The 55,454-nt window shown below is 72.8% G+C and carries 52 protein-coding genes and 1 riboswitch (1 of these 53 running past the window's edge); of the genes, 29 read left to right on the forward strand and 23 right to left on the reverse strand.

Annotated features, from left to right (window positions below; genetic code table 11):
• Window positions 1-14: 14 nt before the first annotated feature.
• On the reverse strand, window positions 15-200 hold the full coding sequence (locus tag ACWEJ6_RS41580; protein ID WP_352350903.1) for a hypothetical protein: 186 nt from the start codon (window positions 198-200) through the stop codon (window positions 15-17).
• Between the two features lie 341 nt (window positions 201-541).
• Between ACWEJ6_RS41580 and ACWEJ6_RS41585 the strand changes: the two genes are divergently transcribed.
• Window positions 542-886 carry a DUF6285 domain-containing protein gene (locus ACWEJ6_RS41585; RefSeq protein ID WP_452431103.1) on the forward strand — a complete coding sequence of 115 codons (345 nt, stop codon included), beginning with the start codon at window positions 542-544 and terminating at the stop codon, window positions 884-886.
• A 3-nt stretch (window positions 887-889) separates the two neighbouring features.
• Here ACWEJ6_RS41585 and mctP read toward each other — a convergent pair whose 3' ends face one another.
• The 4 genes from mctP to ACWEJ6_RS41605 all read right to left on the reverse strand — a co-directional run bounded on the left by mctP (window position 890) and on the right by ACWEJ6_RS41605 (window position 4,101).
• Window positions 890-2,485: a monocarboxylate uptake permease MctP gene (gene mctP / locus ACWEJ6_RS41590; protein ID WP_452431104.1), complete on the reverse strand. Its 1,596-nt coding sequence runs from the start codon at window positions 2,483-2,485 to the stop codon at window positions 890-892.
• Complete coding sequence (locus ACWEJ6_RS41595; protein WP_352329975.1) at window positions 2,482-2,694, reverse strand: DUF3311 domain-containing protein; 213 nt, start codon at window positions 2,692-2,694, stop codon at window positions 2,482-2,484. The genes mctP and ACWEJ6_RS41595 overlap by 4 nt, the downstream gene beginning before the upstream one ends.
• 229 nt (window positions 2,695-2,923) lie before the next feature.
• Window positions 2,924-3,553 carry a carboxymuconolactone decarboxylase family protein gene (locus tag ACWEJ6_RS41600; protein WP_387675525.1) on the reverse strand — a complete coding sequence of 210 codons (630 nt, stop codon included), beginning with the start codon at window positions 3,551-3,553 and terminating at the stop codon, window positions 2,924-2,926.
• Window positions 3,553-4,101, reverse strand: a complete 549-nt coding sequence (locus ACWEJ6_RS41605) for a VOC family protein (protein WP_452431105.1) — start codon at window positions 4,099-4,101, stop codon at window positions 3,553-3,555. Before ACWEJ6_RS41605 ends, ACWEJ6_RS41600 begins: the two co-directional genes overlap by 1 nt.
• Before the next feature lie 78 nt (window positions 4,102-4,179).
• Here ACWEJ6_RS41605 and ACWEJ6_RS41610 point away from each other — a divergent pair, with 78 nt between their 5' ends.
• Window positions 4,180-5,070 carry an SDR family oxidoreductase gene (locus tag ACWEJ6_RS41610; protein ID WP_387675519.1) on the forward strand — a complete coding sequence of 297 codons (891 nt, stop codon included), beginning with the start codon at window positions 4,180-4,182 and terminating at the stop codon, window positions 5,068-5,070.
• Between the two features lie 34 nt (window positions 5,071-5,104).
• Here ACWEJ6_RS41610 and ACWEJ6_RS41615 read toward each other — a convergent pair whose 3' ends face one another.
• Window positions 5,105-6,049: a helix-turn-helix transcriptional regulator gene (locus tag ACWEJ6_RS41615; RefSeq protein ID WP_452431106.1), complete on the reverse strand. Its 945-nt coding sequence runs from the start codon at window positions 6,047-6,049 to the stop codon at window positions 5,105-5,107.
• Window positions 6,031-7,656: a CocE/NonD family hydrolase gene (locus ACWEJ6_RS41620; protein WP_452431107.1), complete on the reverse strand. Its 1,626-nt coding sequence runs from the start codon at window positions 7,654-7,656 to the stop codon at window positions 6,031-6,033. The genes ACWEJ6_RS41615 and ACWEJ6_RS41620 overlap by 19 nt, the downstream gene beginning before the upstream one ends.
• A gap of 89 nt (window positions 7,657-7,745) precedes the next feature.
• Between ACWEJ6_RS41620 and ACWEJ6_RS41625 the strand changes: the two genes are divergently transcribed.
• A complete protein-coding gene (locus ACWEJ6_RS41625; RefSeq protein ID WP_452431108.1) occupies window positions 7,746-8,531 on the forward strand; it encodes an SGNH/GDSL hydrolase family protein in 786 nt (261 codons plus the stop codon).
• Window positions 8,532-8,620: 89 nt separating this feature from the next.
• On the opposite strand, the gene ACWEJ6_RS41630 is transcribed toward ACWEJ6_RS41625, so the two are convergent.
• On the reverse strand, window positions 8,621-12,127 hold the full coding sequence (locus tag ACWEJ6_RS41630) for a S8 family serine peptidase (RefSeq protein WP_452431109.1): 3,507 nt from the start codon (window positions 12,125-12,127) through the stop codon (window positions 8,621-8,623).
• Between the two features lie 138 nt (window positions 12,128-12,265).
• Entirely contained in the window at window positions 12,266-13,705 is a 1,440-nt protein-coding gene (locus ACWEJ6_RS41635; RefSeq protein ID WP_452431110.1) for a glycosyltransferase family 39 protein, read from the reverse strand.
• Window positions 13,706-13,944: 239 nt separating this feature from the next.
• Here ACWEJ6_RS41635 and ACWEJ6_RS41640 point away from each other — a divergent pair, with 239 nt between their 5' ends.
• From ACWEJ6_RS41640 to thyX, 4 genes are all read left to right on the forward strand, one after another.
• Window positions 13,945-16,071, forward strand: coding sequence for an anthranilate synthase component I (locus ACWEJ6_RS41640; RefSeq protein WP_358286490.1), 2,127 nt, complete (start codon window positions 13,945-13,947; stop codon window positions 16,069-16,071).
• A 92-nt stretch (window positions 16,072-16,163) separates the two neighbouring features.
• Entirely contained in the window at window positions 16,164-17,309 is a 1,146-nt protein-coding gene (locus tag ACWEJ6_RS41645; protein WP_387675505.1) for an amidohydrolase family protein, read from the forward strand.
• Between the two features lie 332 nt (window positions 17,310-17,641).
• Entirely contained in the window at window positions 17,642-20,281 is a 2,640-nt protein-coding gene (locus ACWEJ6_RS41650) for a M4 family metallopeptidase (RefSeq protein ID WP_452431111.1), read from the forward strand.
• Between the two features lie 132 nt (window positions 20,282-20,413).
• The gene (thyX, locus tag ACWEJ6_RS41655; RefSeq protein WP_352330108.1) at window positions 20,414-21,196 is read left to right on the forward strand and encodes an FAD-dependent thymidylate synthase; all 783 of its coding nucleotides are present in this window, start codon (window positions 20,414-20,416) and stop codon (window positions 21,194-21,196) included.
• A 4-nt stretch (window positions 21,197-21,200) separates the two neighbouring features.
• Here thyX and ACWEJ6_RS41660 read toward each other — a convergent pair whose 3' ends face one another.
• Together ACWEJ6_RS41660 and ACWEJ6_RS41665 are read right to left on the reverse strand one after the other, a co-directional pair.
• Window positions 21,201-21,521, reverse strand: coding sequence for a ubiquitin family protein (locus ACWEJ6_RS41660; RefSeq protein ID WP_352330107.1), 321 nt, complete (start codon window positions 21,519-21,521; stop codon window positions 21,201-21,203).
• Between the two features lie 3 nt (window positions 21,522-21,524).
• Window positions 21,525-22,604 carry a WD40/YVTN/BNR-like repeat-containing protein gene (locus tag ACWEJ6_RS41665; protein WP_452431112.1) on the reverse strand — a complete coding sequence of 360 codons (1,080 nt, stop codon included), beginning with the start codon at window positions 22,602-22,604 and terminating at the stop codon, window positions 21,525-21,527.
• Window positions 22,605-22,778: 174 nt separating this feature from the next.
• Between ACWEJ6_RS41665 and ACWEJ6_RS41670 the strand changes: the two genes are divergently transcribed.
• Window positions 22,779-23,588: a helix-turn-helix domain-containing protein gene (locus ACWEJ6_RS41670; RefSeq protein WP_452431113.1), complete on the forward strand. Its 810-nt coding sequence runs from the start codon at window positions 22,779-22,781 to the stop codon at window positions 23,586-23,588.
• Window positions 23,589-23,610: 22 nt separating this feature from the next.
• Here ACWEJ6_RS41670 and ACWEJ6_RS41675 read toward each other — a convergent pair whose 3' ends face one another.
• Window positions 23,611-24,729 carry a globin domain-containing protein gene (locus tag ACWEJ6_RS41675; protein WP_452431114.1) on the reverse strand — a complete coding sequence of 373 codons (1,119 nt, stop codon included), beginning with the start codon at window positions 24,727-24,729 and terminating at the stop codon, window positions 23,611-23,613.
• Between the two features lie 349 nt (window positions 24,730-25,078).
• On the opposite strand from ACWEJ6_RS41675, the gene ACWEJ6_RS41680 reads away from it, so the two are divergent.
• Genes ACWEJ6_RS41680 through ACWEJ6_RS41695 form a run of 4 tightly spaced genes read left to right on the forward strand, consistent with a single transcriptional unit; the run spans window position 25,079 to window position 28,074 of the window.
• Window positions 25,079-25,765, forward strand: coding sequence for a gamma-glutamyl-gamma-aminobutyrate hydrolase family protein (locus tag ACWEJ6_RS41680; protein WP_452431115.1), 687 nt, complete (start codon window positions 25,079-25,081; stop codon window positions 25,763-25,765).
• Window positions 25,766-25,774: 9 nt separating this feature from the next.
• Window positions 25,775-26,689, forward strand: coding sequence for an alpha/beta hydrolase (locus ACWEJ6_RS41685; protein WP_364337353.1), 915 nt, complete (start codon window positions 25,775-25,777; stop codon window positions 26,687-26,689).
• Window positions 26,686-27,465: an enoyl-CoA hydratase/isomerase family protein gene (locus ACWEJ6_RS41690; protein ID WP_352350863.1), complete on the forward strand. Its 780-nt coding sequence runs from the start codon at window positions 26,686-26,688 to the stop codon at window positions 27,463-27,465. The genes ACWEJ6_RS41685 and ACWEJ6_RS41690 overlap by 4 nt, the downstream gene beginning before the upstream one ends.
• Window positions 27,466-27,522: 57 nt before the next feature.
• Window positions 27,523-28,074, forward strand: a complete 552-nt coding sequence (locus tag ACWEJ6_RS41695) for a hemerythrin domain-containing protein (protein WP_452431116.1) — start codon at window positions 27,523-27,525, stop codon at window positions 28,072-28,074.
• Window positions 28,075-28,080: 6 nt separating this feature from the next.
• On the opposite strand, the gene ACWEJ6_RS41700 is transcribed toward ACWEJ6_RS41695, so the two are convergent.
• Window positions 28,081-29,262: an acyl-CoA dehydrogenase family protein gene (locus ACWEJ6_RS41700; RefSeq protein ID WP_358286510.1), complete on the reverse strand. Its 1,182-nt coding sequence runs from the start codon at window positions 29,260-29,262 to the stop codon at window positions 28,081-28,083.
• A gap of 26 nt (window positions 29,263-29,288) precedes the next feature.
• A complete protein-coding gene (locus tag ACWEJ6_RS41705; RefSeq protein WP_358286512.1) occupies window positions 29,289-29,879 on the reverse strand; it encodes a class I SAM-dependent methyltransferase in 591 nt (196 codons plus the stop codon).
• Between the two features lie 128 nt (window positions 29,880-30,007).
• Between ACWEJ6_RS41705 and ACWEJ6_RS41710 the strand changes: the two genes are divergently transcribed.
• The 5 genes from ACWEJ6_RS41710 (at window position 30,008) to ACWEJ6_RS41730 (ending at window position 34,123) form a co-directional block, all read left to right on the forward strand.
• Window positions 30,008-31,600 (forward strand): sensor histidine kinase, encoded by a 1,593-nt coding sequence (locus ACWEJ6_RS41710; protein WP_358286514.1) that lies wholly within the window; start codon window positions 30,008-30,010, stop codon window positions 31,598-31,600.
• Entirely contained in the window at window positions 31,597-32,295 is a 699-nt protein-coding gene (locus ACWEJ6_RS41715; RefSeq protein ID WP_387675482.1) for a response regulator, read from the forward strand. The genes ACWEJ6_RS41710 and ACWEJ6_RS41715 overlap by 4 nt, the downstream gene beginning before the upstream one ends.
• Window positions 32,296-32,357: 62 nt before the next feature.
• Entirely contained in the window at window positions 32,358-32,777 is a 420-nt protein-coding gene (locus tag ACWEJ6_RS41720; protein ID WP_452431117.1) for a hypothetical protein, read from the forward strand.
• A 10-nt stretch (window positions 32,778-32,787) separates the two neighbouring features.
• Window positions 32,788-33,378, forward strand: a complete 591-nt coding sequence (locus tag ACWEJ6_RS41725) for a phosphoribosylanthranilate isomerase (RefSeq protein ID WP_452431118.1) — start codon at window positions 32,788-32,790, stop codon at window positions 33,376-33,378.
• On the forward strand, window positions 33,371-34,123 hold the full coding sequence (locus tag ACWEJ6_RS41730; RefSeq protein WP_452431119.1) for a GNAT family N-acetyltransferase: 753 nt from the start codon (window positions 33,371-33,373) through the stop codon (window positions 34,121-34,123). The genes ACWEJ6_RS41725 and ACWEJ6_RS41730 overlap by 8 nt, the downstream gene beginning before the upstream one ends.
• A gap of 90 nt (window positions 34,124-34,213) precedes the next feature.
• Here the strand turns inward: ACWEJ6_RS41730 and ACWEJ6_RS41735 are convergent, their stop codons facing one another.
• Window positions 34,214-35,848 (reverse strand): aspartate-alanine antiporter-like transporter, encoded by a 1,635-nt coding sequence (locus tag ACWEJ6_RS41735; RefSeq protein WP_452431120.1) that lies wholly within the window; start codon window positions 35,846-35,848, stop codon window positions 34,214-34,216.
• A 180-nt stretch (window positions 35,849-36,028) separates the two neighbouring features.
• Here ACWEJ6_RS41735 and ACWEJ6_RS41740 point away from each other — a divergent pair, with 180 nt between their 5' ends.
• The 8 genes from ACWEJ6_RS41740 to ACWEJ6_RS41775 all read left to right on the forward strand — a co-directional run bounded on the left by ACWEJ6_RS41740 (window position 36,029) and on the right by ACWEJ6_RS41775 (window position 45,979).
• Window positions 36,029-36,610, forward strand: a complete 582-nt coding sequence (locus ACWEJ6_RS41740; RefSeq protein ID WP_352350843.1) for a CDP-alcohol phosphatidyltransferase family protein — start codon at window positions 36,029-36,031, stop codon at window positions 36,608-36,610.
• Between the two features lie 4 nt (window positions 36,611-36,614).
• Entirely contained in the window at window positions 36,615-39,119 is a 2,505-nt protein-coding gene (locus tag ACWEJ6_RS41745; RefSeq protein ID WP_452431121.1) for a sugar phosphate nucleotidyltransferase, read from the forward strand.
• Window positions 39,120-39,380: 261 nt separating this feature from the next.
• On the forward strand, window positions 39,381-39,893 hold the full coding sequence (locus ACWEJ6_RS41750; RefSeq protein WP_352325615.1) for an FHA domain-containing protein: 513 nt from the start codon (window positions 39,381-39,383) through the stop codon (window positions 39,891-39,893).
• Between the two features lie 23 nt (window positions 39,894-39,916).
• Entirely contained in the window at window positions 39,917-40,543 is a 627-nt protein-coding gene (gene ftsR / locus ACWEJ6_RS41755; RefSeq protein ID WP_358286528.1) for a transcriptional regulator FtsR, read from the forward strand.
• Window positions 40,544-40,675: 132 nt separating this feature from the next.
• Entirely contained in the window at window positions 40,676-41,146 is a 471-nt protein-coding gene (locus ACWEJ6_RS41760) for a bifunctional nuclease family protein (protein WP_090771501.1), read from the forward strand.
• A 147-nt stretch (window positions 41,147-41,293) separates the two neighbouring features.
• Window positions 41,294-41,914 carry a MerR family transcriptional regulator gene (locus ACWEJ6_RS41765; protein WP_352325612.1) on the forward strand — a complete coding sequence of 207 codons (621 nt, stop codon included), beginning with the start codon at window positions 41,294-41,296 and terminating at the stop codon, window positions 41,912-41,914.
• Between the two features lie 48 nt (window positions 41,915-41,962).
• A riboswitch (glycine riboswitch) is annotated at window positions 41,963-42,059 on the forward strand.
• Between the two features lie 166 nt (window positions 42,060-42,225).
• Entirely contained in the window at window positions 42,226-45,051 is a 2,826-nt protein-coding gene (gene gcvP, locus ACWEJ6_RS41770) for an aminomethyl-transferring glycine dehydrogenase (protein ID WP_452431122.1), read from the forward strand.
• A gap of 127 nt (window positions 45,052-45,178) precedes the next feature.
• On the forward strand, window positions 45,179-45,979 hold the full coding sequence (locus ACWEJ6_RS41775) for a hypothetical protein (RefSeq protein WP_452431123.1): 801 nt from the start codon (window positions 45,179-45,181) through the stop codon (window positions 45,977-45,979).
• Window positions 45,980-45,994: 15 nt separating this feature from the next.
• On the opposite strand, the gene ACWEJ6_RS41780 is transcribed toward ACWEJ6_RS41775, so the two are convergent.
• The gene (locus ACWEJ6_RS41780; RefSeq protein WP_387675459.1) at window positions 45,995-46,351 is read right to left on the reverse strand and encodes a hypothetical protein; all 357 of its coding nucleotides are present in this window, start codon (window positions 46,349-46,351) and stop codon (window positions 45,995-45,997) included.
• An 82-nt stretch (window positions 46,352-46,433) separates the two neighbouring features.
• Here ACWEJ6_RS41780 and ACWEJ6_RS41785 point away from each other — a divergent pair, with 82 nt between their 5' ends.
• Window positions 46,434-47,069 carry an alpha/beta hydrolase family protein gene (locus ACWEJ6_RS41785; protein WP_387675456.1) on the forward strand — a complete coding sequence of 212 codons (636 nt, stop codon included), beginning with the start codon at window positions 46,434-46,436 and terminating at the stop codon, window positions 47,067-47,069.
• On the opposite strand, the gene ACWEJ6_RS41790 is transcribed toward ACWEJ6_RS41785, so the two are convergent.
• Entirely contained in the window at window positions 47,026-47,223 is a 198-nt protein-coding gene (locus ACWEJ6_RS41790; RefSeq protein WP_125637444.1) for a DUF5999 family protein, read from the reverse strand. The two genes, ACWEJ6_RS41785 and ACWEJ6_RS41790, sit on opposite strands and share 44 nt — an antisense overlap.
• Before the next feature lie 198 nt (window positions 47,224-47,421).
• Window positions 47,422-47,982, reverse strand: coding sequence for a TetR/AcrR family transcriptional regulator C-terminal domain-containing protein (locus ACWEJ6_RS41795; RefSeq protein ID WP_358286538.1), 561 nt, complete (start codon window positions 47,980-47,982; stop codon window positions 47,422-47,424).
• A 109-nt stretch (window positions 47,983-48,091) separates the two neighbouring features.
• On the opposite strand from ACWEJ6_RS41795, the gene ACWEJ6_RS41800 reads away from it, so the two are divergent.
• Window positions 48,092-48,490, forward strand: coding sequence for a hypothetical protein (locus tag ACWEJ6_RS41800; protein ID WP_364337329.1), 399 nt, complete (start codon window positions 48,092-48,094; stop codon window positions 48,488-48,490).
• A gap of 144 nt (window positions 48,491-48,634) precedes the next feature.
• On the opposite strand, the gene ACWEJ6_RS41805 is transcribed toward ACWEJ6_RS41800, so the two are convergent.
• The 3 genes from ACWEJ6_RS41805 to ACWEJ6_RS41815 form a co-directional block, all read right to left on the reverse strand.
• Window positions 48,635-49,972, reverse strand: coding sequence for an RNA polymerase sigma factor (locus ACWEJ6_RS41805; RefSeq protein ID WP_358286542.1), 1,338 nt, complete (start codon window positions 49,970-49,972; stop codon window positions 48,635-48,637).
• Window positions 49,973-50,142: 170 nt separating this feature from the next.
• The gene (locus ACWEJ6_RS41810) at window positions 50,143-50,493 is read right to left on the reverse strand and encodes a hypothetical protein (protein ID WP_452431124.1); all 351 of its coding nucleotides are present in this window, start codon (window positions 50,491-50,493) and stop codon (window positions 50,143-50,145) included.
• A gap of 46 nt (window positions 50,494-50,539) precedes the next feature.
• Window positions 50,540-51,685, reverse strand: a complete 1,146-nt coding sequence (locus ACWEJ6_RS41815) for an AMP-binding protein (RefSeq protein WP_452431125.1) — start codon at window positions 51,683-51,685, stop codon at window positions 50,540-50,542.
• Window positions 51,686-51,767: 82 nt separating this feature from the next.
• On the opposite strand from ACWEJ6_RS41815, the gene ACWEJ6_RS41820 reads away from it, so the two are divergent.
• Both ACWEJ6_RS41820 and menD read left to right on the forward strand, forming a co-directional pair.
• Complete coding sequence (locus tag ACWEJ6_RS41820; protein WP_387675592.1) at window positions 51,768-52,661, forward strand: o-succinylbenzoate synthase; 894 nt, start codon at window positions 51,768-51,770, stop codon at window positions 52,659-52,661.
• Window positions 52,658-54,319: a 2-succinyl-5-enolpyruvyl-6-hydroxy-3-cyclohexene-1-carboxylic-acid synthase gene (menD, locus tag ACWEJ6_RS41825; protein ID WP_452431126.1), complete on the forward strand. Its 1,662-nt coding sequence runs from the start codon at window positions 52,658-52,660 to the stop codon at window positions 54,317-54,319. The genes ACWEJ6_RS41820 and menD overlap by 4 nt, the downstream gene beginning before the upstream one ends.
• On the opposite strand, the gene ACWEJ6_RS41830 is transcribed toward menD, so the two are convergent.
• Window positions 54,309-55,202, reverse strand: a complete 894-nt coding sequence (locus ACWEJ6_RS41830; RefSeq protein ID WP_387675590.1) for a 5'-3' exonuclease — start codon at window positions 55,200-55,202, stop codon at window positions 54,309-54,311. The genes menD and ACWEJ6_RS41830 overlap by 11 nt on opposite strands.
• Window positions 55,203-55,212: 10 nt before the next feature.
• On the reverse strand, window positions 55,213-55,454 hold the final stretch of the coding sequence (locus ACWEJ6_RS41835) for a PP2C family protein-serine/threonine phosphatase (protein WP_387675442.1). Its footprint extends 1,003 nt past the window's final position; only the last 242 of its 1,245 coding nucleotides appear in the window; the start codon falls outside the window, past its right edge; it ends in the stop codon at window positions 55,213-55,215.

A 55,454-nucleotide genomic window follows, 5' to 3' on the forward strand; every position in this document is an offset into this window, starting at 1 on the left:
CGGAGGGGACGGGGTCAGGCCGCGTTCTCCTCGGCCTTGCGGGGCAGGACCTCCAGCTCGAACGCGCCCGACCTGACCGCCTCCAGGAAGTGCTGCCAGTCGCGGCGCGGGATCTCCAGGACGACGTCCGGGGAGGAGTCGTGGATGAGCTCCACGTGGTCGTTGATGCGGCAGGCCTTGACGCGTACGTCGTCGTTCATGCTGCGCTCCCTCGGGTTGACTGCGGCTGAGCGGCCCGGGAAGCCGGGGGCCGGGAGCTGCGCCGGGCGACTTTCCCAGCCGTCCGGGCCGTCCGCGTGACCCCGGAGGGCCGGGCCGCTCGGGAAGCGTGTCATCGTCGCGCGGGGGGCCGCCACCGCCGGTACGGGCGGCTCGGTAGAGACACGCCGATCGTGGGCGGAGGTCTGTCGTCCCGGGGGTGGAGAAAGGTCATCCGTGGGCGGGGGCCTTGACAGGCAGGGCGATGATCCTTATGCCTGGGCTCACGACTGGCCGTGCGCGGGCGTACGGCTCCGGAGCCGAGGTGACGGGAGTGCCGCCGATGGCGCAGCCCCATGACGTGCCCACCGCCGCGCAGCTCGTCGCGGCCGTCCGCGGGTTCCTGCGGGACGACGTGCTGCCCGCGGTCGAGGGGCGGGTGCGCTTCCACACGCGGGTGGCGATCAACGTGCTCGCCATGGTCGAGCGGGAGATCGAGCTGGGCCGGGACCAGGCCGCCGAGCACGCCGCGCGGCTGGCGGCGCTGGGCGTGGCCGACGACGCCGAGCTGGCCGCCGCCGTCCGCGCGGGCCGCTTCGACGGCGACGACGCGCTCACCGCCGCTCTGGTCCAGGCCGTCCGGGCCAAGCTGGAGGTGGCCGATCCCGGCTACCTCCAGCGGCCGTGAGCGTCAGTGGGACCCGGCCAGGTCCAGGTCCTTGACGTCCGGGTCGCCCTCGTCGGCGAAGTAGTCGCCGCGCCGGGTGGCGTCCGCGCCGTCGGCCACCTTGGCCGCCCGGAAGATCAGCGTGGCGACCGCGGCCACGACCAGGTTGACGATCAGCGCGAGGAAGCCCGCGTAGATGGTCATCTTGGTGTCCAGGCCCAGGTTCGACAGGCTGAAGGCCGACCCGCCGAAGTGCTCCTTGCCCTTGGCCGGGTTGGGGATGAGATAGAGCATCCACATGCCCGCCGCCAGGCCCGCGGCCCAGCCGGCCATCAGGCCGCCCTTGTGGAACCAGCGGGTGTACAGGCCGAGCGCCACCGCCGGCAGCGTCTGCAGGATGATCACGCCGCCGATGAGCTGCAGGTCGATCGAGAACTGCGGGTCGAGCAGCAGGATGCACAGCACCGCGCCCACCTTGACCACCAGCGAGACGACCTTGGAGACGTTGGCCTCCTGGGCGTCGGTGGCCTGCTTGTTGATGTACTCGCGGTAGATGTTGCGGGTGAACAGGTTCGCCGCCGCGATCGACATGATCGCCGCCGGCACCAGCGCGCCGATGCCGATGGCCGCGAACGCCACGCCGGCGAACCAGTCGGGGAAGAGCTGGTCGAACAGGTTCGGCACGATCGTGTTGGGGTCGCCGCCGACCGGCTTGGTGCCGGCCGCGATGGCCATGAAGCCCAGCAGCGCGATCAGGCCGAGCACGAAGCTGTAGGCGGGCAGCGCCGACATGTTGCGCTTGATGACGTTGCGGTTCTTGGAGGCCAGCACGCCGGTGAGGCTGTGCGGGTAGAGGAACAGCGCCAGGGCCGAGCCGAAGGCCAGCGTGACGTACTGGAGCTGGTTGGCGCCGTTGAGCAGGATGCCGTCGCCCGGCGCGGGGGTCTTGTCGAACTTGGCCTGCGCCATGTCGAAGATGTTGCCCCAGCCGCCCAGCTTGGCCGGGATGTAGATGACCGCGGCCAGGATCACGATGTAGATCAGCGCGTCCTTGACGAAGGCGATCAGCGCGGGCGCGCGCAGGCCGGACTGGTAGGTGTAGGCCGCCAGGATGGCGAAGGCGATGATGATCGGCAGGTGCCCGGTGATGCCCATCGACTTCAGCACCGCCTCGATGCCGACGAGCTGCAGCGCGATGTACGGCATCGTGGCCACCAGCCCGGTGATGGCGATCAGCAGCGCCAGCGTCGGCGACCCGAACCGGGCCCGGACGAAGTCGGCGGGCGTGACGAACCCGTGCACGTGCGAGACCGACCACATCCGCGCCAGCACCAGGAACACCAGCGGGTAGACCACCACGGTGTAGGGCAGCGCGTAGAAGCCGAGCGCGCCGGAGCTGAACACCAGCGCGGGCACGGCCACGAACGTGTAGGCGGTGTAGAGGTCGCCGCCGACCAGGAACCAGGTGACCCAGGAGCCGAAGCTGCGGCCGCCGAGGCCCCACTCGTTGAGGCTGGCCAGGTCGGTGGGCCGCCGCCAGCGGGCCGCCACGAAGCCCATGCCGCTGACCAGGATGAACAGCAGCCCGAAGACGACCAGTTCGGTCACGTGCCCGCTCATTTGGTCATCCTGTAGACGATCGTGGTGCAGCCGACGCCGACCACGATGAAGGCGAGCTGCAGCCAGTAGAACAGCGGGAAGCCGAGCAGGCGCGGCTCGTCGGAGTTGAACAGGAACGTCAGCAGCGGCAGCACGATCGGCACGACCAGCAGCCAGTTCCACGGGCTGCGGTCGGTACGCGGCGGCTGCCCGGATTCCCCGGTAGTCATCGGCCCTCCGAATGGGGGATCAGGAGCGGCGTGTTGACCGGCTCCTGACAATGTCGTCAATGGAGGGAGATTAGCTTTCCGGTGGTATTAAACCCAATGTCCGGAACATTACGGTTTGGCCTAAATGTCGAGATGAAATCTCAATATGTGAGACCAAAGCCACCCCTCGCCAACGGCACGTTAAGTCGCTCCCGCGCCGCGCGGAACCGGGCGATCGGCGAATGGTCGGCTACTCGCGACGAACGGTCACTTCGTCGGCGATGTCGCGCGTCCCGTAGCCCTCGGGGGCGGGCACCTCGGTGATCGGGTCGGGGCGGTCGTCGAACTCCAGCCGCAGCGCCCGCGCCATGGTGGCGTGCATCTCGTACAGGCAGACGATGTAGGTCAGCTCCAGGATCTGCTCGTCGGGCAGGTGGGCGCGCAGCACGGCGAACACCTCGTCGTGCACCCGGCCGCCGTCGAGCACCAGGCCGTCGGTGTAGGCCAGCACCGCCCGTTCCAGCTCGCCGAACCGGTCGCTGACCTGCCAGGAGGCCACCGCCCGCACCTTCTCCTCGGGCACGCCGAGCGCCCTGAGCTGCTTGCAGTGCTGGGAGTAGACGAACTGGCTCTGCCGCGCCCAGCCCGCCCTGGTCTGCCCCAGCTCGCGCAGCACCGGGTCCAGCCGTGACTCCCGGTAGATCTGGAAGCCCTTGACGCAGTGGCGGAAGATCTTGGGGTCGAGGGCGAAGACCGTCCACCAGTCGCCCGGCGAGCCGGTCGCGGTCCCCGTGCCGTCGGGGGACAGCAGCCGGTCGTGGAAGAACCGGACGACGGGGTCGGTCACCTCCTCGGGCGGCACCCGCCGCAGGCGCGGCATCAGACGGTCCGGTCGGCGGCCGTCTTGGGCTCGTGCCGGACGTCGCCCGGCTGCCCGACCGGCCGCGTCCAGGCGGCGAACTCCACCAGGATCCCGTCGGGGTCCTTGAAGTAGATGGACCGGACGAAGACGCCCTCGTGCATCGCGGGCGCCACGCCGAACTCGCTGTCGTCGTGGTTGAGCAGCACGCCCACGTCGATGCCCTTGGCCACCAGCCGGTCGCGGTACTCCTCGATGCGCTCGGGCGGCACGTCGAAGGCGATGTGGTTCATCGAGCCGACCGCCGACAGCAGCTCGCCCCGGTCCGGCAGGTTCTTCGGCGCCGAGACCCCCGGCACGCCCTCGGGCGCGTCGGGGAACCAGAAGAAGGCCAGCGCGTTGCCGCCGCCGCAGTCGAAGAAGAAGTGCTGGCCCCAGCCCAGGGGCAGCTCGATCGTCTTGATCAGCGGCATGCCCAGCACGCCGGAGTAGAAGTCGACGGTCTGCTTCATGTCCGAGCAGACCAGCGCGACGTGGTTGACCCCGCGGAGCTCGAATTCGCTGTTCATGGTAATCAACTACTTATCACAGCGTTCCTGCGGAAAACATGACAGGAGGTGGCGGGTATTCGGGCCACGATCGTGCCCGTGATTGTTGTGGTGGCGGGCGCGACCCGCGGAACGGGACGAGGAATGGCGGTCGCCCTGGGGGCGGCCGGAGCGACGGTCTACTGCGCCGGACGGAGCACGCGCGAGCGCCGTTCGGAGATGAACCGTCCGGAGACGATCGAGGAGACCGCCGAGCTGGTGAGCGCGGCCGGCGGGACGGGCATCGCGGTCCCCGTCGACTTCCTGGACCCGGCGGCGGTGGCCGGGCTGGCCGCCCGCGTCGAACGGGAACAGGGCCGCCTGGACGTGCTGGTCAACGACGTGTGGGGCGGCGACCACCTGTGGAAGTGGGAGACCCCCGTCTGGGAGCAGGACCTGGACGACGGGCTGCGCCTGCTCAGGCTGGCCGTCGACACCCACCTCATCAGCGCCCGCCACCTGCTGCCGCTGCTGATCCGGCACGAGGGCGGCCTGGTCGTGGAGGTCACCGACGGCACCTGGGAGTTCCACCGGACCCGCTACCGCGAGAACGTCTACTTCGACCTGGCCAAGCTGTCGGTCAACCGGCTGGCCTTCGCCTGGTCCCACGAGCTGCGCCCGTACGGCGGGACGGCGGTGGCCGTCACGCCCGGGTTCCTGCGCTCGGAGGCGATGCTGGACGGCTTCGGCGTCACCGAGGAGAACTGGCGCGAGGCGAAGGCGGACAGCGCGTGGATGGTCTCCGAGACCCCCGCCTACGCCGGTCGCGGCGTGGCCGCCCTCGCCCAGGACCCCGACCGGCGCCGCTGGTCGGGGTCCTCGGTGACCAGCGGCGAGCTGGCCGAGGCGTACGGCGTCACCGACGTGGACGGCAGCCGGCCGCAGGTGTGGCGCTACATCGCCGAGGTCATGGAGAAGGGCGGCGAGGGCGGCTGGGAGGACTACCGCTGACACCCGTGGTGGAGCCGGGCCACGCGGGCGTCCCTCAGCGCCGGTAGAGCTCGGCCATGCGGGCGGCGGCGTCGGCGACCTGGGCGCGCAGCTCCTCCGGCGCCAGCACCTCGGCCTCCGGGCCGAACCGCAGCACCTGGGTGAAGGCCACCCGCGTCGACTCCACGGCCAGCCGGACGGTCCCGTCCGGCTGGAGCGAGGCCAGCGCGTCGTCCAGGGCGGCCGGGTCGGCGACGTACCGCAGCATGCGCCGGCCGGCCGGGGTCAGCCGCAACGTGATCACGTCCCTGAGCAGGGAGCGGCTGAACTCGGCCGCCTGCCCGGCCCAGAACGCGGCCAGGTCGAAGTCCGCGTCCCGCTCGAAACGCGGCTCGCGCGCGCGGACGTCCCCCACGCGGTCCACCCGGAAGATCAGGAACCGCTCGCGCAGGCGGGCCACGAGGTACCAGGCGCCCGCCTTCAGCACCAGCCCGTACGGCTCCAGCTCCCGCGTGCGCTCCTTGTAGACCACCGTGACCGGCAGGTCGTTCCAGACGGCCCTGGCCAGCGGGGCCAGCGCCGGGGGCGGCGGCGTGTCGGCGGCGTACCAGCCGGGCGCGTCCAGGTGGAAACGCTGCGCGGCCGTGGCGGGCGCGTCGCGCAGCGAGGGCGACAGCGCCGCGGCGGCCTTGAGCCGGGCCGTCGCGGCGACCTCCTGCAACCCCATCTCGCGCAGCGCCGCGGGCACCCCCGACAGGAACAGCGCCTCGGCCTCGGCCCGGTCCAAGCCGGTCAGCCGGGTGCGGTAGCCGTCCAGCAGCCGGTAGCCGCCGCCGCGCCCGCGGTCGGCGTAGACCGGCACGCCCGCCTCCGACAGCGCCAGCACGTCGCGGTGCACCGTGCGCTCGGAGACCTCCAGCTCCCTGGCCAGCTCGGCCGCCGTCATCCCGCCCCTGGCCTGCAACAGCAGGACCAGCGACATCAGCCGCGCGGCGCGCACAGCGGCAGCACCACGGCCGAGGGGCGGGCGGGGGAGTGGAACACCTCGACGTCGGCCGGCACCATCGGGCCGCCGGGCGCGCCCACCGGCTCGCCGGTGCCCGGGTTGCGGGCGATCGTCGGGTACGCGCCGGCCGCCACGTGCACCCGGATCCGGTGGTCGCGGCGGAACCGGTGGCCGATCGGCCACAACTCCACCCGGACCCGGCGCACACCGTCGCCGTTCCCTTCGCCGTTCCCGTCATCGTTCCCGTCATCGGCGGTGTGCGGGCCCAGCCGGCGCACCCCCTCGCACAGGTTGAGCGAGCGCCCGTCGGGATGCACGTCGCAGACCCGGACCACGACGTCCACGTGCGGCGTGCTGGACCGGACGTAGACGTCGGCGTGCACCGGGCCGATCATCTCCACGTCGGCCTCCAGCGCCGCGGAGCTGTAGACCAGCACGTCGCGCCGGGCCTCCAGGCGCCGCTGGTCACGCGGCCTGGAGTCGGCCAGCAGCACCGGGCCGCCGATCGCCGGCGTCGGATGGGCGGGGTGGTAGCGGAACCGGTCGGACCCGGCCTCCCCGGGCTCGCGCGGGTCCAGCCCGCCGCCCGGCCGCAGGTGCCAGCGCTGCTCCCGCACGCCCGGCACCGGCCAGTCGGGGTAGTCGCGCCACTCGCCGGCCCCGGTGACGTACAGCCGCACCGGGTCCGTCCGCAGGCCGGACGGATCGTCCATGAGGTGGGCGCGGAACCAGGCCAGCGCCTCGGCCTTCGAGGGCCGCCCGTGCCGGGAGTCGACGTGGTACCAGGGCCCGATCGTCAGGTACGGCCGCCGCCCGGCCGCCCGCATCGCCGCGTAGTCCTTGAGCTGCCAGGGCAGGAAGACGTCGTACCAGCCGCCGAGCATGGTGACCGCCGCCTCCACCTCGCCGACCTTGAGCGAGAAGTCGCGCTTGTGCCAGTACGGCACGGCCGGGTCGGCGTGGTGGGCCAGCAGGTCGCGGAAGAACCGCAGCGGCCGGCCCGCCGAGGCCACGTCCAGCTCGGCCACCGGCCGCCCCGACAACACGGCCCGGCGGGTCACCCTGGGGGCGGTCAGCATCGCGGCCCCGCCGACGAAGCGGCGCGTCATGGTGTCGGTGAGCGTGGTCCAGCTCAGCGTCGACTCCAGCGCGAACGCGCCGCCCACGTAGGCGGCGTCCCTGAACTGGGAGGCGGTGATCTGCGTGGCCATGGCCTTGAGCTCGGGCCCGGCCTCGGCGGCGACGGCCCACTGGGCGTAGCCGAGGTAGGAGGGGCCGAACATGGCGAACGAGCCGCCGTACCAGGGCTGTTCGCGCAGCCAGGCGATGGTGGCCAGGCCGTCGTCGTGCTCGTCGCCGAGCGGGTCGAGGCTGCCGCCGGAGCCGAAGCCGCCCCGGCAGCTCTGGATCAGCACGTGGAAGCCGTTCCTGGCGAAGCCGCGGCCGTACATCCAGCCGAACAGGCCGCGCCGGCCGTACGGCGAACGGATCAGCACCGCCGGACCCGGCCGCCCATGAGCCGGGGCGTAGTGGTCGGCCAGCAGCGTCACACCGTCGGGCATCGGGACGGGGATGTCCCGCCGCAGCCGCACGCGTCTCATGTCCTAACCAGTAACAGATCGGGCGGGACGGGTGGTAGCCGGGGGTTACGGTCGCGTAGGGAGAAAGGTCCTTGGCAAACTATCCGGTCATGGGACGAATCACCTCGTATGTCGCCCTAGGGGACAGCTTCACCGAAGGACTTGAGGACCCGGCCGACCACGGGTTCCGCGGCTGGGCCGACCGGCTGGCCGAGCACATCGACGCCGACCGCCGCCAGGCCGGGGAGCCCGCACTGCGGTACGCCAACCTCGCCGTCCGCGGCCGGCTGATCGACCGGATCGTGTCGGAGCAGGTGCCGAAGGCGGTCGAGCTCGGCGCCGACCTGGTCTCGCTGTGCGCCGGGGGCAACGACATCCTGCGGCCGGGCAGCGGACCGGCGTCCGTGGCCAGGCGGCTGGAGGAGGGCGTCAGGACGCTCACCGAGGCGGGCAGCCGGGTGCTCATGTTCACCGGCTTCGACCTGCGGCACGTGCCGGTGATGCGGCTGGCCCACTCCAAGATCGAGGTCTACAACCTGCACATCCACGACATCGCCCGCCGCTACGACGCGCTGCTGGTGGACCTGTGGCCGATGCCGGTCCTGCGCGACCCGCGCGCCTGGAACGCCGACCGCCTGCACCTCAGCCCCGACGGCCACCGCCGGGTGGCGCTGCGGGCCGCCGAGGTGCTCGGCGTGCCGGTGGCGGAGGACTGGCGCGAGGCGTACCCGGCCAGACGGCCGCCGGTCTGGACGGCCGCCCGCCGCGAGGACCTGCGCTGGGCCAGGACCTACCTCGGCCCGTGGATCGGCAGGCGCATCAACCGGCGCTCCTCGGGCGACGGCGTCGCGCCCAAGCGCCCCGACCTCGCCCCGCTGCCGACCGCCGGCCGCTGACCCCGGCCCCGATCCGATGCCAGGCTCGCCACCGATCCCGGCCCCGGCCCGGGGTCCCGCCGCACCAGGAACGGCGGGACCCCGGACGGTCAGGGCAGCGCCTTGTCCGGGCGCTCGGAGACGCGCACGCCGTTGACCAGCGTGGCCCCCTGCCGGGCGGCGAAGCGCACGTTGAGCTGACCGTCGGTCACCTTCACCGTGTACTGCCTGGCCACCGCCGTGTACGTGCCCGCCTCCAGCGCCAGGTCCAGCGCCGGGATCGCGAGCTGGCCCTCGACGAGCACGTCGAAGACCCGTTTGCCCATCTGCGTGCTCTTCACCTCGGCGAAGTCCAGCTCCACCGTGTACGTCCCGGCGGGCACGCCGTCGAACCGGTACTCCAGCATGCCCTCCCTGGCCGTCCGGAACAGCGCCTGGTCAGCGGTGCCCGCGATGGTCCTGGACGTGCTCGCCGTCTTGGTCGAGGTCGCCACGTAGCCGTACCCGCCCTGGGTCCAGCGGCGGTCGGGCGCCCAGGCGTCGCCGTCGGCGTCGGTCAGCGCCTTCGACCCGCCGGCGTCGACGGCCACCTGGAACTTGGGCACCACCACGGTCACCTCGATCTCGATGGCCGGCTGCCGCCCGCTGGCCGACTTGACGACCAGCTTGCCGGTGCGCATCCCGCCGGGCGTCACCCCGGCGGCGGAGAGCGTCACCCGCAACGTCGCCTTCTGGCCCTTGGCCAGCTCGCCCGCCTGCGGCGTGACCGACGCCCAGTCGGCGTCGCTCGTCACCGTGTAGGCGGTGGGGGAGCCCAGGTTCGTCAGCTCCAGCGTGCGCGTCCTCGTCGCCCCGGCGGGCATGACCGCGGTCAGCTCGGCGGCCGAGGCGCTCACCCGGCCGGTGACCAGGGCGGTGTCGATCCTGGTCAGCGTGCCGGGCGTGACCGTGACCGGCTTGGTGAAGGTGCCGTAGTTCTCCTTGGCCACCACCACGTCGTGGTCGCCCGCCGGGACCTGCCCGAAGAACGACCCGTCCGCGCCGGTCGTGAACGAGGCCACGTCGCCCAGCTTCACCGACGCCCCGGCCAGCGGCTCGCCGTCGTTGGCGTCGGTGACCACACCGGTCACCAGGCCGTGCCGGCTCGCGGTGAACGTCACGCCGCGGCCGGTGGCCAGCGCGGCCTCCTCGTAGGAGTAGAGCAGCGCGTCCGTGCCGGCCGCGTTCTCGATGCCGACCGTGGCGCTGGCGCCCTGTTCGCGCTCGCTCTCGACGTCCTTGTACCGGAAGGAGACCGAGCCGTCCTCGCCCAGCAGCGCCGCGAACGACACCCGCTCGCCGGTCCCGCTGTAGAAGGTGACGTTGCGCCACTCCACGACGTACTGGCGGTGCGGGGCCGTGCCTGCCACGCCGGTGTAGACGCCCGCCTCGGCGTCCACCTTCAGGTCGTCCCAGTACGGGTAGACCGCGTTGTTCGGCGTGCCCGTGCCCGGCAGGCGGGTGTTGCTGCCCGTGGTGACCCGGTCGGCGGCGAAGGTGACGAGCCCGTTCGTGCTGATCCACGCCCTGGACTGCCCCGTGCCGTAGAACGGGACCGCGAACGGCAGCGTCACCTGCACGGCCTCGTCGTCGCCGGTGAGCGCGAGCTTCTCGGTCCCGGCGACGTACGGCTGCGCCGCCGCCCGGCAGGTGTAGCCGAAGCCGTCGCCGCGCAGCGGCAGCTCCACGTCCCTCACCGTGCTCCCGTCGTCCCCGTCCACGGTGACCTGCGCGCTCGCGCCGCTGGAGCAGCGCGAGACCGGGGTGACCGTCAGCGTGTACGTCCCGCGCGGCAGCGTCATCGTGTACCGGCCGGAGGCGTCGGTGACCGCGCTCACCGGCGTGCCGCCGGCGGCCACGGTCGCGCCCGGCTCGGGCACGCCGGCCGTGCTGACCGTGCCCGACAGCGTGCCGGACGGCTGCCGGAGGAGCGTCACGTCGCCGGTCGTGACCTGCTCGGCGGTCACCGTGGCCGTGGCGCTGCCGCGGTCGTAGCCGAACTTCTCCGCCGTCAGCGCGTACTCGCCGGGCAGCAGGCGCGGGATCGTGTACGTGCCGTCCTGCCCGGTGACGACCGCGCGCGCCAGCGGACCGGTCACCTTGACCGTCACGCCCGGCACCGGCTCGCCGGCCGCCGTGACCGTGCCGCGCAGCTCGCCCAGCCCCTCGTCCGGCGCGGCCTGGACGGCGGCGTAGGCGTCCAGCCGGCCCTCGCCCCAGACGTTGTTGTCGGCCGCGGTGCCGCCGCAGCTCGTGTCGGCCACGTCGATCGCCGTGCCGTCCAGCAGCGGCCGGGTCGCGGCCACGTCGCCCTGGAGCCGGGGCGCGGCCGACCAGATCAGCGCCACCGTGGCGGCCACGTGCGGCGAGGCCATCGAGGTGCCGGTGTAGGAGTCGTAGTCGTCGTCCGGGACCGAGGAGCGCACGTTCACCGCGGGGGCCGCGATGTTCGGCTTGATCTCGCCGTCCTGGCCCTCGCCCTTGCTCGACCTGCTGTACAGCACGTTGTTGACGTCGAAGCCGCCCGCGCTGTAGCTGATCGCGTACTGGCCGGGCGAGCCGCTGGTGCGGCAGGCCGGGCCCTCGTTGCCGTTGGCGAAGGCGGGGAAGATGCCCGCCGCCACCCACGCCTGGACGGTCTCGACGTACCAGGGGTCGAACCCGTTGCCGCCCCAGGAGTTGTTGACGATGTCCGGCGCGAGGTCGGGACGCGGGTTGGCGCCGTTCAGGTCGGTCGGGGCCAGCACCCACTGGCCGGCGGCCAGCAGCGAGGCGTCCGTGCAGGTGTTGACCTCGCAGCCCTTGGCGGCGATCCAGCGCACGCCGGGCGCCACGCCGATGCCGTTCGCGCCCGCCATCGTGCCCATGACGTGCGTGCCGTGGCCGTTGTTGTCGCACGGCGCCGCCGACGGGCAGACGCGCGCCGGGTCGAACCAGCTGTAGTCGTGGGTGTAGGAGCCGTCGGGGTTCCTGCCCCGGTAGCTCGCGGCCAGGTCGGGGTGGTCGTACTGGACGCCGGAGTCGATCGAGGCGACCACGATGCCCTCGCCCCGGTCGCCCAGCTCGCTCCACACCCGCGGGGCGCCGATCCGGTCGACGTTCCACTCGACCGCGCCGGCCCTGGGCTCGGCCCGGCCGGTCACGGGCTCGGGCAGCGCCACGACGGTGACCGGGTCGATCCGGTCCACCTCCGGCAGCTCGCTGATCGCCGACGCCAGCTTGGCGTCCGCGGTCACCCGTACGGCGTCGACGATCCAGTACGAGGTGTAGTCGGCCTTCTGGGCGTCCAGCAGCTTGACCAGCCCGGCCTGCGAGGTCTTGGCCCGCTCGGTCTTGGCCTGGTAGACCAGCTGCGTCCTGGCCCGTTTGGTGGCGGCCCGGCGGGCGGCGCCGAGGTCGGCGGTGCCCTTCATCCGGACCCAGAAGGTGGCCTTGCCGTCCTTGTCCAGCTCGGCCTGGACGGTCTGGGAGATCTTGCCGGGATCGGGCGCCGCGTGCGCCGGGGCCTGGGGGACGGCCAGGGCGGCGGCGGTGACGATCCCGGTCAGGATCGCACGCCAGGTGAGGGTGTTGCGCACGTGCTCTCCTTCACGACGTTCACGACGGTGAGGAAGAGGTGATCTTTCCGCCTCTGTCGAGAAGGGTGAAGAGATCCTGTCGGGAAAGCAAGGGCGCTGATCCTAACAAGCTCGGATAAGTCCCGAAATGTAATGTGGTCAGCTGAAATGTCGCCACATCGGCCAGGTGGCGGACCACGGCCGGAGGGGATCCCGGCAGAGCCACACCGGCATGCCCTGCTCCTCGTTGTCGACGTCCACGCCGTTGTCCACGCGGGCCTTCTGCTCGCAGGAGCCGAACAGCGCGCGGGCCCGGCCGCCCGCGTTCACCAGGATCGCCACGGTCGCGTCGTCCGGCGGCGGGCCGTACGCCCAGAGCTGGTTGTGGCCGGAGTACACCCGGGTCAGGCCCGCCCGGCCGAGGGCGCCGTACTCGCCGTAGTTGCCCGTCACGACCACCGCGCGGGCCTGCTCGTCCGGCGGCAGCGCCCGCAGCACGCCGCCGACGGCGGCGGCGAAGCGCGGCCAGCCGACCGACTCGCGGGCCACCTCGTTGATCGCCGGCACCGGCGTGGCGGCCAGCGCGCCGACCGGCACGAGCGGCAGCGCGAGCACCGCGCAGGCCGCCGCGTTGACCGCGAGGAACGCCCACGCCGCGCGCACCCGCCCGGCCCGCGCCCGCGACACGCTCACGCACCCGGCCGCGAACAGCGCCACGATCAGTCCCGCGGTGTAGTCGAAACGCCCGCCGCTGACCAGCGTCAGCACCGCCGTCACCGGATAGGCCACCGCCACCGCCCGCACCCGCCGGTCGCGCCACAGCCGGACGAACCCCAGCGCCGCGATCACCGACACCACCGGCCCGAACAGCGTGAGCTGCATCGGCACGAACATCACCCGCATCTCGGCGCCCTTGTCAGCGCTGAGCGCGGCGGCCATCGACAGCTGCGGCCAGCCGTGCGTGGCCTGGTAGACCAGGTTCGGCGCGGCCAGCACGGCGGCCAGCAGCGCGCCGCCCCACAACCACGGGCTGCCCAGCGCCCGCCGCGGCCCGGCGATCAGCAGGCCCGCCGCCAGGCCCAGCACCAGCAGCGCGATGAGGTGCTTGTTGTAGGTGGCCAGCCCGATCACCGCGCCCGCCGCGAGCCACCAGCGCGGCTGCTCGCGCAGCAGCGCCCGGAGCGCGAACAGGATCGCCGCCGTCCACAGCGGCAGGTCGAAGCTGACCGTCAGCAGCGTGTGCGCCGCGATCAGCGTGTACGCCCCGGTGGCCGCGCCCACGGCGGCCATCGTCTGGGCGAGCCGGTCGCCGCCCAGCTCCCGCGCCACCAGCGCCACCAGCACGACCACGACCGCCGCGGCCAGCGCGGGGAACACCCGCAGCGCCGTCACCGTGTCGCCGAACAGCCCGAGCGCCGCCTTGCCCAGCATGGGCGTCAGCGGGGGCTGGTCCACGTACCCCCAGGCCGGGTGGCCGGCCAGGACACGGAAGTACAGCTCGTCGCGGTGGTAGCCGTACCAGGGGCTCAGTGCGAGGGCCACGCCGGCGGTCAGGACCGCGGTCACCGTCACCGGACGCCACGCCCAGGGCCGTTCCATGGACGTCGAGGCTAGATCCATTGCCCGCCTTTTGTCACTGCCTGAACGGGTGTCGCGTTGCGCGATCTTGGTCCGGCGGTTAACCTGGGGGGCATGCGAAATCGCCCTCAGATCCAGTGGTGGCGCCGCTCCTAGGCGGCGCGTTTTCGCATTCCTCTCAAAGGACGGCCGCCCCGGATGGCGGCCTTTCTCGTGTCCGCCCCCGGGGCCTCATGATGTGACGTGGTAAGGGGCAGCAAGTGGAGACCAGCGGATATACCACCGCCGGGGGCGTCGGCGTCGAGCGCGAGGCACGCGACGTGTCGGAAGAGGCGCTCGAAGAGATCGTGACCGCGCTCGGCGAGCGGCGCGGCGGCGCCTTCTCGTCGGGCATGGACTACCCGGGCCGCTACAGCCGATGGGCCTTCGGCTACGTCGACCCCTGCCTGGAGCTGGTCGCCAAGGGGCGGGTCATCTCGGCGACCGCGCTCAACGAGCGCGGCAGGGTCGTGCTGCCCGCCGTGGCCTCCTGCCTGCTCGCCGCGGGCAAGCCGGTCAGCGAGCCGACGCCCGACCGCGTCGAGGTGCACGTCCCGGAGTCCGAAGACCTGCTGCCGGAGGAGATGCGCAGCCGCCGGCCCACCGTGTTCACCGCGATCCGCGAGGTCATCGCCGCCTTCGCGGGCGACGACCCCCACCTCGGCCTCTACGGCTCCTTCGGCTACGACCTGGCCTTCCAGTTCGAGCCCATCCGGCAGGAGCTGGCCCGTCCCGACGACCAGCGCGACCTGGTGCTCCACCTGCCCGACCGGATCGTCGTCATCGACCGCCAGCGCGAGACCAGCGTCGAGTACCGCTACGAGTTCACCGTCGACGGCGCCACCACCCGCGGCCTGGAGCGCACCGGCAGCTCCGTCCCGCAGGTCGTGCCCGGCGAGCTGCCGAAGGACCCGGTGCGCGGCGAGTACGCCAAGGTCGTGGCCGCCGCCAAGGAGCGGTTCAAGCGCGGCGACCTGTTCGAGGTCGTGCCCGGCCAGGTCTTCCACGCCGTCTGCACCGACCCGTCGGCCTTCTACCGCGGCCTGCGCCACAGCAACCCGGCGCCGTACGAGTTCATCATCAGCCTCGGCGACGGCGAGCACCTCGTGGGCGCCTCGCCCGAGATGTACGTCCGGGTCAACGGCGACCGCGTCGAGACCTGCCCCATCTCCGGCACCATCGCCCGCGGCAGCAACCCGGTCGAGGACGCCGAGGCCATCCGCACCCTCCTGAGCAGCGTCAAGGAGGAGTCGGAGCTGACCATGTGCACCGACGTCGACCGCAACGACAAGTCGCGCATCTGCGTCCCCGGCACGGTCAAGGTCATCGGCCGCCGCCAGATCGAGCTCTACTCGCGCCTGATCCACACCGTCGACCACATCGAGGGCCGCCTGCGTCCCGAGTTCGACGCCCTCGACGCCTTCCTCACCCACATGTGGGCCGTCACCGTCACCGGCGCCCCCAAGACGTGGGCCATGCAGTTCATCGAGGACCACGAGGCCACCACCCGCCGCTGGTACGGCGGCGCCATCGGCTTCATCGGCTTCGACGGCTCCATGAACACCGGCCTGACCCTGCGCACCGCCCAGATCAAGAACGGCGTGGCCACCGTCCGGGCCGGGGCGACCCTGCTGTTCGACTCCGACCCCGAGGCCGAGGAGCGCGAGACCGAGCTCAAGGCCAGCGCCCTGCTCGGCGCCCTGGCCTCGGTCAACCAGCCCGACGCCGTCCCGCCCGCCGTGGTCAGGGAGCAGCCGGGGGCCGGCATGAAGGTGCTGCTCGTCGACCACGAGGACTCCTTCGTCAACACGCTGGCCGACTACTTCCGCCAGGAGGGGGCCGACGTGGTGACGCTGCGCCACGGCTTCCCGGCCCACACCATCGACGACGTCGCGCCCGACCTGGTCGTGCTCTCGCCCGGCCCCGGCTGGCCGTCCGACTTCGGCATGGCCGCGCTCATCGACGAGATCTACGCCCGCGACCTGCCCGTCTTCGGCGTGTGCCTGGGCCTGCAGGCCATGGTCGAGCACGCCGGCGGCTCGCTGGAGCTGCTCGACTACCCCGAGCACGGCAAGCGCGGCCAGGTCAGCCGCCTGGGCGACAGCGCGCTGCTGGAGGGGCTGCCCGAGGAGTTCACCGCGGCCCGCTACCACTCGCTGCACGCCAAGCGGCCCGGCGTGGTCGGCTTCACCCCGACCGCGCTCACGCCCGACGGCAACGTCATGGCCATCGAGGACGTCGAGCGGCGGCGCTTCGCCGTGCAGTTCCACCCCGAGTCGATCCTCACCCAGGAGGGCGGCGCGGGCGCGAAGATCATCGCGAACGTGCTGCGCCTCACCCGGCGCTGACCCGGGCCGGTTTCGTCTGGGAAGGGGCAGGGTGTTCCTGTCGTAGGGCAAAACGTCCGCGGGGGCGTGCGGGGCTCCCCTAGAGTCTCCGCATGCTCCCCGTAGCCCTGCCCGACACGGTGCGTGACGCGCTGCTCGCCCCGCTCGTCGACCACCACTGTCACGGGGTTCGCCGGGACGACCTGACCCGGGCCCAGTTCGAGCCGCTGATCAACGCCGGCGGCGCCCCGGCCCCGCCCGGCACCACGCATTTCGACTCGCCGTTCGGCATGAGCCTGCGCCGCTGGTGCGCCCCGCTGCTCGACCTGGAGCCGCACGCGCCCCCGGCCGTCTACCTCGCCCGGCGGGCCGAGCTGGGCGCGGGCGAGGTCAACCGGCGCCTGCTGGCCGGGGCGGGGGTGGTGGCGTTCCTGGTGGACACCGGGGACGAGGACATCGACCTGCTGTCGGCGGCCGAGATGGGCCGCCACGGCGGAGCCGCCGCCGACGAGATCGTCCGGATCGAGCAGATCGAGCAGGACGTCGCCGAGTCGGCGCAGCTCGCCGTCGACTACCTCGACGGCCTGGCCGACGAGCTGTCGGCCAGGGCCGCCAGGGCGGTCGGGCTCAAGACGGTCATCGCGGGCCGCTGCGGGCTCGACTTCGACCCGGCCAGGCCGAGCACCGGCTCGGTCATCGCCGGCGCCAACCGCCGCCTGGCCGACCCCAAACGGCCGCTGACCGACCCGGTGCTGCTGCGCCACCTGCTGTGGAGCGCGATCGACGTGGCCCGCGAGCGGGGGCTGCCGGTGCAGTTCCAGGCCGGGTTCGGCGGGCGCGGCCCCGACCTGCACCGTACGGACCCGGCCAGGCTCAGCGCCCTCATGGACGCGTTGCAGCCCCTCGGCGTGCCGGTCATCCTGCTCCACTGCTACCCCTACCACCGCACCGCCGCCTACCTGGCGGGCGTCTACCCGCACGTCTACGTCGACGTCGGCCCGGCCCTGCCGCACACCGCCGCCGCCTCGGCCCGCGTGATGGACGAGCTGCTGGAGCTGGCGCCGTTCCACAAGCAGCTGTTCAGCTCCGGCTGCCGGGGCGTGGCCGAGACCGGCTACCTCGGCGCCCTGTACCACCGGCAGGCGCTGGGCGCGGCCCTGCTGGCCAGGCTGGAGGCGGGGGAGTGGAGCCCGGCCGACGCGGCCAGGATCGCCCACATGATCGGCTCGGGCAACGCCCGCCGCGTGTACCGCCTCTGACGCCCGCCCGCCGCGTGTACCGCCTCTGACGTCCGCCCGCCGCCGGTGGCGGCTCAGGCGGCGTCTGCCGGCAAGGCCCGCTGGCGGCGCGCGGCGCCTTCCGGGCCGCCCGGCGGGCACCCGTTGGCGGCGGGGATGCGCGCCGGTGGCGGGGATGCGCGCCGGTGGCGGCGGTGCGCGTTGTCGCCGTAACGGAATGCCATTAATCCGCGACATTTCCCTGACTAATCGGAAATTTGCATTTCCGGTAATCAAATTGTGATTTGTCTATTTGTCAATATTGCTGTGATGATCGTGGACGCCAGAACCCCTACGCCACACCTGGAGGTGTCGTGTCCTGGCGTCCCTTCGTCCTCACGGCCGCAGCCCTGTCACTCGCGCTGGCCGTTCCCGGTGTCGCGGCGGCCGACGACCCGCCGCAGCCGCAGGTGGAGTCCCGGCCCGGCACCCGGGCTCCCGCCGAGGTGAGCGGGCTGGCCGAGCCCGCCGCCGCAGCGGACCCCGTAGCCGCGGCCAAGGCTCACCTGGCCGACCCGCGCTACCACCTCGACCCCGCCGACCTGGTGCCGCTGCGCACGGTCGTGAACGGCCAGGACGAGACCGTCAGGTTCGCCCAGCGGTACCGGAACCTGCCCGTCTTCGGCGCCCAGTACCTGGTCCGCTTCCGCAAGGACGGCGCGAAGCGCGAGGTCACCGGCGCCGGCGGCCGCTTCCTCACCGACCTCGACGTGAACACCACGCCCACGGTCACCCCCGCGCTGGCGGCCCGGCTGGCCCGCGCCCGCCTCGTCCGGGACGACCAGGTCCGCGCCACGGTCAAGGCCACGCCCGGTGAGCTCGTCGTGCTGCCGCGCGGCAAGGGCGTGCTGGCCTGGCACGTCACCCTGACCGGCGCAGACGCGGCCAGGAAGCGGCCCGTCCTGCTGGACGCCTACGTGGACGCCCACTCCGGCCGGCCGCTGTTCGCCCTGGACCGGCTGCGCATGGAGGGCCCGGCGACCGGCAGCGGGCAGACCGCGCACGGCAAGACCGTCCCGCTCAACGTCTACCAGCGGGCCGACGGCGCGTACGAGCTGCGCGACCGCGCCCGCCCGATGTGGAACGGCACCACCGGCGAGATCCTCACCTACGACGCCGCCGGCGCCGACGTGCAGCAGTTCCTCGAACCCGGCGTGCCGGCCGGCACCGAGCTCGCCAAGTCGCCCACGCCCGCCTTCGGCCCCGAGCACACCGAGAGCGGCGCCGTGGACGCCCAGTGGGGCGCGGGCAAGGTCTACGAGTACTACAAGGGGCTCGGCCGCGACGGGCTCGACGGCAAGGGCGGCACGATGTACTCGGTCGTCAACGTCACCTACTACGGCACCCCTTTCGAGAACGCCTTCTGGGACGGCACCAAGATGGTCTACGGCGGCGGCGGCGCCGACCTGCACTCCTTCGCCGCCAGCCTCGACGTCGTCGGCCACGAGATGACCCACGGCGTCATCACCCACAGCGCCGACCTGGTCTACCAGGGCCAGTCGGGCGCGATGAACGAGGGCCTGGCCGACTACTTCGGCAACGCCATCCAGACCGGCGCGCTCGGCATCCCGATGAGCGACCCCGACGCCAGCCTGCTCGGCGAGGACCTGTGCAAGAGCCTGCCGCCCGCCCAGTGCGCCACCCGCGACCTCGACGACGACCGCAACGCCGCCAAGGACTACCTCGGCGTCACCACCGCGATCGACGCCGGCGGCGTGCACCTCAACTCCACGATCTTCTCCGGCGCCCTGTGGGACGTCAGGGAGCAGCTCGGCGCCGGCTTCGACAAGGTCGTCTACAAGGCGCTGACCGAGTACATGACCCCGCTCGACGACTTCGCCGACGGCCGCCGCGCCGTCGAGTCGGCCGCCCGCGCCGCCGGGCTGTCGGGGCGCGACCGGCTGGCGATCGCGGCGGCCTTCGAGCGGCACGGCATCAGGCCCGGCTGGGAGCGGCTGATCCGCACCGACAGCCGCGTCGTCCTGGACGGCCTCACCGACTCCCTCGACCCGCCCGCCCTGGCCGGTGACCGGTACGCCGTCACCGACAGCACCCCCGACGCGAACGGCCCCACCGTCATCAGGACCGGACGCGTGAGCGGCGGCCCCGCGACCACCGTCTCCGACGACGGCCGCTGGGACTGGACGCCGGCCACCGACGGCAGGCGCGCGGTGTGGGTCGCCCTCGACCCCGAGTCGGGCCGCTTCCAGGTCCGCTCCCGGCCGCTCGACGCCTCGGCGCCGTCCACCGTGCTGCACGAGACCACCGGCTACGTCTACGCCGCCGCGGTCTCGGGCGACGTCGTGGCCTGGTCCGGCGAGGACCCCGCGACCGGCGAGGTCGAGCTGTGGCTCAAGCGCGGGAACGCCGCCCCGGTCAACCTCACCGCCGACAAGGGCGTGGCCGGGTACATGCCCTCGGTCACCGGCGGCCGGCTGGTCTACGTGCGGGTGAGCTTCGTCTCCGGCGCCAGTCACAGCACGCCCGTCCTGCACGACCTGGCGACCGGCAAGGAGGTCGTGGTGCCCGAGGTGCCGCCGGCCGGCGCGATCCCGTCGCTGTCGATCCGCCCGGCGCTGACCGCCGGGCACGTCGTCTGGCTCTACGACGCCGACCGCGACGGCCGCATGGGCGTCATGCGGGCCGCCCTGGACGGCACCGGCCAGACGCCGGTCGTGCCGGACGGGCCGCAGGCGCCGTACGCCACCTGGCTCGACGCGAGCGAGTCGCGGGTGACCGTCGGCGTGCAGCCGGACGGGACCACGCTGGAGAACGCGAACCTGACCAAGATCTACCAGGTTCCGGTCACCGGCGGGGCCCTTGAGCGCTACTCCTGCAACCGCGGGGAGCAGGCGCTGTTCGCCGCCGGCGCGGCGGGCCGCGTCCTGTGGCTGGACGGGACCGCCGGCGACACCGACCTGGTGACCCGCGACAGGCCCGCGCACCGCTGCTGACCTGGCAAGGGCGTCCGCCCGGCGCCCGCCGTGCCTCCGGAAAGGACGGCGGGCGCCGAGTCGCGCGCAGCCCCGCGAGCTGGTTTGCTTGAGCCCGTCACAAACCACAGAACCCGAGCGGGGGGCTCCCTTATGCGCAGTGTCGAACCCGAGGTCTTCATCGTCGCCCGTCCTGAGCTTGACTACGACGAGCTCGGTCGTTACCTCGCCGAGGTCGGCGGCGAGAGCTGGCTGGAGCGGCTCGACCGCGGCGACCTCGACGCCCAGAACCTCGCCGAGTTCGCCGGCCGCCTTTGCTACCGCTCCTTCGAGCCGGGCCTCAACCCCAACGTGGTGCGCATCAGGGAGAACCAGGACGACTACCTGCGCAACATCCTGGCCAGCGCGCACGGCTCGGTCCTCGAACACGTCAGCTTCAGCTTCGTGCTGCACAACGTCAGCCGCGTCCTGACGCACGAGCTGGTGCGCCACCGGCCCGGCGTGGCCATCTCCCAGGAGTCGCTGCGCTTCGTCCGGCTCGACGAGCTGCCGTTCTGGTTCCCCGAGTGGGCCCAGCAGGACCCCGAGCTGATGAAGCGGGCCACGGCCGTGCTGGAGCAGCTGGAGCAGTTCCAGCTCTGGATGGCCGGCCACTTCGGGCTCGACGAGGAGGGCGTGCCGTTCTCGGAGAAGAAGCACCGCACGTCGTTCATGCGCCGCTTCGCCCCCGAGGGCCTGGCCACCGGCCTGGTCTGGACGGCCAACGTGCGCACGCTGCGGCACACGATCGAGGCCCGCACCGCCGTCGGCGCGGAGGAGGAGATCCGCCTGCTCTTCCAGCGCATCGGCGAGCTCATGCGCAAGGAGGCGCCCGCCCTGTTCGGCGACTACGTCGTCGAGGACGGGGCCTGGGTGCCGGGCTGGCGCAAGGTCTGAGGCGTCAGGCGAGCGCGGGCAGCACGTAGACCTCGGCGCCCGGCGGCAGGGCGCAGTCCAGGCCGCCGAGCCCGCGGGCGTTCTCCCCGCACACGATCATGCTGATGTGCCGGCGGATGCGGCCGTAGTCGTCGCGCAGCCGCTCCTCCAGCAGCGGATGGGTGCGGCGCAGCATGTCGAGCGCCGAGCCGAGCGTGGGCGGGGAGTCGCGGTCGGCGCCGACCGCGAACACCTTCACCTCGGTGCGCCCGCTCACCCACCGCCGCAGCGAGCTGGGCAGCACGAACACGACCATCGTCACGGGCTTGGTGAATGACCTGGCCATCGGTCAGAGCACCGCCGCGCGCACGCTCAGCACGTCGGGCAGGTGGCGGGCGACCTGCGACCAGCTCTCGCCGTCGTCGCGCGAGCAGTAGACCTCGCCGTCGCGGGTGCCGAAGAACAGCCCGGCGGGGGAGGCGGTCATCGCGTCGCGCAGCACGGTGGCGTGCACGGGCCCCTCGGGCAGGCCCTCGCCCAGCTCCTGCCAGGTGGCGCCGGCGTCCTGGCTGCGGCAGACCCGGTAGCGGTGGCCGACCGGGGTGCGGTCGACGTCGGCCGTCAGCGGCAGCACGAAGATCGTGTCGGGGCGGGTGGGGTGGACCACGATGGGGAAGCCGAAGTCGGAGGGCAGCGCGGAGCCGATGTCGTGCCAGCTGCCGCCGAAGTCGTCGCTGCGGTAGACGCCGAAGTGGTGCTGGAGATAGAGCCGGTCGGGCCGGGCGGGGTCGAGGCAGACCTTGTGCACGCACTGCCCGAACTCGGGATACTGCTGCCCTTCGGGCAGGAACGGCGCCCGGATGCCCTGGTTGGCGGCCTCCCACGACATGCCGCCGTCGCGGGTGCGGTAGAAGCCGGCCGCCGAGACCGCGATGCCCATGACCTCGGGGTCGGTGGGATGGGGGACGATCGTGTGCAGGCACAGCCCGCCGCCGCCCGGCTGCCACCGCGGCCGGTGGGGATGGTCCCACAGGCCCTCGACCAGCCGGTAGGTCACGCCGTTGTCCTCCGAGCGGAACAGCGCGGCCGGCTCCACGCCGGCCCACACCACGCCCGGCTCCGACGGCGAGGGCGTGAGCTGCCACACCCGGGCCAGCGTCGCGTCGGTCTTGTCGGGGAAGGCGATGGGCGGCTGGGGCGCCTCGCCCCAGGACTCGCCGAGATCATCGGAGTACATCACGGACGGGCCGAAATGGCCGTACTCGATGCCGGCCAGCAACCGGGGTGTGCCTCCCCGGGTGTCGAAGGCCACCGAGGGCACCGCGACCGTGGAGAACCGGATCGGCTCGATCTCGAACGGGCCGCCGCCCGCCGAACGGGCGAGGAACAGGCCCTTGCGGGTGCCGATCGCGAGGACTGCGTCACTCATAGCATCGCTCCCATGTTCGCTTGCCGCCATCGTGCCACGCGCGCGGCGGCGGTGCCGAGGACTGGGAGATTTGCCGCACGCCTGCCGCCCGGCCGCCCGCGGACGGCCGGGACGGTGCGGGCATTACCCGGCAGGTAATCGTGATACTTCCCTCTCCCCGCTAAATTTCCTGACATGGGAGCACTAGCGATACAAGAAGAGACTTTTGGTGATTTGTTGCGGTCGTGGCGGCAGCGGCGCCGGGTGAGCCAGCTCGACCTGGCCATCGAGGCCGACGTCTCCTCCCGGCACGTCAGCTTCCTGGAGACCGGCCGCGCCCGGCCCAGCCGCGAGATGGTGATGCGGCTGGCCGAGGAGCTCGACGTGCCGCTGCGCCACCGCAACCGGCTGCTGGTCGCCGCCGGGTTCGCGCCGGTCTTCCCCGAACGCGAGGTGCGCGCCCCGGAGATGGCCGTCGTCCGCCAGGCGCTGGACAAGATCCTGGCCGGGCACGAGCCGTACCCGGCGCTGGTCGTGGACGCGGCGTGGAACCTGGTGGCGGCCAACTCGGCGGCCGCCATGTTCATGGCCGGCGTGCCCGCCGAGCTGCTGGCCGAGCCGGTCAACGTGATGCGGCTGTCGCTGCACCCCGACGCGATGGGCGGCAGGCTGCTGAACCTGGCCGAGGTCCGCGCGTACCTGCTGCACCAGCTCCGCAGGCAGGCCGAGGCGTCGGCCGACGGCCGCCTGGCCGAGCTGCACGACGAGCTGGCCGCCTACACCTACCCCGGCGTCAACCTCAACGTGGCCCACGTGCCGGGACCGGGCGACATCCTGCTGCCGCTGCGCATCGCCGACGGCGACCGCGTGTTGTCGATGTTCACCACCATCGCCACCTTCGGCACGCCGATGGACGTGACCGTCTCGGAGCTGGCCATCGAGACGTTCTGGCCGGCCGACGAGGAGACCGCCGCCGCCTTCCGCCGCGACCCGGCGGCCCCCTGACGACCAGCGGGGACGTTCAGTCCTAGCGTTCACCGGGGACGACGTCGCGGTGGATGCGCGCAAGCGGCACGCCGTCGGCCTGCAGGCGGCGCACGGTGCCGTCCACCATGCCGCCCGGGCCGCAGACGTACACGTCGTGCTCGCGCCAGGAGTGGAAGCGCCCGGTCACCTCCGGCAGGTGGCCGCGCATCCCGGCGTAGGACGGGTCCCCGGAGACCACCGGCAGCACCTGCAGCCACGGGAAGGACGCCTGCATCGCCAGCAGGTCGGGCAGGTCGTACAGCTCGTCGGCGGTGCGCACGCCGTGCAGCAGGTGGATCCGCGGCCGGCGGCCCGAGGCGATGACGTGCTCGACGATCGCCTTCAGCGGGGCCAGCCCCGTGCCGCCGGCCACGCACAGCAGGTCGCGGGCGCTGTGCTCGCACGGCGTCATCGTGCCCATCGGCGGCCCGAGCATGACCGTGTCGCCGATCCTGGTGTGCCTGGTCAGCGCCGTGGACACCCAGCCGCCCGGCACCGAGCGCACGTGCAGCGTGACCGTGTCGTCCGGGCGCGGCGCGTTGGCGATGGAGAACGTGCGCCACACCCGCGGCCAGCGCGCGGTCTGGACGGTGACGTACTGGCCCGCCGTGTACGGCAGCCGCTGCGCGGGCCGCAGCGTGATCACCGCGATGTCCGGACGGCGCAGCTCGTGGTCGACGACCTCGGCCGGCCACCAGGCCGGCGAGACGCCCGCCTGCGACCCGGCCGACTCGATCATCAGGTTGGCCGCCGCCGTGTACGCCGACACCCACGCCGCCTCGATCTCGTCGTTCCACACCTCGGCGGCGAAGCGCCGGATCGTGGCCAGCAGGGCGGTGCCGACGGCCGTGTAGTGCTCGGCGAGCACCCCGTACTTGCGATGGTCCCTGCCGAGCTGGCCGAGGTAGGCGGCCAGGCCGTCCGGGCTGTCCAGGCTCCACACGATCCGGGTCAGCGCGCCGAACAGCCGGTCGCGCTGGACGTCCATCGCGGGCGGGAACATTCCCCGCAGGTGCGGGCTCGCGGCGAACAGCCGCCCGTAGAAGTACGCGGTCGCCTTGTCGGCCACGGGCTCGACGAGTGAGAAGCTCTCCTTCACCAGTCGCGGATTCAACGACATGCACTCAACCCCACCCCATTGGACCGGAAAATCGATTCCGGCCGCGTCGGCCACCTCCTGACGGCTCCGGGTCGTGAACGCGCTGTGTGCCCCGGCACATCCGGCGCGCTCGGAAATGAGTCTTACACCACCTCTGATGCGTCACAACCGATTCACCCCAATTGCGATATGGGCTTTTCCGGCGGAGAAAATGAATAAAAGTAATTTTCGTCTTTCGGATTCCGGTGTTTCCCGCCGGGCGGCGGAGGCGTAGCATCCCGCCATGGCGGTCCTCCACCCCGGCCCGGCGAGGCCCGGCTGACCGCCGGGACGGCCTCCCGCCTGCCCTGACCCGCCCCTGGAGATCCGCATGTCCCGACCGCTCATCGGCATCACCGCCTACCTGGAGGCCGCCCGCTGGGGCGACTGGGTGCGCGAGGCCGTGCTGTCACCGCCGTCCTACGCCAAGGCGGTCGAGCGGGCCGGCGGCGCGCCGGTGCTGCTGCCGCCGCTCGACCCCCATGTCGCCGCCGACCACGTCGGCGGCCTGTCCGGCGTCCTGCTGGCCGGCGGCGCCGGCCTCGGCGCCGCGGCCTACGGCGGCGAGCCCGACGAGCGCGCGCCCGAGCCGCAGCCCCACCGCGACCGGTACGAGCTGGCCCTGGCCGGGGCCGCCGTCCGGGCCGGCCTGCCGATCCTGGCCATCGCCCGCGGCCTGCACGTCCTCAACGTCGCCCAGGGCGGCACGCTGATCCCGTGGCTGCCCGAGGTGCTCGGCCACGAGCGGCACGGCGAGCCGGGCGCGGTGCACGACATCCAGGTGAGCGTGTCGAGCAAACTCGGCAAGGCGGTCGGCGACCACGTCGAGGCGGTCGCGCCGCACCACCAGTCCGTGCGCCGCCTGGGCAGCGGCCTGCTCGCGGTGGCCTGGGCCGACGACCAGATCGTCGAGGGCGTCGAGCTCCAGGGCCACCGGTTCTGCGTCGGCGTCCAGTGGCATCCCGAACGCGGCGGGGACAATCGGCTCTTCGATGCGTTCGTCGAGGCGGCCCGCTAGGCTGCGCTCATGCCGCTGCACCCCCAGGCGCGGGACTACGTCGCCCTCTACCCGTCGGACCTCAACACCGACCTGGCCACGCTCGACCTGGCCACGATCCAGGAGATGCGCGCGCACGACGGCTTCGCGGCCCAGCGGGGGCCGCTGACCAAACTCCCGTTCGTCCGCGACGAGCTCGCCGGCGACGTGCCGATCCGCATCTACCGCGCCGACCCCGGCGACGGCCTGCTGCCCGTCGTGGTCTACTTCCACGGCGGCGGCTGGGTCTTCGGCAGCGTCAGGCGCAACGACGCGCTCGGCCGCGACCTGGCCCTGCGCACCGGCGCCGTGGTCGTCTCGGCCGACTACCGGCTGGCCCCCGAACACCCCTTCCCGGCCGCCGCCGACGACGCCTGGACCGTCGTGCGCGACGTCTTCGCCAGGCCCGCCTTCTACCAGAGCAACGGCAGCGTGGCCGTCGTCGGCGACAGCGCGGGCGGCAACCTGGCCGCCGTCGCCGCCTGGCGGGCCGCCGGGTCCGGCATCCGGCTGGCCCACCAGGCGCTGGTCTACCCCGTGCTCGACACGGCCATGGACACCCCGAGCTACCGCGCCTACGCCAAGGGCTTCGGGCTCGACGCCGCCGAGATGGCCTGGTTCGCCGAGCGCTACGCGCCCGGCGCCGACCCCGCCGACCCGCTGCTGAGCCCCCTGCGCATCGACGACCTGACCGGCCTGCCGCCGGCCACCGTCCTCACCGCCGAGTGCGACGTGCTCAGGGACGAGGGCGAACACTACGCCCGCCGCCTGGCCGACGCCGGCGTGCCGGTGGAGGCGCGCAGGTTCGACGGCGCGATCCACGGCTTCTTCGGCCTGCCCGGCCTGTTCGACCAGGCGGCCGAGGCCAGGCAGTACATCGCCGACCGCCTGCGGGAGCACCTGTGACCTACACCAAGCTCAAGCTCGACACCCCGGCCGAGGGCGTGCTGCGCGTCACGATCAGCGAGCCCGGCAGGCTCAACGCCGTCGACATGACCGGCCACCGCGAGCTGAGCGAGATCTGGCGCGAGGCCGACCGCGACGACTCCGTCCGGGCGATCGTGGTCAGGGGCGAGGGCACGGCGTTCTCGGCCGGCGGCGACCTGTCGATGATCGAGGAGATGACCCGCGACCACGCCACCAGGATGCGCGTGTTCGCCGAGGCCCGCGACATCGTCTACAACGTGCTCAACTGCTCCAAGCCCATCGTCTCGGCCGTCCAGGGCCCGGCCGTGGGCGCCGGGCTCGCGGTGGCGCTGCTGGCCGACATCTCGGTCGCCGGCCGCACCGCGCGCATCATCGACGGCCACACCCGGCTCGGCGTCGCCGCCGGCGACCACGCCGCGATCATCTGGCCGCTGCTGTGCGGCATGGCCAAGGCCAAGTACCACCTGCTGCTGTGCGAGCCCGTCACCGGCGAGCAGGCCGAGCGCATGGGCCTGGTCAGCCTGTGCGTCGACGACGACCAGGTGCACGACAAGGCGATGGAGATCGCGGTCCGGCTCGCCCAGGGCTCCCAGGAGGCGATCCGGCTGACCAAATACTCGCTCAACAACTGGCTGCGCCTGGCCGGCCCGACCTTCGACGCCTCGCTGGCGATGGAGTTCCTCGGCTTCACCGGCCCCGATGTGGTCGAGGGCGTGCGCGCGGTGCGCGAGAAGCGGCCGCCCGCCTTCGGCTGAGCCGGGCGCGTGTGCTTGTCGGGTGTGCTTGCCCGGGCCCGGGGTAGGCGCACCCTCATGACGGACAACGATGTGGTCGACCTGCTGGTGCGCCAGCACGAGCAGATCAAGAGCCAGTTCACGGAGGTCGAGAACGCTGCCCCCGAGGACAAAGCAGCGGCTTTCCAGAGGCTGGTGCGCCTGCTGGCCGTCCACGAGACAGCAGAGGAGGAGATCGTCCACCCGTACGCGCGCCGCCACGTCGACGACGGCGACGACCTGGTGGACGAGCGACTGGCCGAGGAGAACGCGGCCAAGGACATGCTCACCCAGATGGAGCGGGCGGGCGTCGACGACCCGCAGTTCGCGGCCAACCTGGCCACGCTGCGCAAGGCCGTCGTCGAGCACGCCGAGGCCGAGGAACGCGAGGAGTTCCCCCGGCTGAGGCAGGCCGCCGGTGACAAGGAGCTGCGCGCGATGGCGATCGGCGTCAAGGCCGCCGAGGCGCTCGCGCCCACGCACCCGCACGCCGGCGTCGAGACCGCGCCGAAGAACCTGCTGGCGGGCCCGCCCGCCGCGATCATGGACAGGGCCCGTGACGTGATCCGCAAGGCGACGGGCAGGGCCTGAGGGCCGTCAGAAACTCCGGGGCAACCCGAGCACCTGTGTCGCGAGGTAGTTGAGCAGAAGCTCCTCCGTCACGGGTGCCACCCTTCCGATACGGGCGTCGGCCAGCAGCCTGGCCACCGGGTACTCCAGCGAGTACGCCATGCCGCCGTGCGTCTGGAACGCGGCGTCGGCCGCCTCCCACGCGGCCTGGGAGGCGGTCAGCTTGGCGACGTTGGCCTCGGTGCCGCACGGCAGCCGCCGGTCGAAGGACCAGGCCGCCTTGTAGAGCATCAGCCGTGCCAGCTCGATCTTGGCCTTGACCTGCGCCAGCGGGAACGCGATGGCCTGGTTGGCGCCGATCGGACGGCCGAACACCTCGCGCTCCTTGGCGTAGCCGACCGCCACCCGCAGCGCCACCTCGGCGCCGCCCAGCGCGGAGGCGGCCAGCAGCACCCGCTCGGGGTTGAGGATGTCCCACAGCACGGCCGCGCCGCCGTCCACCTCGCCGACCACGCTCGTGGCGGGCACCCGCAGGTCGTCGACGAACACCATGTTGGACGGCGTGGTGTTCGCGCCCATCTTGGGGATCGGCCGGAAGGACAGCTGCCCGGCGGCGACCGCCTCGGGCACGTTCACCAGGAACACGGTCAGCCCGTGGGTGCGCGGCCTGGCCTCGGCCGCCGGGACCGTCCTGGTCACCAGCAGCATCCAGGTGGCCCGCTGCACGCCGGTGATCCAGATCTTCTGGCCGTTGAGCACGTAGTCGCCGCCGTCGCGGCGGGCCGAGGTGGTGATCGCCAGCGAGTTGGAGCCGGCGTCCGGCTCGGTCAGGGCGAAGCACGTCTCGACCTCGCCCGTGGCCAGCCGGGGCAGCAGCTCGGCCCGCTGCTCGGCGGTGCCGTGCCGGGCCAGGGTGAGCGCGCCGAAGCCGGGGGTGAGCACGTACGTGAAGGCCGAGCCGCCCGCCGCGCCCGAGCTCGCCAGCGTCTCGGTGGCCACCGCCAGCTCCAGCAGCCCCTGCCCGCCCCCGCCGTACTCCTCCGGCACGGCCAGGCCCAGCCAGCCGCCCTTGGCCAGGTCGGCCCAGACCTCCTCCGGCCAGCGCTTGTCGCTCTCGCACCGCTGCCAGTAGTCGAGGTCGTAGCGGGCGCAGATCTCGGCGACGCCGCGCTGGACGGCCTGGGCGCTCTCGGGAAGGGTGAAATCCATCACGCCATCGTAGAAGTTCGTTCTGTTCAGGGTCGAGGTCTGCGGGCGTGGAAGACGAAGGCCGGCGGCGTGTTGCGCCACACCGTGCGTCCGGGCACGACCTCCTCGAACCGCTCGGCCAGCAGCGCCCGGAACCGCCGGGCCGAGCTGAGCGGGATGGCGTGGATGTAGGAGAAGGTGGTGAAGGCCGCGCCGGGGCTCATCACCGACGTCACCGCGTCCAGCAGCTCGTGCTGCAGCCCCGTGGGGAAGGCCGCCCACGGCAGGCCGCTCACCACGACGTCGGCGTGGCTCAGCCCGCGCCCAGCCAGCAGCTCGCCCAGGCGCGCCGCGTCCGCGTGGGCCACGTCCACGGCGGGGAAGCGCGCCGCGAGCAGCACCGCGAGCCGCTCGTTCACCTCGACGGCCAGGTGGTGGCCGCGCCCGGCGAGCCGCTGCTGGATCTCCGCCGTGAACGGGCCCGTGCCCGGCCCGAGCTCCACCACGGTCGGCTCGCCACGCTCCGGGACCGGCGCGCAGACGGCCGCGGCCAGCCGGCGCGAACTCGGGGCGACGGCGCCGATCACGGCGGGGGCGCGCAGGAACTGACCGAGGAACATTGCGGTGTCGTTGGACATGGCCCCGAACGTATCGGGAAGATCACCCGCTGCGCTCCCTCCTCTGGACGAACCTGCGGCCACTAGGAGGAGACGGGGTCCTCCGCGCGGAGGATCAGGTATCGGCCGAGGGTGGATAGCGTGAGGCCATGCGTTGGCGTGGTGTGCCGCTCGATGTCCTGCTCGCGGCATCAGGCGTGGGGCTGGATCTGTTGACGACGGCCCACGCGGGCGACACCGCGTACCTGCCGGCGGCGATGAACATCCCCATGGCCCTCCTGGTGGGCCTGCCCATGGGGCTCGTACGGCGGTGGCCGCTGGCCGTCACCCTCTACCTGGCCGTCTTCCTCGTGCTCAGCGACCAGCTCGGCTCCTACACCTCCAACACCGCGCAGATCCTCATCTGCGTCGCGCTCGGCGTGGTCGGCTTCCGCGTCCCGTGGCGGCCCGCCATGGCCGGCGTGGGCGCCACCGTCCTGGCCACGGCGGTCAACATCGCCGACCCCGGCATCGCGATGACCGGCAACACCTGGATGTACTCGGTGCTGCTGCCCGTCTTCCCCACCGTGCTCGGGGCCTACCTGCGCAGCTCGGCCGAGCGGCTGGAGGAGCGCGACGTCACGCCCGACGCGCTGCTGGCCGCCGGCGGCGTGGCCATCACCGTGCTCAGCACCTGGACCTCCTGGCACAGCGGCGCCCTGCCCGTGTGGGTGATCGGCCTCCTGGCCGTGGTCGGCGGGCTGTCGCTCGGCGTCGCCCGGCGCCTGCCCGGCCTGGTCCTGCTGCTGCAGGGCGTGCTGCTGATCGCCGCCGACACCTATCTCAACGACGCCGTCAACACCTGCCTGATCCTCACGCTCATCGCGATCGGCGTGTTCTCCATGCGCGTCGCCTCCTGGGCCTGGACGGGGGCCGCGTACCTCACCGGCTGCCTGCTGACCGCCATCGCCGTCGTCGGCGACGGCACCGAGATCACCCCGCTGCGCGTCGGCGTGCTGATGACGCTGGTGGCCACGCCCATCGCGATCGGCCGCTACCTCGGCATGCGGCAGGCCGCCGCCGCCGCCGAACGCCTGCGCGCCGAGGAGTCGGCCCGGCTCGCGGTCGCCCAGGTGCGCGCCGACCAGCTCGCCGAGCGCGAGCGCATCGCCCGCGACGTGCACGACATCGTGGCCCACCACGTCGGCGCCATGGTGCTGCGCGCCAGCGCCGCCCGCTACACCGCGCCCGACGGGCCGGTCGCCGACGCGCTGTCCGACATCCGCGAGACCGGCCACCAGGTGCTGCAGGACCTGCGGGACCTGCTCGACCTGCTGCGCGACCCCGACCGCGGCCCCGACCTGCTGGCCAACCCGGCCGACGTGGTCCGCGAGTCCGCCGAACGCATGGCCGCCGCCGGCCTCGTCGTCGACCTCGACCTCGATCCGGCCAGCGACCGCGCCCCGCTCATCGCCCGCGCCTCCGCCGCGCGCATCGTCCAGGAAGGTCTCACCAACGTGCTCAAACACGCCGGACCCGGCACCCGGGTCCGCGTCACCGTGGCCCCCGCGCAGGAGGGGTTGTCCATCGAGATCCGCAACGGCCGCCCGCCCACCGTCATCGAGCGGCTGCCCTCCTCCGGCCGCGGCCTGGCCGGCATGCGCGAACGGGTGCGCGCCCTCGGGGGCACCCTCAGCGCCGGCCCCGACGGCGACGGCGGCTGGCTGCTGCTGGCCAGCCTGCCCGCCAGGAGCGCCGCGTGATCCGCGTCCTGGTGGCCGACGACCAGGCGCTGGTCCGCGCGGGCGTGCGCATGCTGCTGCAGGCCGCGGGGGACATGGAGGTCGTCGGCGAGGCCGAGGACGGCGCCGAGGCCGTCCGCCTGGCCGAACGCCACGTGCCCGACGTCATCCTGATGGACCTGCGCATGCCCCGCGTGGACGGCCTGGAGGCGACCAGGCGGGTGCTGGCGGCCCGCCCGGGGGCCCGCGTGGTCGTGCTCACCACCTTCGCCGAGGACGCCGACGTGCACGCCGCCCTGCGCGCCGGCGCCGTCGGCTTCCTGGTCAAGGACGACGAGCCGGAACGCATGGTCGACGCCGTGCGCAGGGCCGCCGCGGGGGAGCAGCTGCTGGCCCCCTCGGTGCTGCGCCGGGTCGTGGAACGGTTCCTGGCCGCCGAGGAGCAGGCCGCCGTGCCGCCGCCGTCCGGGCTGACCGAGCGGGAGCTGGAGGTGCTCGCCCTGGTCGGCACCGGCCTGTCCAACGCCGAGATCGCCGAGGAGCTGCACGTCGGCGTCACCACCGTCAAGACGCACATCGCCGCCGCCATGGACAAGCTCGGCCTGCGCAACCGCATCCAGGCCGCCGTGGTCGCCCACCGCTCCGGTCTCGTGGACGCCGCCTTCCGCCCGGTCCGTCCGCCACGTGGGGGACCGGGAGGTCATCCCGCAGGCTGACGACCGCAGGTGGCCGTCCTCGACACGATGTGGGTCCTTCGTTCGCAGAAAGGATCCACATCATGGGGGAGACACAGGTCATGCCGCGTCCCGGCACGACCCGGCAGGTGTCGGCCGGGCTGCTCTACAGCCTGCGCGTCGCCATCATCGCCCAGGCGGCCGCGCTGCTGGTGGCCGCCTCGTTCGCCGGGCAGGCCGTGTCGGCGGGCGGCGGCCCGGTGGCCGAGACGCACGTCATGGCGGGCATGGTCGTCCACCTGGTGGCGCTCGTGCAGATCGTGCTGGCGATCCTGGTCTGGCGGCCAGGACGCGGCGCCGGCTGGCCGGTGTGGGCCAGCGTCGCGCTGTTCGTCGTGGGCGGCCTCCAGCACGTCACCTGGCTCTGGCTGGGCGCCCACCTGCCCAACGGGGTGCTGCTGTTCGGCCTCATCGGCGCGCTGCTGATCTGGTCGTGGTCGCCGTCGGCGGCGCGGCGCCGCTAAGGTCTGAGGTGTGTATGTGAAGATCTGCGGGTTGAGCCAGCCCGAGCACGTCGAGGCCGCCGTCGAGGCGGGCGCCGACGCCATCGGGTTCGTGCTCACCCGGAGCCCGCGCAGGGTCACGCCCGAGCGGGCGGCCGAGCTGGCCGCGCCGATCCCGCCCCACGTGCTCACCGTGGGCGTCTTCCGGGGCGAGACCCCCGAGGAGGTCCGGGCCGCCGCGCTGGCCTCGGGCGTGCGCGCCGTGCAGCTGCACGGCCACCACCCCCACGCCGACTTCACCGCCCTGAAAGACCTCGGCCGGCCGCTCGTGCGGGCCGTCGACGCCGCCGCCGACCTGCGGTGCGGCGCCTTCGACGAAGACCTGCTCATCGTCGACGCCCCGCGTCCCGGCTCGGGGGAGCCCTGGGACTGGGCGGCGGTGCGCGGCCGCCCGTCCGGCCGGTGGATGCTGGCCGGCGGGCTCGACCCGGCCAACGTGGCCGAGGCCGCCGAGGCCGCCGGCGCGTGGGGGGTCGACGTGTCCAGCGGCGTCGAGACCGCGCCGGGCGTCAAGGACTCCGCCCTGATCAGGGCCTTCCTGCGGGCCGCCCGCGGTGGCTGACGAGCTGGCGCGGGCCCTTTCCTTCCTGCACGGCTTCGCCCGGCGCAAGGCGCCCGTCGTGGCGCCGGTCCCCGGCGGGTTCGCGGTGCTCGACGAGCGCTACCCGATGTCGCACGACGACAACAAGCTCGTGGTCTGGAACGGCAGCCAGGGGCCGGTGCTCGCGGCCGCCGAGGAGCGGCTCGCCGGGCTCGGCCACCGGCTGGTGTGCGTCGACGACGACCGGCTGGGCCAGGAGTTCCGGCCCGCCTTCGCCGCCGCCGGCTACGGCCACGAGACGAACGTCGTCATGGCCTTCCGCGGCCCCCGCCCCGCCGCGTCCGCCGCCGCCACCACCGAGCGGCTCACGTTGGAGGAGCTGCTGCCCGTGCTGCGCGAGGAGTGGCGCGCCTCGCTGCCGCAGGCGTCGCAGGGCGTGGTCGACGGGCTCGCCGCCCGCGCCGCGGCCCGCGCGTCCGGCGCGGACCGGGTCGAGTTCCACGCCGTACGCGCCCCCGGCGGGCAGATCGCCGCCCACGCCGACCTCTACGTGCACGAAGGCGTCGCCCAGATCGAGAACGTCTACACCCTGGAGCGCCACCGCGGCCAGGGCTTCGCCCGCGCCCTGCTGACCGCGCTGCTGGCCGCCACGGCCGGCGCCGAGCTGACGTTCCTGGTCGCCGACGCCGCCGACTGGCCGCGCGAGTTCTACGCCCGCCTCGGCTTCGAGCCGGTGGGCCACACCCACGCCTTCCTGCGCACCTGACCACCCGGCCTGACCACCCGGCCTGACCACCCGGCCTGGCCGCCCCGCCTGACCGCCTGGCCCGGCCGCCGCGACGGGCCGGGGGCGCGCTCAGGCGCCCACCCAGCGGGCCAGGGCCACCGCGGCGGGGCCCAGCAGGGCCAGCACGGCTCCCGACAACGCGTGCACCACCGTGTACGCCAGCAGCGGCGTCCCGTTCCCCGACATCGCGCGCACCCCGCCCAGGACGGTCGTCAGGCCGTGCTGCCCGGTCACCGCCCCCAGCACCAGCGGCGGCGGCGACATCATCACCTTGGCCCCCATGGCCAGCGAGATCACCACCGGCACGGCGGCCGTGGCGACCGCGCCCAGGGCCACCTGCCAGGCGTGCCGCGCCACCAGTTCCACCGCCGCGGGCCCGGCCGACAGCCCGAGCGCCGCCACGAAGACGCCGAGCGCCACCTCGCCCACCACCCGGGCGGCGCCGGCGTCGTACTGCCCGAAACCGGCCCGTCCCGCCCGTGCCCGGCCGAACACCAGCCCGGCCGCCAGGCAGCCGAGCGACGCCGTCAGGCCGCCCGCCAGGCCCGCCACCAGCCCCACCACGAGCCCGGCGGCCAGGTAGACGACGTCGGCCCGCCGCCCGGCGTCCGCCCGCGCCCCGAGCCAGGACGCCGCCCGGTCCACGTCCCGCTTCAGCCCGGTCACCCGCACCACGTCACCGGCGCACAGCTGCGTGCCGGGCCGGACCGGCAACCGGCACCCCACCCGCCGCACCTCGCACACGTGCAGGTCCTGCACCCCCTGCCCGGACAGCCCGGCGCACAGGTCGCGCACGGTCGCCGGCGGCCGGCCCCCGAGCATGACGTCGGCCACCTGCACGTCCAGGTCGAGCTCCCGCCCGCCCGGCACCTCGGGCCCGACCACCGCGCCTGCGTTGACGACGTCCTGCCGCACGCCGACCACCACGACCTCGTCGTCCCGCTGCAGCAGCGTGTCGGGGCCGAACGGGATCGGCCGGCCGTTCCTGCGCAGCCGCTCCACCGAGACCCGGGTGCCCATCGCGATCTCCGCCTGGCCGACCGTCCTGCCCTCGCCGGTGGTGACCTGGTGGGCCCGGCCCAGCACCGCCGGCGGCGGCGTCTCCTCCGCGCCGTCCAGCCGCCGCCACAGCGCCGCGGCCTCCTCCCGGGGGTCGAACCGGAGCGCCGCGGGCGCGGCCCGCACGGTCAGCAGCGCGACGGTGACCAGGGCGAGGAGGTAGGACAGGACGTACGCGGGGCCGAGCGCCTGCTGCGCGATCCCGGCGGCATGCAGGGTGTCGGCCGCCGTGCCCAAGGCCACCGGCCCGGCCGCCGCCCCGGCGACCAGCCCGGCCGTGGTGCCAGGGTCGAGCCCGAGCGCGTCCGCGACCAGCGCCGCGACCGCCAGCGCCCCGACGACCTCGACGACCGTGAACCACAGGTACCGCAGGTTGCGCCCGGAGAACGCGGCGAAGAAGGCGGGCCCGAGGGTGTAGCCGAGGGTGAAGGCGAAGATCGAGAAGGCGATCACGCGCACCTGCTGGTGGACCTCGACGCCGCCGGTCAGCAGCCCGACGGCGAGGGCGGCGGCCAGCGTCCCGGCCGCGCCGCCGAGTGCCACCCCGCGGAACCTGAGCCTGCCCAGGGCGAACCCGAGGGCCAGGCAGAGGAACAAGGCGATCTCCGGCGCGTCCCGCAGCACGCCGGACTCCCAGGGCCACATCCGATCCCCCCAAGGCAGGCCGGCAGCGCGGGGGGATCGATCATCCAGCCTTTTCCCGCCCCCACATGCCGCGAAACGCCATCAACCCCCATCGGCCCCGCGTCCGTGCGGGGGCGGGCGAGCGGGGAATGGTCGCTGGTGGGGCGTCTGTGCCGGAGTTCCACGCAGTAGGGTCTCTGCGTGAGCGAAACTTCCGCCGAGGACCGGATCTGGACGGTTCCCAACCTGCTGAGCTTCCTGCGCCTGCTCGGCGTGCCCGTGTTCCTCTGGTTGGTTCTGGGGCCCAGGGCGGACGGGTGGGCCATCGCCATCCTCATCGTGGCCGGGTTCACCGACTGGCTCGACGGCAAGATCGCTCGCGCGTTCAACCAGACCAGCAAGCTCGGCCGGGTGATCGACCCGGCCGCCGACAAGCTGTACGTCTTCGCCACGATCCTGGCGCTGCTGCTGCGCGAGGTCATCCCGTGGTGGCTGGTGGCCGTCATCGTGGCGCGGGAGCTCTTCGTCGCCTGTTCGTTCCCCGTACTTCGCAAACACGGATATAAGGCACTTCAGGTGCATTTCCTGGGCAAGGCCGCCATGTTCAACCTCATGTACGCCTTCCCGCTGCTCTTCCTCGCCTCCCACACCGGGTGGTATGCCGATATAGCGCGAATTGCCGGGTGGGCCTTCGCGATCTGGGGCACCGGCCTGTATTGGTGGGCAGGGATCCTGTATGTGGTGCAGGTGCGCCAACTCGTAACCGCGACCACGAAGGAGTGATCGGGTGAAGGCGGTCGTCATGGCGGGCGGGGAGGGGACTCGGCTGCGTCCGATGACCGCCAACCAGCCCAAACCTCTGCTCCCGGTGGCCAACCGCCCGATCATGGAACACGTCCTGCGCCTGCTCAAACGGCACGGGATCACCGAGACGGTGGTCACCCTGCAGTTCCTGGCCGCCCTCGTGCGCAACTACTTCGGCGACGGCGACGAGCTGGGCATGAACCTCCAGTACGCCACCGAGGACCTGCCGCTCGGCACCGCGGGCAGCGTCAAGAACGCCGCCGCCCGCCTGCGTGACGACCGCTTCCTGGTCATCTCCGGCGACGCCCTCACAGATATCGACTTATCCGACATGATCCGTTTTCATCGCGAAAATTCGGCTCTTGTCACCATCGGCCTGAAACGCGTTCCCAACCCGCTCGAATTCGGGATCATCATCCTCGACGAGAACGGACGCGTTCAGCGCTTCCTGGAGAAGCCCACCTGGGGCCAGGTCTTCTCCGACACCGTCAACACCGGCATCTACGTCATGGAGCCCGAGATCCTCGACGCCGTGGCCGACGGCGAACCGGTCGACTGGTCCTCCGACGTCTTCCCCGCCCTCCTGGAACGCGGCGCCCCCATCTACGGCTACGTCGCCGACGGCTACTGGGAGGACGTCGGCACCCACGCCAGCTACCTCAAGGCCCAGGCCGACGCGCTGTCCGGCCGGGTCCGCCTCGACATCGGCGGCTTCGAGCTCTCCCCGGGCGTCTGGGTGGCCGACTCGGCCACGGTCGACCCCGACGCCGTCCTGAAGGGCCCGCTGCTGATCGGCGACTACGCCAAGGTGGAGGCGGGCGCCGAACTGCGCGAGTACACCGTGCTCGGCAACAACGCGGTCGTGCGCGAGGGCGCCTTCCTGCACCGCGCGGTCGTCCACGACAACGTCTACGTCGGTCCCGGCGCCCACCTGCGCGGCTGCGTCATCGGCAAGAGCACCGACGTCATGGGCGGCGCCCGCGTCGAGGAGAACGCCGTCATCGGCGACGAGTGCGTCATCGAGGCCGAGGCGTACGTCTCCAGCGGCGTCAAGGTCTACCCGTTCAAGACCATCGAGGCCGGCGCGGTCGTCAACACCAGCGTCATCTGGGAGTCGCGCGGCCAGCGCAACCTGTTCGGCCCGCGCGGGGTCAGCGGCCTGGTCAACGTCGAGATCACCGCCGAGCTGTGCGTCCGGCTGGCCGGCGCGTACGCCACCACCCTGCGCAAGGGCGCCTACGTCGTCACCTCCCGCGACTGCTCCCTGGCCGCCAGGGCGCTCAAGCGGGCCGTCATCGGCGCCCTGACCGCCGCCGCGATCAACGTCCTGGACCTGGAGGCCGCGCCGCTGCCCGTGGCCCGCTTCCACACCGCCCGCGAGTCGGCCGCCGGCGGCATCGCCCTGCGCACCACGCCCGGCGACCCGCAGAGCGTCGACATCGTCATCATGGACGACCGCGGCGCCGACCTGCCCCCGGCCGCCCAGCGCAAGCTGGAGCGGGTCTTCTCCCGCCAGGAGTACCGGCGGGCCTTCCCCGGCGAGATCGCCGAGTTGCACTACCCGGCCAGGGCCGTCGAGGGCTACACGCACGAGCTGATGCGGGCCATCGGCGTCACCGGCGTCAAGGACATGAAGGTCGTGGTGGACTGCGCCGGCGGCACCTCGTCCCTGGTGATGCCCACGCTGCTCAGCCGCGCCGGCGTCGAGGTGCTCACCGTCAACGCCCGGCTGGACGACGTCTCGCCCACCGAGACGCTGGCCGAGCGCCGCCGCGACCTGCAACGCCTGTCGGAGCTGGTCAGCTCCTCGCGGGCGGCCTTCGGCGTGCGCTTCGACCCGGTCGGCGAACGCATCGCCCTGGTGGACGAGACCGGCCAGCTCATCAGCGAGGAACGCGCCCTGCTGGTCGTGCTGGACCTGGTGGCGGCCGAGCGCCGGGGCGGCCGGGTGGCCCTGCCGGTCACCACCACGCGGGTCGCAGAGCAGGTCTGCCGCTTCCACGGCGTGCAGGTGCAGTGGACCTCGACCGCGCTCGACGCCCTGACCTCCGCCGCCCAGGGCCCCGACATGATCTTCGCGGCCGACGGGCGCGGCGGGTTCGTCGTGCCGGAGTTCAGCCCGGCCATCGACGGCCTGGCCGCGTTCATGCGCCTGCTGGGGCTGGTGGCCCGCACCCGGCTGTCGCTCAGCCAGATCGACGCCAGGATCCCCGAGGTCAAGCTGCTGCGGCGGAGCGTCCCGACCCAGTGGGCGGCCAAGGGCGCGGTGATGCGCTCGGTCATCGAGGCCGCCGAGGCCGAGCCCGACGGCTGGCGCGTGGACACCACCGACGGCGTGCGGGTCGCCCGCGACGACGGGTCGTGGGTGCTGATCTTGCCCGCCGCCGCCGAGCCGGTCACCGACCTGTGGGCCGAGGCCCCCGACATGGACAGCGCGCAGGCACTGCTCGAACGGTGGGCCCGCGTGGTCGAGCAGGCGGCCGTCTGATCACGTAGAGTAGCGGAAAAGCCTTCGCCCGAGATGTGCGCGCGGAGTGCCGCAAGATCGTAATGTAGAAACGCGCGGCGGCATGGACCACGGGGTGGGGGCGGCGGTAACTTTGTCAGCGTCCGAACCGCAGTCCAGCGCCCCGCCTTGACCTTTGCCGCTGATCAGCGTAAGTTGCGGCATTCGCAAACTTGAAGAGCGAAGGCAGGCGCGTCCCCAGCACCGTCGCCGCGTCTTCGCGGTAGGAGGCCGAGCCGATCGATGCCGAGCGTCTACTGCACGCAGTGCGGGCACGCCAACCCCGAGGATGCCCGTTTCTGTTCCCGCTGTGGGTCACCGCTGACCAGACCCGAGGTCTCCGGGGACACCACGTCGACGATCTCGGTCGCGGGAATCGAGGCGTACGAGGCTGAGACAGGCGACATGCTCCTGGCCGAACGGGCGCTGGTCGAACAGCTCCCGCCCGGCACGGCGTTGCTCACGGTCACCAGGGGGCCCAACCAGGGCAGCCGGTTCCGGCTGGACAAGGATCTCACCACGACCGGGCGCCACCCGGAGAGCGACATCTTCCTCGACGACATCACCGTCTCCCGTCGCCACGTCGAGTTCTACCGCCACCGCGGCGGCCAGTTCTCCGTACGCGACGTGGGCAGCCTCAACGGCACCTACGTCAACCGGGAGCGCATCGAGGAGGTTCCCCTGCACTCCGGAGACGAGGTGCAGATCGGCAAGTTCCGCCTCGTCTTCCTGATGAGGGTCAACGCCGGCGCATGAGCTCACAGGCGGCACGCTCGCACATGAGCATCGGGGAGGTGCTCGCCCTGCTGCAGGGCGAGTTCCCCGACGTCACCGTGTCCAAGATCCGCTTTTTGGAGGGTGAGGGGCTGATCGAGCCCGAGCGCAGCCCCTCGGGCTACCGCAAGTTCACCCATCTCCACGTCGAGCAGTTGCGGTTCATCCTGACCGAGCAGCGCGACCACTACCTGCCGCTGCGGGTGATCAAGGACAAGATGGCCGAGAGCTTCGGCCGTCCGCGCGCGGTGCAGCAGACGCAGGAGATCCGCTACGACCGGGCCCAGTTGCTGGAGGCGGCCGGCATCGACGAGGAGACCCTCGCCGAGCTGGAGGACTACGGCCTGCTGGCCCCCGTGGCCAGGCGCTACGACGAGGAGGCGCTGAAGATCGCGCGCAGCGTCGGCGCCCTGGCCCGCTTCGGCCTGCACGCCCGCCACCTGCGCGCGGTCAAGGCCGCCGCCGAGCGGGAGTGCGGGCTGGTCGAGCAGACCGTCGCGCCCATACTCAAGCGGCGCGCGCCCGGCGCCATCGGCGAGGCCGACGAGGCCGCCAGGGAGTTGTCCACGCTCCTGCTCGACCTGCACGCCTCCCTGGTGCGCCTCGGCGTCAGGTCTGTCCTGGGCCGCTGAGGGCACAGAGCTGGAAGGCCGGGGCACATTCCAGGCCTGCCGGGTGTTACGTTGAAATGCATAAGCGTGTAGCAGAAACGACCCAGTCAACAGCTGTGCCGGGCGACCGGCCGGCCGAATACGGAGCAGCCCGTGTTGCAGATGGAGGTCGTGGGCGTTCGAGTTGAGATGCCCACAAATCAGCCGATCGTCTTGCTCAAGGAGGCACACGGGGAACGGTTCCTTCCGATCTGGATCGGCATGACCGAGGCGACCGCGATCGCCCTGGCGCAGGCCGAGGAGCCGCCGCCCCGGCCGCTCACCCACGACCTGTTCAGGGACGTGCTGAGCGCGCTCGGCGTCGGGCTGCGCGCGGTCAACATCGTGGCCCTGCGTGACGGCATCTTCTTCGCCGACCTGGTGTTCTCCAACGGCGTGGAGGTCAGCGCCCGCCCCTCCGACTCGATCGCCCTGGCACTGCGCACCGGCGCGCGCATCTTCGCCAGCGAAGAGGTGGTCCAGGAGGCCGGCGTGATCATCCCTGACGACCAGGAGGACGAGGTGGAGAAGTTCAGGGAGTTCCTTGACACGATCACTCCCGAGGACTTCGGCAGGGCGGGGTAGGTATTTCAGTGCATTTACGCTTCACGACGCGCCGAGCCGGATCGTTGACTGAGCATGGTCACGGTCCTACGGTGCAAGTGAAACCCGTGGTCGCCCTTTACGAACCCCCAGATCAGGCCATGGGATGAGAGAAAGCCGGAGGTCCGCGTGGCGGTCAGCAGCGGCGAGGGAAAGACGGCCGGCCAGGAAGATCCGGTGCGGCGCGAGAGCGCGCGGCAGCGTGCCGGAGAGCAGGGACTGCTCTTCGACGAGCAGCCCGCGACGGTGCCCGACGACATCGGATACCGCGGGCCCACAGCCTGCTCGGCGGCCGGCATCACCTACAGGCAGCTCGACTACTGGGCGCGCACGGGCCTGGTCGAGCCCACGATAAGAGCCGCGCACGGCTCGGGCTCGCAGCGGCTCTACAGCTTCCGCGACATCCTGGTGCTCAAGGTCGTCAAGCGGCTGCTCGACACCGGGGTGTCGTTGCAGCAGATCCGCACCGCGGTGCAGCATCTGCGTGACCGCGGGGTCGCCGACCTCGCGCAGATCACGCTCATGAGCGACGGTGTCAGCGTCTACGAGTGCACCTCGGCCGACGAGGTGATCGATCTCCTCCAGGGCGGCCAGGGCGTGTTCGGCATCGCGCTCGGCCGGGTCTGGCGAGAGGTCGAGGGCTCCCTCGCGGAGCTGCCGGGGGAACGGGCGGCGGTCGAGGACACCGTCCCGGCCGACCATCCCGCTGACGAGCTCGCCAAGCGGCGTCGCGCACGCCGCACGGGGTGAGCTGAACCGCTGAACACGCCGTAGTAATCTAGGACAGAGTAAGGCTGATGACCCCGTGCGGGAGAGTCCCTGGGCTGCGGTCCTGGGGCGCCGAAGGAGCAACCCTCCCCGGAATCTCTCAGGCATCCCGTACCGCTCGGGTGAGGCAACTCTGGAAAGCAGGTGCGCCCGCCAGGCGCACCTCACCGACGGTGCAAGCCCCACGGTGGGGTGAAGCTCTCAGGTCGCGATGACGTCGCGATGACAGAGGGGGAGATCCGGCACTCGCCCGCGCCCTGGCGCCGGTCTCCAAGCCTCGGGAGGCAACCTCCATGACCGACCTGTCCGCTCCGCCGTTCTCGTCCAGGCACATCGGCCCATCGGAGTCCGAGCAGCAGCGCATGCTCGAGGCCGTGGGCTTCGAGTCCGTCGGCGACCTGGTGGCCGTGGCCGTGCCCGAGGCCATCAGGGTCAAGGACCGGCTCAAGCTGCCGGCCGCCGCGAGCGAGACCGAGGCCATCGCCGAGCTGCGCGAGCTGGCCTCCCGCAACCGGGTGCTGACCTCCATGATCGGCCTGGGCTACTACGACACCGTCACGCCCGCCGTCATCCGGCGCAACCTGCTGGAGAACCCGGGCTGGTACACCGCCTACACGCCGTACCAGCCGGAGATCTCGCAGGGCCGCCTGGAGGCGCTGCTGAACTTCCAGACGGTCGTCTCCGACCTGACCGGCCTCGACGTCGCCGGCGCCTCCCTGCTGGACGAGGCCACCGCCGCCGCCGAGGCCATGACGCTGGCCCGCCGGGCCGGCAAGTCCAAGAGCGACGTGTTCGTGGTCGACGCCGACACGCTGCCCCAGACCAAGGCCGTGCTGGCCACCCGCGCCGAGCCGCTCGGCATCACGCTGGTCGAGCACGACCTCGACGGCGAGCTGCCCGAGTGCTTCGGCGTGCTCGTCCAGTACCCGGGCGCCTCGGGCCGGCTGCGCGACTTCCGCGACGTGGCCGCCAGGGCGCACGAGGCGGGCGCGCTCGTCGTGGCCGCCGCCGACCTGCTGGCCCTCACGCTGGTGGCCGCCCCCGGCGAGCTGGGCGCCGACATCGCCGTCGGCTCCTCCCAGCGCTTCGGCGTCTCCTTCGGGTTCGGCGGGCCGCACGCGGCCTACATGTCCGTACGCGAGGGCCTGCAGCGGCAGATGCCCGGCCGTCTGGTCGGCGTGTCGGTCGACGTCGACGGCGACCCCGCCTACCGGCTGGCCCTGCAGACCCGCGAGCAGCACATCCGCCGGGAGAAGGCCACCAGCAACATCTGCACCGCCCAGGTCCTGCTGGCCGTGATCGCCGGCATGTACGCCGTCTACCACGGCCCCGAGGGCCTGCGCCGGATCGCGCACCGCGTGCACCGGCACGCCGTCGCGCTGGCCGGCGGGCTGCGCGAGGCCGGCCTGGAGGTCGTGCACGGCGAGTTCTTCGACACCGTGCTCGTCCGCGTGCCCGGCAGGGCCGCCGAGGTGGTGGCCGCCGCCGCCGAGCGGGGCGTCAACCTGTGGCAGGCCGGCGACGACCACGTCTCGATCGCCTGCGACGAGAAGACCGGCGCCGCCGAGCTGGTCAAGGTGTGGGCCGCCTTCGGCGTCGAGCGCGAGGAGGTGGCGCTGGAGGCCGACGCGCTGCCGGCCGAGCTGCTGCGCGAGTCGGACTACCTGACCCACCCGGTCTTCCACAGCCACCGCTCCGAGACCGCGATGCTGCGCTACCTGCGCAGGCTCCAGGACAAGGACATCGCGCTCGACCGTTCGATGATCCCGCTCGGCTCGTGCACGATGAAGCTGAACGCGACCACCGAGATGGAGCCGATCACCTGGCCGGAGTTCGCCGGCGTGCACCCGTACGCGCCGGAGGCCCAGACCGAGGGCTACCGGGAGCTCATCGGCACCCTGGAGGGCTGGCTGGCCGAGGTGACCGGCTACGACGCGGTCTCCATCCAGCCGAACGCCGGCTCCCAGGGCGAGTTCGCCGGCCTGCTGGCCATCCGCGCCTACCACCAGGCCAACGGCGACACCGAGCGGGACGTGTGCCTGATCCCGTCCTCGGCCCACGGCACGAACGCGGCCAGCGCCGTCATGGCGGGCATGCGGGTCGTGGTCGTGGCCTGCGACAGCGACGGCAACATCGACCTGGCCGACCTCGACGCCAAGATCGCCAAGCACCGCGACAAGCTCGCCGCGATCATGGTGACGTACCCGTCCACGCACGGCGTGTACGAGGAGTCGATCACCGAGGTCTGCGCCAAGGTGCACGAGGCCGGCGGCCAGGTCTACGTCGACGGCGCCAACCTCAACGCCCTGGTGGGCCTGGCCAAGCCGGGCGAGTTCGGCGCCGACGTGTCCCACCTCAACCTGCACAAGACGTTCTGCATCCCGCACGGCGGCGGCGGCCCCGGCGTCGGCCCGGTCGCGGTCCGCGGCCACCTGGCGGCCTACCTGCCCGGCCACCCGCTGCGCGACGGCGGCCCGGTCGGCCCGGTCTCGGCCGCCCCGTACGGCTCGGCGGGCATCCTGCCGATCTCGTGGGCGTACGTGCGGATGATGGGCTCCGAGGGCCTCACGGCGGCCACCGAGCAGGCCATCCTGTCGGCCAACTACCTGGCCCGGCGGCTGGCCCCGCACTACCCGGTGCTCTACACCGGCCGCGGCGGCCTGGTGGCCCACGAGTGCATCGTGGACCTGCGCCAGATCACCAAGGAGACCGGCGTCACCGTCGACGACGTGGCCAAGCGCCTGATCGACTACGGCTTCCACGCGCCGACCATGTCGTTCCCGGTGGCCGGGACGCTGATGATCGAGCCGACCGAGAGCGAGGACCTGGACGAGCTCGACCGGTTCGTGGACGCGATGATCGCCATCCGCGGCGAGATCGCCAAGGTGGCCTCCGGGGACTACGACAAGACCGACAACCCGCTGCGCAACGCGCCGCACACGGCCGAGTCGGTCACCGCCGACGAGTGGGCCCACCCGTACTCGCGGACCGAGGCGGCCTACCCGGTGGCCTCGCTGCGCGAGGGCAAGTACTGGGTGCCGGTGCGCCGCATCGACCAGGCGTACGGCGACCGCAACCTGGTGTGCTCCTGCCCGCCGCTGGAGGCGTACGAGGACTGATCCGCCCACGCGGGTCCCCGCCCGGGGGCCCGCGCCGGATCTGGCCCAGTCCTGCACCGTCAAGTGAGCAGACATGATCGCGGCGAGCCGTTAGGCTCGGTGCGATCCGTCGCCTGAAGGAGCTCTCTTGACGTTCTCAGAGCTGGAGACCCCGCCTCTCGACACCGCCCGCCGCCTGGCCGAGGGCGGCGACCTGGAGGGTGCGGCGGCGATCCTGACCGAGCTGGTCGCCGACCCCGACAGCCCCGACCGGGCCCAGGCGGCCGTGGGGCTGGCCGTGGTGCTCGACGAGCGCGGCGACACCGAGGCCGCCCGCGCCGCGGCCCGCACCGCGCTGGCCACCGGCCATCCCGAGTACGCCGCCCAGGCCGCCTGCCACCTGGCCCAGGGTTTCGAGCGCGAGGGCCGCGACGACCAGGCCAGGGCCGCCTGGCAGGCGGTGCTCGGCGTCGGCACGCCGGCCTACGTCCCGCTGGCGCACCTCGCGCTGGCCCGGCTGGCCGGCAGCCCGCAGGAGGCCGGCAAGGAACTGCGCTCCGCCCTCGACGCGAGCCTCGACTCGGGCGACGCCGAGGCCGCCGCGCACGCCGTCCGCCAGCTCGCCGAGACGCTGCTGGAGTACGGCGACCCGGGGGAGGCCGCCGGGCTGCTGCTGGACGCGCTGGAGTTCGCCCCGGCGCGGGAGCTGCCGGGGCTGCGGGTGCTGCTCGGCATCGCGCACCTGGAACTGGCCTGCGCCGAGTTCGCCGAGGCCGTCGAGAGCGGGGCCGACCCCCAGACGGGCGCGCTGGCCATCGAGCTGCTGGCGCGCACGCTGCCGCTGCGCGGCCGCACCGAGGACGCCGGCCAGGTGTGGACCTACGGCCTCGAACACGAGGACCAGACCATGGCCGCCGAGGTCCGGCTGCGCTTCCACCGCGACACCTGAGTGCCGTGCGGCGGCTCAGCCGCGGCGCATGATGGCCACGGCGGCGGCCACGTTGATGGCGACGATCGCCAGCCACGTGATCGTCAGGCCGACCAGCCCCGAGTTGCCGGCCGCGATGGCGGTCAGCGGGATGCCGAGGCCCATCGAGCCCAGCGCGACGGGGATCATGGCCGCGCCGTTGTTCTGCCGCTGCCTGGGCTTGGCCGGGGGAAGGCCGTGGCCGCTCAGCTCGGCCTGGACGCGGGCGGCGATGGTGGCGTCGAGCCGTTCGACGAAGGACTCGACGAGCGCGGCCTCGTAGTCGGGGCCGAGGTCGCGGCGGGCGTCGAGGGTGGCCTGCAGGTCATCCCGGATGGGGCGCATCTCTGGCATGCAAGCCATCATCCCGGCTGTCCGGCGCGCCGTCATCAGACCTGGGGGCCAATGGCGGATCCTCCCCAGGTACGGTGCTGCCATGGAGATCATGACTCCGCGGGGGCCGGCGCTGGTGCAGGTCGACGAGGCGGCCGAGCCCCGGCTGCTGCTGGTGCTGACCCACGGCTCGGCCGGGGGAGTGGACGCGCCCGACCTGCTGGCCGTCCGTGACGCCGCGCTCGGGGCGGGGGCGACCGTGGCCAGGGTGTCGCAGGCGTTCCGGGTCGCGGGGGCGCGGGCGCCGGGCTCGGCCGCCCGGCAGGACGAGGCCTGGGAAGCGGTGCTGGGCGAGCTGCGCGCCGGGTGGCCGGGGCTGCCGCTGGTGCAGGGCGGCCGGAGCAACGGCGCCCGGGTGGCCTGCCGTACGGCCTCGGCGGTGGGCGCGGCGGCGGTGGTGGCGCTGGCCTTCCCGCTGCACCCGCCCGGCAGGCCGGAGCGTTCCAGGGCCGAGGAGCTGCGCGGGGCCGGGGTCGACGTGCTGGTGGTCAACGGGGACCGGGATCCGTTCGGAGTGCCGGATCCCGCGGACTGCGCCCGGCTGGTGGTGCTGCCGGGCGAGGGCCACGACCTGAAGCGGGACCCCGCCCGGGTGGGCGAGGTCGTGGCCCGGTGGATCGGCGGCTACGCCGCCGTCAGGCGGCGCCCACCAGGGGGTCGGGCCGGTGCGGCGCGATGACGGTGCCGCTGGGCAGCAGCTCCCCGGTGTCCTCGAACAGGACGACGCCGTTGCAGAGAAGGCTCCACCCCTGCTCGGGGTGGCATGCGAGGGTGCGTGCTGCCTCGCGGTCCGGCGCCTCGGCAGACGGACAGGCCGGGTCGTGCGGGCACATCGGCGTGCCTCCGATATCTCGTGGGTGCTCCCGGGAGAGGGACGGGAGCGGCTCGGGTTTGTTGTTCTGGCAAGTGTGCGACGTGTGTCACACGGTCCGACATAGCCCGTTCGGACTGTTACAGGAGGATCCCCCGGTCGTGTGACCTTCGACACAGCGTGCCTTATGCAGGATAACGGGCCAAGCGCGACACGCGCACTACGTTTGCAACCCCTTGAGCAAAGCGTCGAGTCCTCTTTCGAAGTCCACATCCGCCCTTTCGTCCCGCCTGACCCATTCATCGACTTCCGGGTCAGCCCATCCGGATTGCTGGACTTCGACCGCCACGCTGCCGAACACGAACGCCCGCAGCGCGCGCACGGCCTCGGGGGCGTCGTTCAGGCCGCCGTCGGCGAGCTGCTCGGTCTGCTCCCTGATGGCGACGGCGGTGGCGCCCTTGGGCGGCTTGGTCAGGGCCAGCGCGAGCACGCCCGGATGCTCGCGCAGCAGCTCCCGGCCCGCCCGGCACCACGCCCTGGCCGTCTCCTGCCAGGTGGCCGCCTGCTCCACGTGCACGGACGTGACGTGCTCGGCCAGCGCGTCCATCAGCGCCTCCTTGCCGCGGGGCAGGTGGTGGTAGATGGCCATGGCCTCCACCTCCAGGGCGTCGCCCAGCCGGCGCATGGTGAGCCGGCGCAGCCCCTGGCTGTCGGCGATGTGGAGTGCGGCCTCGATGATGCGCTCGCGGGAGAGTGGGACGGGAGGTCTCTTTGCGGGCATGGTGATCATCTTACTGGGCGGCCCCGTCCGTCGCCCGGTGTTCGGGGGCGGTGTCGGACGGCGTACCCTTGTGGGTTGAACAGCAAAGACTGCGTGAAGGGCAGGGTCGATGGCGTTTTTCCGTCCGCGGGTGAGCCGGGAGGCCGAGGTTCGCTACCACGCGGACCAGGAGATCTCCAAGGGCTTCCCGCAGCTGCTTGACAAGGCCAGGCAGGCCGAGCAGATCGTGCGCGACCTGCGTGCGGCCGCGGCCGACGAGATCGAGCTGCTGGCGGCGGGCCGGGCGTTCGACGTCGCGCTGACCGAGGCGCTGCGGGCCGCCGAGGCCGGGCAGCGGGCCACGTTCGGCGTGCGCTCGTACGACGACCGCATCGCGCGCCGCAAGGCCAAGGCCACCCCCCGCGGGGCCATGTGGACGGCCGAGGTCGACCGGCTGCGCACGCTGCGCGAGGAGAACCGCATGTGGGGCATCCCGCGCGTGCCCCGGCCGGTGCCCGCCACCGTCTGACCGAAGGCACACGAAAGCCCCGGCGCCGTGCGCGCCGGGGCTCTTCGTGCGTTCCAGGCCCTCACCGTCAGGTCCTGACGGCCGGGCTCGCGTTCCTGGGCCGTCGCCGTCAGGTCCTGACGGCGACGGCCGGGGCGGTGCGGGTCAGCTGGCCCAGTCGAGCAGCGGGCGGGTGTTGCTCGGGTGGCGCAGCTTCGACAGCGACTCCTTCTCCAGCTGGCGGATGCGCTCGCGGGTCAGGCCGAGGTGCTTGCCGATCTCGTCCAGGGTGTGCGGCTTGCCGTCCACCAGGCCGAACCGCAGGGCCATGATCTTCGCCTCGCGCGGCGAGAGGTTGTCGAGCACGCCGCGCAGCTGGTCGCCCAGCAGCTGGCGGTCGACGATCTCCGACGCCTCCGGCGAGTCGACGTCCTCGATGAGGTCGCCGATCGTGGTCTCGCCGTCCTCGCCGATGGTCGCGTTGAGCGAGATCGGCTGGCGGCTGGTGCGCAGCAGCTCCTCGATCTGGTCCGGCGTCTTGTCCAGCTCGACGGCCAGCTCCTCGGGCGTGGGCTCGCGGCCCAGCCTCTGGTGCATGTCCCGCTCGACCCGCGACAGCTTGGAGAGCATCTCCAGCACGTGGACGGGCAGCCGGATCGTCCGGGCGGAGTCGGCGAAGCCGCGCTGGATGGCCTGCCGGATCCACCACATGGCGTAGGTGGAGAACTTGAAGCCCTTGGTGTAGTCGAACTTCTCCACGGCCCTGATCAGGCCCAGGTTGCCCTCCTGGACGACGTCCAGCAGGGACATGCCGCGGTCGGTGTACTTCTTGGCCACCGAGACCACCAGGCGCAGGTTGGCCTCCAGCATGTGGTCCTTGGCCTGCCGGCCGTCCTCGATGACCAGGTGCAGGTCGTCGCGCACGGACGGCGGCACGTCGGGGTGGGTCTCCAGCTTGTACTCGGCGTACAGGCCGGCCTCGATCCGGCGGGCCAGCTCGACCTCCTGGGCGGCGGTGAGCAGGGTACGGCGGCCGATCGACTTCAGGTACGTGTGCACCGAGTCGCCCATCACGGACTGGTTGTCGTCCAGGTCCATGGCCTCGGTCTCGATCTCGGCGTCCTCGGCCGTGAGTTCGAGGTCGTCGGGGGCCACGTCCTCCTCGTGCTCCGGCTTGCCGTCCACCGGGCTTTTTGCCTCGGCGGCCGTGCGGCCGGTAGCCTTTGCCCCGGAAGCCTTCCTCGGCTTGGGGGCGCTCTTGTTCGCGGTCTTCTGGGTGGTCTTCCTGGCGGCGGTCTTGGCCAGCGACGGCTCGTTCTCGGCAGCCAGGCTCACACCGGCCTCCGAGAGCTCGCGCAGAATCGTGCGGCCTTCAGAGGGGCTGATGCCGGCCTCGGCGAACGCGTCGCGCAGCTCCGCCAGAGAAAGGTGACCCTGGGCTCGCCCTCGTTCAATGAGCTGGTCGAGAGTCGCGGGTGGGGTCGCCACGGCGGTTCTGGGCATGAGGACACCTCCTCCGTACGGAGTCGAAGCGATCAGGCAGGTTGTGGTGGGGCGGTGGTCACTCCGCACGGCGCACCAGTATCAATAACGCCATCCACCGCTATTTGTTCCCGGAGGGATGAAAAAGGGGCGGAACGCCCAGAGGGCGCGCCACCCCCGGAAGGCGGGAACTACTCCGCCACCTCGAAGCTTCCGGTCCCCTCCGGCATGGGCATCGGCTCGGCCTCTTCCATGCGCTTGTCGGTCCAGTAGTCGATGACCTCGCGTGGATCGGGGTTGATCTCCGTGGAGACCACGACGCCCTCGGTGTCGCCGGGGGAGGGCACCGGCCGGCCGGTCGGCGACGTCTGCTCGGCGCTCTGGTCGGCCCCCTGGTCGGCCCTCTGGTCGACCACGGCCCGGGTCTCCCTGGCGACCGCGTCGAGCTTGCCCGCCGAGGCGGCCGCCGCGACCGACGCGCCGCCGACGACGATCACGCCGACGACCGCCGCGGACGCCCACATCTTGCGGGTCTGGTTCATGAAGGCTCCCTTCCTTCTCTCCCCGTTATGACGCAGCCGCGCCGCGTCAGGTTCCTGTCCGCAGCCGTACGAGATCGGTCTTGCCGTTGGGCAGCAGCGGCAGGCGGGGGAGGAGGCGCAGGCCGCGCGGCGCGGCGTGGGCGGGCAGCCGGTCGCGGCAGTAGGCGCGCAGCTCGGCCAGCGTGGGCGGCGCGGCCGGGTCGGCCGGCACCACGAACGCCGTGACCGCCTCGCCCCACTCCGGGTCGGGCAGGCCGGCCACGGCCACGTCGGCGACCCCGGGGTGGGTGCCGAGCACGGCGCTCACCACGGCGGCCACGACCTTCTCGCCGCCGGTGTTGACGACGTCGTCGGCCCGGCCGAGCACGCGCAGCCGGCCGCCGTTCAGCTCGCCGAGGTCGGAGGTGACGAACCAATCGCCGTCGAAGGCGGTCCGGCCGGCGAAGCGGTAGCCGGAGAAGAGCACGGGCCCGGCGATCCTGATCAGGCCGTCCTCGCCGATTTTGAGATCTACATCGTAAAGGGGGCGGCCGTCGTAGACGCAGCCGCCGCACGTCTCGCTCATCCCGTACGTGGTGAACACCCGGGCGCCGAGCTCCACGGCCCGCTCGACCAGCCCCGCCCTGGGCGCCGCGCCGCCGAGCAGGATCGTGCGGAACACCGACAGGTCGGCGCCCGTCTCGACCAGCCGGTGGAGCTGCGTCGGCACCAGGGAGACGTGGTGGGCGCCGGAGGACAGCACGGCCCGCACGTCGAAGGAGGGGTGGATGATCGGCTCGCTGCCCGACAGCAGCGCGCGTACCAGCACCTGCAGGCCGGAGACGTGGGAGACGGGCAGGCAGCACAACCACCGGTCGCCCTCGGCGGCCCCGATCCTGCTCAGCGAGGCCGACGCCGAGGCGCGCAGTGCCGAGGCCGACAGCTGCACGCCCTTGGGCGCGCCGGTGCTGCCGCTGGTGGCGATGACGACCGCCACGTCGCCCGGGACGCCCTCGCCGCCCGGCCGCGGCTCGCCGCCGGCGTGCGTGGGCCGCAGGGCCTGGAGGGCCTGGTGCTCGTGGCCCGGCTGGAGCGGCAGGACGGCCGGGCCGTCGCCGGAGAGGGCGTCGCGGATCGCGGTGAAAAGGCCGGGGCCGGGAGGCTGCACAATGGCATGCAGCGGACGGTCCGGATGCGACGGGTTCCTCCACATGCTCGTAAGGTTAATGGCGACAGGTCGGACACAGGTGCAGGGTAGGGTCGTGACGCGTTCTCCCGTGGTCTTCCGGATTCCGATGCGGACGCGGTTTCGCGGGCAGACCGTCAGGGAGGGCGTGCTGCTGCACGGCCCGGCGGGCTGGGGCGAGTTCTCCCCGTTCCCCGAGTACGGTCCGCGCGAGTGCGCCCGCTGGCTGGCGTGCGCCCGTGAGGCCGCCTTCGACGGCTGGCCCGAGCCGGTGCGCGATCGCGTCCCGGTCAACGCCACCGTCCCGGCGGTCGACGCCGAGCAGGCCCACGAGCTGGTGCGGCGCTCCGGCTGCGGCACGGCGAAGGTCAAGGTGGCCGAGCGCGGCCAGACGTTCGCCGACGACCTGGCGCGGGTGGAGGCGGTGCGTGACGCCCTGGGGCCGTCCGGGCGGCTGAGGGTCGACGTCAACGGCGCCTGGGAGGTCGACGAGGCCGTCACCCGGCTCAAGCGGCTCGACCGGTTCGGTCTTGAGTACGCCGAGCAGCCGTGCGCGACCCTGGAGGAGCTGGCGGCGGTGCGCAGGGCGGTCGACGTGCCGATCGCGGCCGACGAGTCGATCCGGCGCGCCGAGGACCCGCTGAAGGTGCGGGCGGCCGAGGCGGCCGACATCGCGGTGGTCAAGGTGCAGCCGCTGGGCGGGGTGCGCGCCGCGCTGCGGGTGGTGGAGGCGTGCGGGCTGCCCGCCGTGGTCTCCAGCGCCGTGGAGACGTCGGTGGGGCTGGCCGCGGGGGTCGCGCTGGCGGCGGCGCTGCCGTCGCTGCCGTACGCGTGCGGGCTGGGCACGATGTCGTTGCTGGCGGGCGACGTGGTGGACGACTCGCTGGTGCCCGTGGACGGATGGCTCCCGGTGCGCCGCCCCTCGGTGAATTTTCAGCATTTGTCGGAATTTGAGATTGAATCTCCCCAGTGGCTCGGCCGGATGCAGGAGGCGTCGCTTTGAACCCCGCAACCGCGCTGGCCACCGTGCTCGTCGACGAGCTGGTGCGCTGTGGCCTGACCGACGTGGTGCTCGCCCCCGGCTCCCGCTCGGCCCCCCTCGCCCTGGCGCTGCACGCCGAGTCGCGGGTGCGCCTGCACGTGCGCATCGACGAGCGCTCGGCCTCCTTCCTGGCGCTCGGCCTGGCCAAGCGCTCCGAGCGGCCGGTGGCGCTGATCTGCTCCTCCGGCACGGCCGCGGCCAACTTCCATCCGGCGGTGATCGAGGCCGACGAGTCCGGCGTGCCGCTGCTCGTCCTGACCGCCGACCGTCCGCCCGAGCTGCGCGGCACCGGCGCGAACCAGACGATCGACCAGATCAAGCTGTACGGCACCGCCGTCCGCTGGTTCGCCGAGGTCGGCGTGCCGGAAGACCGTCCCGGCATGGTCGCCTACTGGCGTTCGCTGGCCTGCCGCGCCTACCAGCGGGCCGCGGGGGCGGCCAACCCCGGCCCCGTGCACCTCAACCTGGCCTTCCGGGAGCCGCTGATCCCCGACGGCGACACGAGCTGGTCCGAGCCGCTCGACGGCGGCGTGAACGGACCCTGGGTGCGGGCCCGCGTCGCGCCTCCGCCCATCGCGCTGCACATCCCGCCCACCCGGCGCGGCGTGCTGGTAGTCGGCGACGGCGCGGCCAACGTCCGGCGTTACGTGGCCGCCGCCGGCATGGCCGGCTGGCCGGTGCTGTCGGAGCCCAACGGCGGCGCCCGCTACGGCGACCACTCCATCTCCAGCTACCACTACCTGCTCGGCACGCCCGAGTTCGCCGACTCCCACCGTCCCGACGTGGTCGTCACGCTGGGCCGGCCCGGGCTGTCGCGGCCGCTGCTGTCCTGGCTGAAGCGGACGGACGAGCACATCGTGGTCGCCCCCGACCTCGACCGCTGGCCCGACCCGACCCGGTCGGCCACCCAGGTCGCGCAGGCCGTGGAGATCCCGGTGGCCTCCGGCGACGACAGCTGGCTGCACGCCTGGCGGCAGGCCGACGCGGCCGTCCGGTCGGCCCTCGACGCGGTCCTGGACGTCTCCGGCACCTCCGAGCCGCGCCTGGCCCGCGACCTGGCCGACGCGCTGCCCAACGGCGCGCTGCTGTTCTGCGGCTCCTCGATGCCGATCAGGGACCTCGACCAGTTCATGCGGCCGCGGCGCGGCATCAGGCTGATGGCCAGCCGGGGCGCCTCGGGCATCGACGGGCTGGTGTCCACGGCCATGGGGGCCGCGCTGGCGCACAACGGGCCCTCGTACGCGCTGCTCGGCGACCTGTCGTTCCTGCACGACCAGAACGGGCTGATCCTCGGCCCCCGCGAGCCCAGGCCGGACCTGTGCATGGTGGTCGTCAACAACGACGGCGGCGGCATCTTCTCGCTGCTGCCGCAGGCGGCGGTGCGCGACCCGTTCGAGCGGGTGTTCGGCACGCCGCACGGCGTGGACCTGGCCTACGCCGCCGCCGCGAGCGGGACGCCGTACACGCTGCTCGGGGACGTCAGCGAGCTGTCCAAGGCGATGCGCGGCGAGGGGCCGCGGGTGGTGGAGGTGCGCACCGACCGCGAGGAGAACGCCGCCGTGCACGGCCGCCTGCGCGAGGCGGCCCAGGACGCCGTGCGGGAGTTCCTCAGCTCCTGAGCGCCTCCAGCAGGCGGTTGAGCGGGCTGTCGAGGCCGTAGCGGTCGGCCAGGGCCACCAGGGCCTCCGGGTCGCGCGGCTTGTCGGGCAGCGTCAGGTCGGCGGCGGGCAGCGGCGCGTCGGAGGCCACCTCGACCACGGCGGGCGCGGCGTCGAGGTAGTCGCGGGCGGCGGCCAGGCGGTTGCGGCTGCCGGCCGGGAAGCCCTCGGTGACGCCGGAGTCGAGCGCCTCCAGCAGCGCGGCGAGCGAGCCGAACCGGGTGATCAGGGCCGCCGCCGTCTTCTCGCCGACGCCGGGCACGCCGGGCAGGCCGTCGCTGGGGTCGCCGCGCAGCGTGGCGAAGTCGGCATAGGCGCGGCCGGGCACGCCGTACTTGGCGGTGACGAACGCCTCGTCGACGAACTGCAGGTTGCGGATGCCGCGCGCGGTGTACAGGACGCGGACCGGGCGGGAGTCGTCGACGAGCTGGAACAGGTCGCGGTCGCCGGTGACGATCTCGACGGCGCCCCGCGCCTGGTGGGTGAGGGTGCCGATCACGTCGTCGGCCTCGTAGCCGGGCGACTCGGGACGGGCGATGCCCACGGCGTCGAGGACCTGGTTGATCACGGCGATCTGCGGCACCAGCGCCTCGGGCACCTCCTCGACGTCGCCGTGGGCCACCCGGTGCGCCTTGTAGGTCGGGATCGCCGCCACCCGGAAGGCGGGCCGCCAGTCGGCGTCCATGGTGGCGGCCAGCGCCGCCGGGGAATGTTGCCGGACCAGCGTGGCGATCATGTCGATGAGCCCGCGCACCGCGTTGACCGGGGAGCCGTCGGGCGCCTTGACCGACTCGGGCACGCCGTAGAAGGCGCGGAAGTAGAGGGACGGTGTGTCCAGAAGCATGAGCACCCGTCTATGGTCGCACTCCCGCCGCCCTCCCGTCCGGCTCCGGGACGGCGACGGCCAGCAGGCACGCGTCGTCCTCGGGGTTGGGGCCGCCGATGCCGGCCAGCAGACGGTCGAGCCCGGCGTCGAGGTCGTGGGCGGACAGGCCCCCGGCGGCGTCGAGCACCAGCTCCAGGCCGACGTCGATGTCGCGGGTACGCCGCTCGACCAGCCCGTCGGTGAACATCAGCAGCAGGTCGCCGGGGCGCA

This window comes from Nonomuraea sp. NPDC004702, from assembly GCF_053601695.1.

What these genes read in the sequence shown, in the direction of transcription:
- ACWEJ6_RS41580 (WP_352350903.1), bottom strand. Translation starts at nt 200, where the DNA reads ATGAACGACGACGTACGCGTCAAGGCCTGCCGCATCAACGACCACGTG.
- ACWEJ6_RS41585 (WP_452431103.1), top strand. Translation starts at nt 542, where the DNA reads ATGGCGCAGCCCCATGACGTGCCCACCGCCGCGCAGCTCGTCGCGGCC.
- mctP (WP_452431104.1), bottom strand. Translation starts at nt 2,485, where the DNA reads ATGAGCGGGCACGTGACCGAACTGGTCGTCTTCGGGCTGCTGTTCATC.
- ACWEJ6_RS41595 (WP_352329975.1), bottom strand. Translation starts at nt 2,694, where the DNA reads ATGACTACCGGGGAATCCGGGCAGCCGCCGCGTACCGACCGCAGCCCG.
- ACWEJ6_RS41600 (WP_387675525.1), bottom strand. Translation starts at nt 3,553, where the DNA reads ATGCCGCGCCTGCGGCGGGTGCCGCCCGAGGAGGTGACCGACCCCGTC.
- ACWEJ6_RS41605 (WP_452431105.1), bottom strand. Translation starts at nt 4,101, where the DNA reads ATGAACAGCGAATTCGAGCTCCGCGGGGTCAACCACGTCGCGCTGGTC.
- ACWEJ6_RS41620 (WP_452431107.1), bottom strand. Translation starts at nt 7,656, where the DNA reads ATGAGACGCGTGCGGCTGCGGCGGGACATCCCCGTCCCGATGCCCGAC.
- ACWEJ6_RS41625 (WP_452431108.1), top strand. Translation starts at nt 7,746, where the DNA reads ATGGGACGAATCACCTCGTATGTCGCCCTAGGGGACAGCTTCACCGAA.
- ACWEJ6_RS41635 (WP_452431110.1), bottom strand. Translation starts at nt 13,705, where the DNA reads ATGGAACGGCCCTGGGCGTGGCGTCCGGTGACGGTGACCGCGGTCCTG.
- ACWEJ6_RS41645 (WP_387675505.1), top strand. Translation starts at nt 16,164, where the DNA reads ATGCTCCCCGTAGCCCTGCCCGACACGGTGCGTGACGCGCTGCTCGCC.
- thyX (WP_352330108.1), top strand. Translation starts at nt 20,414, where the DNA reads ATGCGCAGTGTCGAACCCGAGGTCTTCATCGTCGCCCGTCCTGAGCTT.
- ACWEJ6_RS41660 (WP_352330107.1), bottom strand. Translation starts at nt 21,521, where the DNA reads ATGGCCAGGTCATTCACCAAGCCCGTGACGATGGTCGTGTTCGTGCTG.
- ACWEJ6_RS41665 (WP_452431112.1), bottom strand. Translation starts at nt 22,604, where the DNA reads ATGAGTGACGCAGTCCTCGCGATCGGCACCCGCAAGGGCCTGTTCCTC.
- ACWEJ6_RS41670 (WP_452431113.1), top strand. Translation starts at nt 22,779, where the DNA reads ATGGGAGCACTAGCGATACAAGAAGAGACTTTTGGTGATTTGTTGCGG.
- ACWEJ6_RS41675 (WP_452431114.1), bottom strand. Translation starts at nt 24,729, where the DNA reads ATGTCGTTGAATCCGCGACTGGTGAAGGAGAGCTTCTCACTCGTCGAG.
- ACWEJ6_RS41680 (WP_452431115.1), top strand. Translation starts at nt 25,079, where the DNA reads ATGTCCCGACCGCTCATCGGCATCACCGCCTACCTGGAGGCCGCCCGC.
- ACWEJ6_RS41685 (WP_364337353.1), top strand. Translation starts at nt 25,775, where the DNA reads ATGCCGCTGCACCCCCAGGCGCGGGACTACGTCGCCCTCTACCCGTCG.
- ACWEJ6_RS41695 (WP_452431116.1), top strand. Translation starts at nt 27,523, where the DNA reads ATGACGGACAACGATGTGGTCGACCTGCTGGTGCGCCAGCACGAGCAG.
- ACWEJ6_RS41700 (WP_358286510.1), bottom strand. Translation starts at nt 29,262, where the DNA reads ATGGATTTCACCCTTCCCGAGAGCGCCCAGGCCGTCCAGCGCGGCGTC.
- ACWEJ6_RS41705 (WP_358286512.1), bottom strand. Translation starts at nt 29,879, where the DNA reads ATGTCCAACGACACCGCAATGTTCCTCGGTCAGTTCCTGCGCGCCCCC.
- ACWEJ6_RS41710 (WP_358286514.1), top strand. Translation starts at nt 30,008, where the DNA reads ATGCGTTGGCGTGGTGTGCCGCTCGATGTCCTGCTCGCGGCATCAGGC.
- ACWEJ6_RS41720 (WP_452431117.1), top strand. Translation starts at nt 32,358, where the DNA reads ATGGGGGAGACACAGGTCATGCCGCGTCCCGGCACGACCCGGCAGGTG.
- ACWEJ6_RS41735 (WP_452431120.1), bottom strand. Translation starts at nt 35,848, where the DNA reads ATGTGGCCCTGGGAGTCCGGCGTGCTGCGGGACGCGCCGGAGATCGCC.
- ACWEJ6_RS41750 (WP_352325615.1), top strand. Translation starts at nt 39,381, where the DNA reads ATGCCGAGCGTCTACTGCACGCAGTGCGGGCACGCCAACCCCGAGGAT.
- ftsR (WP_358286528.1), top strand. Translation starts at nt 39,917, where the DNA reads ATGAGCATCGGGGAGGTGCTCGCCCTGCTGCAGGGCGAGTTCCCCGAC.
- gcvP (WP_452431122.1), top strand. Translation starts at nt 42,226, where the DNA reads ATGACCGACCTGTCCGCTCCGCCGTTCTCGTCCAGGCACATCGGCCCA.
- ACWEJ6_RS41780 (WP_387675459.1), bottom strand. Translation starts at nt 46,351, where the DNA reads ATGCCAGAGATGCGCCCCATCCGGGATGACCTGCAGGCCACCCTCGAC.
- ACWEJ6_RS41785 (WP_387675456.1), top strand. Translation starts at nt 46,434, where the DNA reads ATGGAGATCATGACTCCGCGGGGGCCGGCGCTGGTGCAGGTCGACGAG.
- ACWEJ6_RS41790 (WP_125637444.1), bottom strand. Translation starts at nt 47,223, where the DNA reads ATGTGCCCGCACGACCCGGCCTGTCCGTCTGCCGAGGCGCCGGACCGC.
- ACWEJ6_RS41795 (WP_358286538.1), bottom strand. Translation starts at nt 47,982, where the DNA reads ATGCCCGCAAAGAGACCTCCCGTCCCACTCTCCCGCGAGCGCATCATC.
- ACWEJ6_RS41800 (WP_364337329.1), top strand. Translation starts at nt 48,092, where the DNA reads ATGGCGTTTTTCCGTCCGCGGGTGAGCCGGGAGGCCGAGGTTCGCTAC.
- ACWEJ6_RS41805 (WP_358286542.1), bottom strand. Translation starts at nt 49,972, where the DNA reads ATGCCCAGAACCGCCGTGGCGACCCCACCCGCGACTCTCGACCAGCTC.
- ACWEJ6_RS41810 (WP_452431124.1), bottom strand. Translation starts at nt 50,493, where the DNA reads ATGAACCAGACCCGCAAGATGTGGGCGTCCGCGGCGGTCGTCGGCGTG.
- ACWEJ6_RS41815 (WP_452431125.1), bottom strand. Translation starts at nt 51,685, where the DNA reads ATGTGGAGGAACCCGTCGCATCCGGACCGTCCGCTGCATGCCATTGTG.
- ACWEJ6_RS41820 (WP_387675592.1), top strand. Translation starts at nt 51,768, where the DNA reads ATGCGGACGCGGTTTCGCGGGCAGACCGTCAGGGAGGGCGTGCTGCTG.
- ACWEJ6_RS41830 (WP_387675590.1), bottom strand. Translation starts at nt 55,202, where the DNA reads ATGCTTCTGGACACACCGTCCCTCTACTTCCGCGCCTTCTACGGCGTG.